The following is a 51,156-nucleotide window of genomic DNA, read 5'->3' on the forward strand; positions in this document are numbered from 1 at the left end:
CAGCCTCATAGCAGTGGCTATGGGGCAAAATGGAGCTGGGATATGGGCCGAACGCACGGATTTGCAGCCAGTTTATGGATAGTCCGACAGCCTCCTAGAACCTGTGAGTTCTTGACCAATGGGCAACACAACTGACTGATTCCAGGTTGTAAAATGAAGACCATGACCGTTGTGAAAGTTATTGTTCCCGGCATCCTGCTACTGTTTCTCTTCAGTTGCAGCGCCGCCCCGAAAGGAAGTGACGGCAAGGAACTGCACAAGAAACTCTACCTCGATGCCAACCTCGAATTCACCCTGACCGTGCCCGATGACTGGTCACGACGGTTTCTTCCCGCAACTGTCGGTTCTCCGGCAACCTACGCTGTCCTCTGGCAGTCACCGATCGACAAAGAGAATCCTGACATTGAACCGGCTGAAATTCGGGTTGACCTGCTTTCCCGGCAAATATCGATGGATGAAAAATCGTTGGCCGGGATGTTTCAACTCAGCCATCCGGGTTTCAACAGTACGGTGGTACGAAAACTTGAGGATGTCCTTTTCACCACCGTGGAACTTCTCGGCCACACCTCGGCGCGGAGCTATCAGGTACTCTTCATTCAGGCACCGAAGCAGGTCTACCAGATCAGTTTTTCCAGCGTACCGGAACAATTCGCGCCGAACCAGCAGCTCTTCAAACTGGTTTTCGGTTCCTTCGCGCCGCTCGAATAAGGCCCGGGGCACCCGTTCACGCTCGCCCCCCCACTTTTCTTGTTTAACAATGGCCGCAACCCAATGGAAGCCTGGCTGCAAAACTTTTTCACCTACCTCCCCGACGGCACCCTCTATTATCTGCTGATCGGCCTGATCGCGTTCGGTGAATCGCTGGTCGCCATCGGTCTGCTGCTGCCGGGCAGTACGCTGTGTGTCTTCGCCGGATTTCTCGCCCTGCACGGCAAAGGTGACATTCTTGCCCTGATCGGCGTTGCCGCCACCGGCGCTTTCGGCGGCGACCTGCTCAGCTACCTGCTCGGCGCCAGGTTTGCCGGGCCGATGCTGAAGAGCCGATTGCTTGCCAATCGCCTCGGCCTGGTACGCAAATCTGAATTTTTTTTCGCAGCCCATGGCGGCAAAAGCGTCTTCTTTGGCCGTTTTTTCGGCCCGGTACGCGGTTTCATCCCCTTTGTTGCCGGCGGTGCCGGAATGCGGCCGGCTCTTTTTACCGGTTATTCCATGGTCAGCGCCATCCTCTGGGGGCTGGCCTACCCCGGAGTCGGCTACCTGGCGGGCATCAGCTGGCAGAACGTGCAACTGTGGACCGGCCGTTTCAGCCTGCTGATTCTGGCCGCACTGGCACTGACCGTTGCCTGGATCTGGTGGCGCAACCGAAAATAAAAAATTGATGGCGTCGCAAAAACTCACCAGCAGTTGTATTGCTTTTTTGCTTAGCCAACAACATTTGAAAGCATCAGGAATTGCGACCGGAATGCAATTTCTGTAAAGTGCGCTGACAAATTCCCGTACGGAGCATCACTATGTCAATTCGTCTTCCGGCGGAATGGGAACCACAGGACGGTATCCTGATCGCCTGGCCCCATGCCGCCACCGACTGGGCAGAAACCCTGGACGAAGTCCTGCCGGTCTACCTGCAACTCGCCGAAGCCGTCAGCGACCGGGAAAAACTTCTTATTGTCACCCCCGACCCGGACTCGGTGCGCCGTCAACTGGACAACGCCGGCATCACGCGAAACACTATCCGACTGGCCCGGGCGGCGACCAACGACACCTGGTGCCGTGACTTCGGCCCGTTGACAATCTATCGCGGCGAACAACCGCAACTGCTCGACTTCGGCTTCAATGCCTGGGGACTGAAGTTTGCAGCCGATCTCGACAACCAGGTCAGCCGCAGGCTGCACCACCAGGGCTGCTTCGGTGCGGTCGGCCTGGTGACTGATGGACTCATTCTCGAAGGCGGCAGCATTGAAAGCGACGGTCGCGGCACCCTGCTGACCACCTCCCGCTGCCTGTTGAGCGCCAACCGCAATCCGCAGCTGAGCCGCGAGCAACTGCAGGCGCGACTCTGTTCGAGATTCGGGGCCACACGGATCCTTTGGCTCGAACACGGCCTGCTGGCCGGGGATGATACCGACGCCCATATCGACACCCTGGCACGGTTTGCCCCGGAGGATGTCATCCTCCACGTTGCCTGCGACGATCAACGGGACGAACATTATGCCGAACTGCAGGCCATGGCCGCGGAACTGGCTGCCCTGCGCACCGCCGCCGGCCGTCCCTACCGTCTGCTCCCCCTCCCCTGGCCGCGGCCAATCTGCCGTAACGGCCGCAGACTGCCGGCGACCTACGCCAACTACCTGGTCATCAACGGAGCGGTACTGGTCCCGACTTACAATGACCCGGCCGACCAGGCGGCACAGGACATCATCGGCGCCGCGCATCCGGGACGCGACGTAATCGGCATCGAGGCACGGCCGCTTATCGCCCAGGGCGGCTCGCTGCACTGTCTCACCATGCACCTGCCGAAAGGAGTGCTGCCATGAAAACCCTCAAGGTCGCCCTGATTCAGCAGCCCTGTCCCGACCCGCCTGACGAGGCCCGCCACATCAGTGACGAGGCCGTGCGCCGGGCGGCGGAACGGGGAGCCCGACTGATCGTACTGCCGGAGCTGCACTGCGGTCCCTACTTCTGCCAGCAGGAGCAGAGCGAAACCTTTGATCGTGCCGAACCGATTCCCGGACCTGCAACTGACCACTTTTCCGCCCTGGCCCGGGAACTTGACATTGTGCTGATCATTTCCCTGTTCGAACGTCGGGCGGCCGGACTCTGTCACAATACCGCCCTGGTCATCGAAAGGGACGGCACCATCGCCGGCCGGTATCGCAAGATGCACATTCCCGATGATCCGGGCTATTACGAAAAATTCTATTTCACACCTGGTGATCTCGGCTTTGAGCCGATTGCCACCTCGGTCGGCAAGCTCGGCCTGCTGATCTGCTGGGATCAATGGTATCCGGAGGCGGCACGCCTGATGGCCCTGGCCGGCGCCGAAATCCTGATCTACCCGACCGCCATCGGCTGGGATGCACGCGATGATGAAACCGAACAAAAACGGCAACTGGATGCCTGGCACACCGTGCAGCGCGGGCACGCGATCGCCAATGGACTGCCGCTGGTCGCGGTCAACCGCGTCGGCCATGAGTCGGACCCGTCCGGAAGTTCGCCGGGGATCACATTCTGGGGCAACAGCTTCGCCTGCGGTCCCCAGGGAGAGATGCTGGCTGAGGGGGGCGTGGAAAAAACGGAATTGCTGGCGGACATCGACCTGCGGCGGGGTGAACAGGTTCGACGGATCTGGCCCTTTCTCCGCGATCGACGTATTGACGCCTATGGCGATCTGCTGAAGCGTTTTCGCGACTGATCAGGAGGCGGCCGCTGCAGGCGGGTTGAGGAACTTGTCCTCCAGGGCGATTTCGAGCTGTGCCAAAGTGGTTTCCTTGACCCCGAGCAGTTGTGCTTCGCGGCTGGTGGCCAGCACCAGTTCGGGATGATGGACCAGGGAGATCCCCAACTTGCGGCAGGCCTGATCGGCCAGCATCACCAGCGTCAGCAAAGACGACTCGATCGGCGGCTCAGGATGATGATGGTAACGTACAATGTCGGCATACTCGTCGGGCAGCCCCCAGTGCTGCATCAGCCGATACCCCTGTTCGACATGCATGCTGACCAGAACTTCCATCACCAGCGCCTCTGAAAGCCTGACCTGCGGCTGGACACGACAGATATCTTCCATCACCTTGAGAAGAAAAAGCTGGCCGATATCATGCATCAGTCCCCCCAGGAAGGCCTCCTGCATCAGTACCTGGTAACCGGTGTTTTTGGCCAGCCAATAGGCTCCCAGGGCACAGCCGAGAGAATGGCGCCAGAGTTTCTCCATCAACAGGTTGAGCCCCTTGTGACGACAGCGGTAGAGTCCCCGTTGGGTCACCTGCACCGTCAGTCGCAACACCTCCCTGGCCCCGAGACGCACAATCGCCTCATTGATGGTCACCACCTTCTTCAATCCACCATAAAAACTGGAGTTGGCTTCCTTGAGGATTTCACTGGCCAGGGCCTGATCCCGATTGATCAGGACGGAACATTTCTCCACGCTGAAATCCGCTTTGCCGAGAGCCCGCTGCAGCTGCAGGGCGGTCTGATTGAAAACCGGTAATTTCAGATCCTCGGCGGCCAGGGCCTGTTCGACCATGGCCAACAGTGACGGAGTACTCATCGCTGTTCTCCTGTCAGTCGGTAAAGCTCCGGCAATCCCCTCGGCTTTCCAAGCCGCGGCAGCATTCGCATCACTTCCTGCAGCGAAATCAGGCCACGCGAGGCCTTGACCAGGCCATCCTCGTAAAGGGTGATCAGACCGCTGGTTTCAACACTGATGCGGCGGATCTCATAGGAGGTCTTGCGTTGCAGAATGGCATCCTTGACCTGCTCATTGAGAACCAGCAGTTCGAAAACCCCCACCCGGCCGCGGTAGCCGGTAAAGCGGCAGAGAGGGCACCCTCTGCCGGTCATGAAGGAAGCTCCGGCCATGTCGGCCTGCCGGTAGCCGAGACGGCGCATGTCGGCCGCTGTCAATATGTACGGCTCGGCGCACTCCCGACAGATCTGCCGCAGCAGCCGCTGGGCCAGAACACAGACCACGGTGGAAGAAATCAGAAACGCCTCGATCTCCATGTTCATCAGGCGCAGCAGTCCACCAATACTGTCTTCGGTATGAAATGTGGTGAGGACCTTATGTCCGGTCAGGGCCGCCTGGATAGCGGTTTCGGCCGAGAAATGATCGCGAATCTCACCAAGAATAATGATGTCAGGATCCTGACGGACGATGTGGCGCAGAGTTTCCTCGAAGGTCACGCCGATCTCGGTATTGATGGAGCACTGGGCGATACCGTCGACGATGTACTCGACAGGATCCTCGGCGGTGATGATACTGGTCTCCATGTTGTTGAGGTAGTTGACACAGCTGTAGAGGGTGGTGGTCTTTCCCGACCCGGTCGGTCCAGTGACGATCAGGACTCCGCTCGGCAGGTCGAGAGCATCATAACGGAACCGATCGAGCATCTTCGGGGCCATGCCGATATCTTTCAGCTCCAGCAGTTCTCCCTTCTGATTGAGCAGGCGCAACACGACTTTCTCGCCATAGATTGTGACATAAAAGGAAACCCGCAGATCAAGCGTCTTGCCGGTCGTCGGGCTTTCGTAAAGGATGCGCCCATCCTGGTGACGCCGCCGCTCGGTGATATTGGCGTCAGCCATCACCTTGAGACGACTGGTGATCGGCGCCGCCAGTTCCAGCCCCAGGGTCTTGTGCTGCAGCAACACCCCGTCACACCGGAAACGAACCCGCAGACGTTCCTTGAGCGGTTCAATATGGATATCGCTGGCACCCTCCTTGACCGCTTCATCGAGCAGCTTGTTGATCAGGCCGATGACCGTATGTTCGTCACAGTCAACTTTCGAGGCACAGCACACATGGCGGTATTTCTGCAGCCAGTCGGCGACAGCCTTGGCAGAAGCGATACCGACATCAATATCCCGGCCGAACAGATCCTGCGCCATGGCCAGGTCTTCCTTGTTCTGGGGATCAACCAGGGCGACCAGAATGCGATCGTTTTCTTTCCTGACTGGAACAAACTGATATTGCTGGTACAGCTTGGAGGGTGCCCGGGAGAGCAGTCCACGGTCAAGTTCCTCAGCATCGAGATCAACCACCTTGAGTCCCAGTTGATAGGAGAGAACCTCAAGGAACTTGTGTTCGTCGATAAAATGATCCGCAACCAGGATTTCACCGAGACGGCGTGATCCACCCGACTCTTTCTGCCGGGCAAGAGCGGTCTGCAGGTCCTTCTGCCGCAGGTAACCGAGTTCAACCAGCAGGTCGCCGATACGTATTCCCACCCGGTCCTGCTGCAGAGCCCGGCGGAGTTTGCTTTCCTGGATGTAATCCAGATCCTGCAGAACCTGAAGCAGGGTTTTCGGCGTTGCCAGTTTCCCCTGGACGCGGCGGGCGTAGTGCAACTGCGGAATGGTCAGCAGCCCATGGCGAACCAGGAAGTCCGCCAGCACCTCTCCGCTGCTTGGCAGCGGGCAGGCATCGGCAGATGGCTGACTGCTCGGCGACTGAGCAGTCAGCTGAAATTGCGAGGACATGGCATCCGGCATCGGTTTTCCCATCGGTGAAAGGTTCTGTCGCTCCTATCGACCGATGGGCCCGAATTGTTTACCGAATTGATGACAAATCGACCCAGCCGAGGGCTTCTTCTCGGCCGTCGGGATGCAGCTCCGACTGCTGTAAAACAGAATTCAAGCTCCTGGCCCTTCCTCCGCGACCGAAGAATCGATGCCTATGGCGATCTGCTGAAGCGTTTTCGGGATTGAGTCGGATCGAGAGAAAGCCTGACCTGCTTCCACGAGTTCACTATCCAGCCTGTTCTCGTTCGATTTTCAGCATGTGGCGACGGGCCAGCCAGACGGCCAGGAGGTAAACGAGGGCGAATGGGGTGCCGCGAAAGATGAAGACCACCCAGTAGCTGAGTTCCATGCCGAACCCGACGAGGCTGGCGAGCACCAGCGGGACCAGCGAAACCAGCGGCACGGTCGCCAGATCCCGCCAGCGGCCGTGGAACCTCCACAGCGCGTAACCCTGCAGGAGCAGGTACAGGGGAATGGATATGCAATTCAGGTAGAACAGCAGCGCGGCTGAACTTTTCTCTCGCTGCTCAAAGGGATCGGAGATCCGTTCCCGCACCCAATCCTGATGACGTTCAAGCTTCTTGACCCAGTTCGGTTTTGCCCGGTCGCCGGTAACTCCGGCCGCCGCCTTCCAGGAGAACGTGAACGGTTTCGAGAATTCGGCTATCTTCTGCCGCTCGGCATTGAGGATCTCGACCCGTATCTCGTCGATGTGGGTCACGTTGGAAAAGCCGATCCAGCCCAGCGCTTCACCTGTGCCAGCTCTCTGCAATTCCGGGTGGCCGCTGTAAAAGCCGGCCTCGAGTTTCTCTCCGTGCAGGTAGGCCGCATAGCGGAAGGCCAGCGGGATATCGCTCTGATAGGCGACCTTCAGGAAGAGCTGCTGGTCGACGGCCAGCGAGTTGCCAGGCTGCGGGTCCGTTGCGACAAGACGGACGTGCAGATTGAAATCAGCCTGCGCCGGAACGACATAAAACAGGACCAATGCAATTAAAAGCAGTAAGCGGCATGTCTTGTAGGCAACTGTCATCGGGAATTTTCTCGCTCAACCCGGGGGGCACTGAACCTGGCGATCAACTCGCCGGGGTTCCGCATCACCGTTGAGTCTGGCAGGGTGGCCGACCGTAAAGGAAAACTTTCTTTTCAGTGTATAGCCCGTCGCATCCCGTTCCGTCAATTTCCAACTGAAATTCGAAAGGCCGCCCCGGAGTTCGGGGCGGCCTTTCGGGCCTTGTCAGGCATCACAGGCAAAAACCGTCAGGCATTTTTGCCATAGCCGTCCATCTCGTCAAACTGCAGGTACTTGTAGATTTCATCCTTTTTCGGCGCAACCTTCTCATTGTAGACGGCGAGATATTCGGCCGGAGTCGGCAGTTTGCCGAGGGTCGAGGTGACGGCGCCGAGTTCGGCGGAGCCGAGATAAACCTTGGCACCGTTGCCGATCCGGTCGTCGAAGTTACGGGTCGAGGTCGAGAACATGGTCACACCGTCCGGAACCCGCGCCTGGTTGCCCATGCAGAGTGAACAGCCGGCAATCTCAATCCGGGCGCCCATGGCGCTGAAAACCGAGAAAACGGCCTCTTCCTTGAGCTTGGCCTGGTCCATGCGGGTCGGCGGACAGACCCAGGTACGGACACTCGGATTGAATTTCTGACCACGCCAGATCTCGGCGGCAGCCCGGAAATGACCGATATTGGTCATGCAGGAACCGAGGAAGACATCATTGATTTCGGTGCCGGCGACCTCGGAAAGAACCTTGACATCATCCGGGTCGTTGGGACAGGCGAGGATCGGCTCGGTAATTTCGGACAGGTCGATCTCAATGACGGCAGCATACTCGGCATTGCTGTCGGCCCTGAGCAACTTGGGAGCCTTGAGCCACTCCTGAACGTCCTCAATCCGCCTGCGCAGGGTGTCGGCGTGCTGATAGCCCTCTTCGATCATCTTCTCCATCAGGGCGATGTTGGAACGCAGGTAGGTGCAGACCGACTCTTCGGAGAGCTGGATGCAGCCGGCGGCGGCGGAGCGCTCGGCGGCGGCGTCGGTCAGCTCGAAAGCCTGCTCGACGGAGAGGTTCGGCAGCCCTTCCATCTCCAGGATGCGGCCGTTGAAGACATTGATCTTGTTCTTCTTCGGCACCGTCATCAGCCCCTGCTTGATCGCCCACAGGGGGATGGCGTTGACCGCGTCGCGCAGGGTGATGCCGGGATTGAACTCACCCTTGAAGCGTACCAGCACCGATTCCGGCATGTCGAGCGGCATGAAACCGAGGGCGCCGGCGAAGGCAACCAGTCCGGAACCGGCCGGGAAACTGATGCCGATCGGGAACCGGGTGTGCGAATCACCACCGGTGCCGACGGTATCGGGAACCAGCAGCCGATTCAGCCAGGAGTGAATGACGCCGTCGCCCGGGCGCAGCGCAACCCCTTCCCGCTCAGCGATAAAGCCGGGCAGGTTCTGGTGCATCTTGACATCGGCCGGTTTCGGGTAGGCGGCGGTGTGACAGAAGGACTGCATGAACATCGGCGACTGGAATTTCAGACAGGCCAGTTCTTTCAGTTCGTCGGCGGTCATCGGGCCGGTGGTATCCTGGGAACCGACAGTCGTCATCTTCGGCTCACAGGCGGTGCCGGGCAGCACACCCTCAACGCCGCAGGCACGTCCGACCATCTTCTGCGCCAGCGAAAAACCCTGGCCCGCCTTCGGGGTCGGATTGTCCGGCTTGGCGAAGATCTCGATCTCGCCCATGCCGAGCGCCTCCCGCGCCTGGGTGGTGACGCTGCGGCCGATGATCAGCGGAATACGACCGCCGGCGCGGAATTCGTCGGGAACGGTATTCGGCTTGATCTCGAAGGTCGAAACCACCTCACCGGCCTCGTTGGTCACTTCCCCTTTGGCGGTGTTGATGGTGATGATGTCGCCCATGTTCATCTTGGTGACATCCATGCGCAACGGCAGGGCGCCGGAATCCTGGGCGGTATTGAAGAAAATCGGGGCAATGACGCCGCCGATGATCACCCCGCCGCGACGTTTGTTGGGCACCGCCGGGATATCCTCGCCGATATGCCAGAGAACGCTGTTGCAGGCCGACTTGCGGGAAGAGCCGGTGCCGACCACGTCACCGACAAAAGCAACCTGATGGCCTTCGGCGCGCCACTTGGCGATCTCCTCGATGCCGCCGGGGAATCTGGTCTTGCCCATCGCCAGAGCATGCAGCGGGATGTCGGGACGGCTCCAGGCGTCACCGGCCGGGGAGAAATCGTCGGTGTTGATTTCACCTTCCACCTTGAAGACCTTGACGGTGATGGTTTCGGGCATCGCCGGCTTGCTGGTGAACCACTCGGCGGCGGCCCAGGACTCGGCCACCTTTTTGGCGGCGGCGTTGCTGTCCGCCAGTGCCAGCACCTGGGCGGCGGCATCGTAAATGTAGGTCAGGCCGGAAAGCGCACAGGCGGCCTCATCGGCCAGTTCAGCATCACTTAACGCACTGATCAGGGGTTGGACATTGTAACCGCCGATCATGGTGCCGAGGATCTTGATTGCCTGCGACCTGCTGATCAACGGAGACGACTTGGCGCCCTGCAGGATTTCGGCAAGGAACCCGGCCTTGACTTCAGCCGCCGGATCAACACCCGGCGAAATCCGCTCGACGAAAAGATTCAGCAGAAACTCCTCCTTGCCGGCCGGCGGATTCTGCAGCAGCTCGCAAAGCTGGGCGGTCTGTTCGGGATTCAGCGGCAATGCGGGAATACCCTGCGCATTGCGCTCTTCTTCATGGCGCAGATAGGATTCAATCATGCTCTCTCCTCCAAGGAATGTTCCGGCGGCCGGGCGCCGCCGCAGATAAGTGTGTCGAACCGGTTCCCCGATACACGCTGAAATGGCCTGCCTCTGTGCAGCATCGAAGGGATCAGAAATATTGCATACTGTATACGATCGTCAAAAGTTTTGTCAATCCAAAACCGGACCGTCGACCCTGGCCTGCCAGAGAATCCCCACCAGCATTATGACATATTCTGTCACATGGCTGGCGGATGCTGTAAACAAACATACAACAGGAGGCCCGACATGTTTGAAATCTTCTTTCTCTGCAGCCTGCTCGTCGTCGGTTTCAGCCAGTTTTTACCGGCCGGACCTGAGTCGAGCGGCGGCAGCGACCGCCCGCTGGAAACTCCGGAGTCCCCGGAACGACCGAAGGGATCCAGACACCGAAGCCATCCCCGCGCAGACGATGTCGGCAGGGTGACTGTTCACCGTCATCCTGGCAGTAAACCCAACTCCACCGGCAATTTCGGGATTCGGCTGTCGTTACGGCTGAATCTGCATCGTTGCCTTCACCGCTTCGGTGCTCAACGTAGCTCGGCTACGTCTGCGCCCGAATCGGCGCGGCGCCTCGCATCTCCACCCGTCCCGCCACCCTCGGTCCACAAAACAGCCGGTGGATTTGGGGTAAAGAACCGCGATCCGCTTTGCAAACCGCAGGCGATATGATACATGGGTAGTTGCCGAGCCGATTCTCGCCTGTCCCGGATTTCAGGCCGCCATTTCTTCGGAGGAGCTTTTCGTGATCAGAATCGTCACCCTGCTTTCCGTTCTTCTCACCCTGATCTGCGCCGGGTCGTCTGCCGCCCTGGCCGCCGCGGACAAACCCGCCTCCTCCCCCGAACCAGCCGTTGCGCCACCTCCCGCCGCGGTCGATACCCCCGTTCCGACCCAGCGCGACTGGCTGAAAAACCTGATCGAGGGACTCGGCTGGGGATTCGGCCTGCCGGACGAACCCGAAGACGCCGACTACCTGGCGATCGTCAGCGGCAAACGCCGATTTCGCATTGAGGCCGAACAGGCGGTACCGCCAACAGAGCCGGTTTCAGTCAAAAACCTTCACAGTTACGGTCCCTTCAGCGGTCGCGGCTGGGTCAGTGGAATCAGTACCCCGACGACCGCCCGGCTGTCCTTTCTGCTGCCGATAGGCGGTCGTTACCGGGTCAGTGTCGCCCTGCGGCTTCCCGGTCATCAACTGACCATCGGCGGTCAACAGTTCAAAGCCGACGGAGGCGAACACTTTCGGCAGGTCGAACTCGGCGACATCGAGTTGACCGCCGGACAGCAGAAGATCTCGGTGGCCCTGCCGCCGGACGGGGGGATCGATTACATCGAGCTGAAGGCCTCCAACCTGACTCCAATCGAACCGCCGGGAGGCTGGCAGCTTGATCGGCCGCTGACCCCCGAGGTTCTGGCGGTAACAACAATACAGCTGCTCGACCTGCTTGACGATCTCCCCCCGCTCGGCAAGGAGATTCGGGTTGAAGCGGAACAGATGACCCTGCCCGCGTCGGCTGAAAAAACTGGCGCCAGGCACCTGGGAGCGCCGAGCGGACAGGCGTGGGTACGGGCCGGGGCCGCGGGATCGAAACTGAGCCTGACCTTCACCCCGCCCGCGGCCGGGGTCTACCGACTGGCATTGCGTGCCATGGTCGGAGCATCAATCAAAACCATGCTTGATGACAGTTATCAACTGAACTGGGACTTCCCGCCCTACCTGGCGACCCGACAGGGCCCGAGCTTCTTTCTCGCCGGCCGCCCCCACCGGCTGGACCTGGTCCTGCCGCCACGCGCCGGGGTTGACGCCCTTATCCTGACACCGCTGGCATCATCCGGCGAAGACTTTCTCAACCTGAGCGGCCTGCGCAGCCTCGGCGAAACCATCCACTTCGCCGACCTGGACCGTCTGCTGCCGCTGCTGGCGCTGCTGGTCAATCCACGCTGATCGGCGGTGATTTCCCCGCTGCTGGCCAGCCTCTGCGGTGGTCTGTTCCTGGCCCCGTTCTTCGACCTGCCCGCATGGTGGCCGGCACTGCCGACGTTCCTCGTTGTCGTCAGCCTGGTCGCCCGCCGACAGAGATTGGCCCCCTGGTTGCTCTGCCTGGCCCTGGGCACCGCCGCCCCCCTCCTCTATCAACACGCCCTGAATCCACCTGCGGAAAGCAACGATCTGCGCCGGCTGGCCGACGGGAAGCCGCACATCCTTTCCGCCCGGCTGCTGCGCAGCAGTCGTAACAGCCGGGGGCGCTGGACCTTCGATCTCGACCAGGTGGTTCTCCACGACCAGGGCAATCGCAGCTGTCGTGGGCATCTGCGGCTTTACGTCGACAACCTGGAACAAGGCCCGCCGCCGGGGTCACGGGTGCAGTTCAGGAGCCGCCTGCGCCGCCCGCGCCAGTTCGGCATGCCCGGTGAATTCAACTATCCACGCCACCTGGCAAGCCAGGGCATCCGGGTCACCGGCTACCTGCACGACGGAACCGGCCTGGTGCGCTGGGCCGACAACGGTTCCCGCGGCTGGCGACAGCGCCTGGCCGGCAACAGACAGGCCGCGGCGAACTGGCTTGACCAGCTGCTGCCGGCAACGCAGGCACCTCTGGTCAAGGCGCTGCTGCTCGGCGACCGCAGTGACTTTTCTCCCCAACTGCGCGACCGCATCAGCCGCACCGGCCTGGCCCACCTGCTGGCGATCTCCGGCCTTCATCTCGGTTTGCTGGCCTGGCTGCTCTACCAGCTCGGCCTCTTCCTCTACCGCCGCTCGATCCGGCTGCTGCTCTGGCAGGCTCCGGCCCGGGTGCTGCCGGCCCTGCTGATTCTTCCGCTTACGCTCTATACCTTCTACACCGGCGAAGCCCTCTCCACCTGGCGGGCCCTGCTGATGTTCAGCCTGGCGGCGCTGCTGCTCCTCAGGGGCGAACGCCAACGCCCCCTCGATCTGCTGCAACTGGTCCTGCTCTGCCTGCTGCTGGTACAACCGCTTGCGTTCTACGAACCCGGCCTGCAGCTTTCGGCAGCCGGGGTCGGCGGCATCCTGCTGCTGGTACCGCGCTGGAAGAGGTTCACCGTCTGCCTGCCGCGCCCGGCCCGGAAGATTATTGATGTTCCTCTGGCCACCCTGGCGGCTACCCTGACGACCGCCCCCCTGGTCGGACTCCACTTTCACCAGTTCATTCCCGCCGGTCTGGTCAGCAACCTGTTCGCCATCCCCCTGATCGGCTTTGTCGCTCTGCCGGTCGGACTGGCGGGCCTGCTGGGGCACCTGCTGCAGCTGCCCGGCAGCGACCAAGCCGCCGGACTTGCGGGCCGACTGCTGCAGGTCACCCTGGACATGGGGGAACAGGTCAGTCGCTGGCCGCTGCTCTCCCCGTCCCCCTGGTTTCCTGACCCCTGGCAGCTGGCTGCCGGTCTGGCACTGATCCTGGCCATCGTCTTCTTCAGCCATGGTCGACGGCGAACCGGATTCGCCCTGCTGGCCGGCAGCCTGCTGCTCCTGAACCCGGCCCTGGTCTCCCCCCCGAACAGCCTTACCGTGACCGCGTTCGCTGTCGGCCAGGGGGAGTCGCTGTTGTTGACCCGAGCGGACGGAAGCCGGATCCTGATCGACGGCGGCGGGCTGCGCAGCCGGTCCTTCGATGTCGGTGAGCGCCTGCTGGCACCGGCTCTCGGCTGGCTCGGCATCCACCGGCTCGATGCCGTCATCCTGACCCATCCCCATCCGGACCACCATCGAGGCCTGGCGGCGGTCCTGAAAAAAATCCCGGTGCGACGTTTCATCTCGGCCCTGACCAGCGACCGGCTGCCGGCTGAAATCTCTGCCGCACTGCAGCCGCCAACCGAAGTCGTGACCCTGGCACCAGGCTGGCACCAGGCAACAATCCCCGCACGGGAGCCGTTGCGCATCTGGGTTCCGCGGCAGGATGCAAAATCGACCAATGATCGATCCCTGGTTCTCTACCAGGAGGTCGGCAACGACGGCGTTCTTTTTACCGGCGACCTGGAGACCGGCGGCATTCACCGCCTGCTCGGAACTCTGCCGAAGTCCCGCATCACCCTGCTGAAACTGCCCCACCACGGCAGCCGGCACTCCGCGCCGAAAGCGTTGTTCGAACGGATCAATCCGCAACTGGCCCTGGTTTCGGCCGGGTTCCATAACAGTTACAAACTGCCCAGTACCGTCGTGGTCGATCTCTACCGGAAGCGCGGCGTACCGCTGCTGCGCACCGATCTGATGCATACGGTCCGCTGCCGCAGCGACGGCCACAGCTGGACGGCGCAATTCTGGTCGCGGGGACGGTTCAGTTCACACCCACCCGAGAATTCGGACCGAGTCGCGCGTTGACCGACCAACCCGCCATGCCCCACTGATTCAGGATTTGACATAAATGTCGGATTTTGCTAGCGTCAGGGCTCTTGATTGGAGGGAAACCTGATGCCGGGCCCGACTGTTCTGGTGGTTGATGATGAGCTCTTTTTTCGCCGCCTCTATGCTGAAATTCTGACTGAAGACGGGTACTTGGTGGAAACCGTCGAATCGGGTGATGCCGCGCTGGGCCGTATCCGCCAGGGAGGCATCGACCTGGTACTGACCGATATGATCATGCCCGGTCTCGACGGCCTGGAAGTCCTGCGTCAGGCCCGCGCCATGGAAAATCCAGCCGATGTTATTCTCGCCACCGGCCACGCCACCCTTGAAACAGCTATCCAGGCCCTGAAAAACGGTGCCCGCGACTACCTGATCAAACCCTTCAACCCGGAAGAACTCAGGCACCTGGTAAGAACCTGTCTTGAACAACGCCGACTGCTGGATGAAAACGGTCTGCTGAAAAGCCAGATTCGACTGTTCCAGAAGGGACAATCTCTGGCCGGCATCCTGGAAATCGAGCGACTCCTCGCCCAGACCGTTGTCTCTCTGTCCAAGGAAATCGGTCCCAGTCGGGGGTTTGCCTTCCTCGGCAACGGCAACAAGGTCGAAAGACTTTTCGGCTGCCAGCAGATCGAAGAACTTCAGGCCAAATCCCTGGCCGAATCCCTGCGCGGGCACTTTGCCGACCTCAACCAGCCACGTATCCTGACCTCCGGAGATATCCCGCCAGGTATCGACTGGCCGCCGGACGTCCGCGACTGCTGCCTTTTCCCGTTGCGCAGCCAGAAAACGATCAAGGGGATGCTGGTTCTGGTCAATGCCGAGGGCCAGACTCTGCCGGATCCGCTACCGCAGGAAAACCTCCATTTTCTCGCCGAACAGGCGGGGATCGCCTTCGACAACGCCTATCGCTACCAGGGGGCGCGGGAACTGATCTATACCGATGACCTGACCGGGCTCTACAACCAGCGCTACCTTGATATCGTCCTCGAACAGGAGATCCGCCGTTCCGAACGCTACGGCCTCGAATTTTCGATCATCTTTCTCGACATCGACCATTTCAAGACCGTCAACGACACCCACGGTCATCTCTCGGGCAGCAAAGCTCTGAAAGAGGTGGCCGGGCTGTTGCGCAAATGCATCCGCGAGGTGGATGTTCCCTTCCGCTACGGCGGCGATGAATTTACCGCGCTGCTTGTCGAAACCGGCCTCGAAGGGGCACCCGTTGTTGCGGAACGGGTGCGTCGCACCATTGAGCAACACATCTTCCTGGCTGAACTCGGACAGGATTTCAAACTCACCGCAAGTGTCGGCTATGCCACGTACCCGAAAGACGCCCAGGACAAAAGAGCGGTTCTCGAACTGGCTGACAAGGCCATGTACCTCGGCAAAAAGGTCCGTAACGTAACCCGCAGCGCGGGCGACCTCGATCGTTGACCATGTTAAGGATATCCGGCTTCTGCCTGTTGTTTCTGCTGCTGGCGGGCCCGCCCCTTCCGGCTGTCGAAACCGCCCCCTCATCCCTCGCCGAAAAAACCATTCAACGCTATCGACAGGCCCTCACGGTCGATCCGGACAATCTGTCGCTGCATTATTATCTGGGAGTCTCCCTGCTGATCGAGGGACGCGACCGGGATGCAATTACGGAATTTCGCTCCGCCTATCCTGGATTCTCCGATTCGGTTGAGGCAAATTACAATTTCGCCCTCGCCTACAGCCGTCTCGGTGACGCCGACAGTGCCCTGCTCTATCTCGAACGCGCCGAAGATCTCGGAGCGGACAAACAACCCGACCTCTTCCCGCTGACCAATCTCTACTTCAATCTCGCTCTTATCTACATCGACACCGATCAGCCCGCGGACGCGATCCGCCTGCTGCACCGCGTCATCACCCGTTCAGAAAACGCGACCGAGGCGCGCCGCCTGCTCGGCGACCTCTATCTCGGACAGGGGCAGCCGGACAAGGCCGCCGAACAATGGAAGAAAGTTCTGACCGAACAACCCGATGACAACATTGCCCGCACCGCCCTCTACAGTATCCGTTTCAACAAAGGGCTCAAGGCACTGGGAACAAAACAGCCTGACGCCGCCCGTCAATTCTTTCTCCAGGCCCGGGAACTCGAACCCGACAGTGCCCTGTGCGGCTACTATCTCGGCTATCTCGCCTACCAGCGCCAGGACTACCCGGCCGCCATCGACCTGTTAACCCGATCCGCGGCAACGATCCCGGACGATATGCAGAGCAGCCTGACCGCCATGGTCTATAACAGCGCGGCCGCCCTGCTGGATGCCGGTGAACCCGAAAAAGCGCGGCCGGCGGCCGATTTCCTGGGCCGGTCGCCCGATACCGAAACCCAGGCCCACTACCTGACCGGCAATATCCACCTGGCCCTGAAACAGTATCCACAGGCCCGCGAACAGTACCTGCAGGTCCTCGAACATGACCCGACCCATGTCGGCGCCAATCTCAACCTGCAGAAAGCCGACCAGGGCGCCTCGGAAACTTATTTCCAGCAGGGCCGCGCGCTGTATCGTCAGGGAAACCTGCCGGCGGCGATCAGAAAACTGGAAGCCGCCCTACGCATCAATCCGGGACACGGCATGGCCCGCTCCTATCTCGACCAGAGCCGTCAGGACCTGCAAACAGAAAGTTCGCGCCGGTTTGCCGCCGGGCAGGAAGCCCTGCAGGCCGGTCAGCCGCGACTGGCCCTGGAAACCATCCGGCAGGGACTCGACCTGACACCGGCAAATGCAGCCGGTCTGAAACTTGAGCAACAGGCTCTGGCCGCACTGGAGAAACAGATCAGAACCCTGCTGGCCGATGCGGCCAGCCTGAAACAGGCCGGGTCGAATCGTGAAGCGGGCGATATTTACCGTCAGGTGCTGCAACTCGAACCGGACAATACCGCAGCCCGCGGCGGGATGGCTGACCTGGAGCAGCAACGCAAGATCGAAGTGGACAACCTGATTGACAAAGGAGAGCGGGCGCTTGAGGACGGACAGCTGAGTGAGGCCCGTCGTGTTTACCAACAGGCCCTGACCATCTCCCCGCAAAACCGGGCTGCCAATGCCGGCCTCGAACGTACCGAAGCGCTGGTCAGTTCACTGGTCTCCGAGGAGTTGCACTGGGCCAGGCGAGCCCGCCAGGCGGGACAATTTTCAGTGGCGCGCCGCCATTACCGGAAAGCCCTGCAGCTCAAACCGAGCCCGCAGTTAAAGGCAGAATTGGTCGAGATGGAAAAAACGGCAGACCGGAAGGTCGGCAAACTGCTGAAAGCCGCCTATGCCGCAAGTGAAGCCGGTCAACTGAACAAGGCCCGCACCCTGCTCGCCAAAGCCGAAGCGGTGGCGCCGAACGACAGGACCATCGCCGATCGCCGCCGGGAGCTGGAAACCGATATCGCGTTACGTGTCCGCAGAAACCTGGCAACCGCCACCGCACAGGATTCCACCGGTCAATACCAGGCCGCGCTGACCAGCTACCGCCGGGTGCTGGATCTGGATCCGGGCAACCCGCAGGCGGTCTCCGGCCTCAAGCAGAGCCGCAAGGCACTCTCCGGACAACTCCGCGAGCTGGTCGCCAAAGCCACCCGGGCCATTGATCAGGGTGACTACACGACCGCCGCCGGGGCCCTGGAAAAAGCCCGCGGCATTGACCCCTACGACACCGCCGCCGGGAAACAGCTGCAGCGCCTGAAAACGATTCGGAAAGAGGGACTGGAACCGGAAGATGCCCAGCAACTCTATCTGGAAGGCATCGAACTTTATACCAGCGGCCACTACCGGGATGCCATCACCCGCTGGCAACAGGTCCTGACCCTGCAGCCGCAACATGAAAAAGCCCGTCTCAACATTGAAAAAGCCGAGCGCAAGCTGGCCCAGCTCAAGGCGTTCAGCAATGGCTGATACCGGTCTCTTCGCCAGCCTGCGCTTCAAGTTCGCCCTGCTGCTGGCACTTTTCGGTGGCCTGCTGATGTTGTCCGTGGTCGTGCTGCTGGAACAGAATATCCGCCACTCTCTCTACCGGGAAAATATCGACAAAGGACTCGGCATTGCCCGGGCGATTGCCTTCAATGCCGAAGACCCGCTGCTGACCGGAGATGACCTGTATCTCTTTTCGGCGGTCAAAAATGCCCGCAAGGCTCCCGGCATCGATTACGCGCTGGTGGTCGATCTCAAAGGAAAAATCCGCGCCGCCGATGACGTGAGCAGGGTCGGCAGGGACTTCACGTCCAGTCCGCGAAATGAAGTCGTCAAGCAGGGCGACCGCTACCGGGTGATCCGTATTATCGGCAGCAGAGATGCCGTTCTTGACCTGCAGGTTCCGGTCTACTCGGTGGCAGAAACCCCGGTGCTGCTGGGGGAGATACACCTCGGCCTGTCTGAAACCCCCATCCGCAATGAAATCCTCGCCATGCGTTACCGCATGGCGCTGCTGGCCCTGGTGGCACTCTTCGCCGGTTCAATCGCCGCCTTTATTCTCGCCGGATTTTCCATTCGCCCGGTGCTGGCCTTGGTCAAGGGGGTCAAGGCCATCGGCGAAGGCAATCTCGATCAGCACATTGACCTGAAGCGGCGCGACGAAATCGGCGTCCTGACCACGGCGTTCAACGACATGGCCGCCAGCCTGCGGGAAAAAGAGTTCATCAAGAACACCTTTGAACGCTACCTCAGCAAACCTCTGACCCGGATCATTCTCGAACATCGGGATGACATCAAGCTCGGCGGGGAAGAAAAAGAGGTCAGCATCCTCTTTTCAGACATCCGCCGCTTCACCACCCTTGCCGAACGGCTCCCGCCGGCACAGATTCTCGAATTGCTGAACGCCTACTTCACCACAATGATCGACATCGTCGTCGACAACGAAGGCATGGTCGACAAACTGATGGGCGACTCGGTCATGGCCCTGTTCGGTGCTCCGATCAGCCTCGGCAACGATCCGCTGAGGGCGGTGCAGTGCGCCCTCGATATGCAGCGCGCGGTGATCGATTTCAACCGCGCGCAGACGGAAAAGGGGTTGCCGGCCCTGGAAATGGGTATCGGCATCAATACCGGCCCGGTGGTCGCCGGCAACATCGGCTCGGCCCGGCGGATGGAATATACGGTCATCGGGGACAACGTCAACGTCGCCGCCCGCCTGCAGGGATTGGCAGGGCCCGGTGAAATCCTCATCTCGGCCGCGACCTGGGAGAGGGTGCGGGACCAGGTGGAGGCGACCGCCATGCCGCCGATGACCTTGAAAGGCAAGGAGCACCCGGTTGATGTCTACCGTGTCAACAGACTGCGATTTACCGCCGAGGGCGAAGCCGGTTGAGACAGACTTGACAAGCAGCCCGGCTGCGACGATGATAGTGCCCCGCCGCCCGCCACCAGGCGGGCGGCCTGTTTTCAGCCTGATTCAGGCTCAGATCCACCCGTTCAGCAAGGAGAACCCACGTTGAGTATCACAGGCGTCAAGGGGATGAATGATATCCTGCCTGCCGACAGCCCGGTCTGGCAGGAACTGGAAGAGGCGGCCCGCAGGGTTTTTTCCACTTACGGGTTCCGTGAAATTCGCGTGCCGGTGGTTGAAAAGACCGAGCTCTTTTGCCGTTCCATCGGCGAAGCCACCGATATTGTCGAAAAGGAGATGTACACCTTCACCGACAAGGGGGGGCATTCGCTGACCCTGCGTCCGGAGGGCACGGCGTCGGTCATGCGCGCCTTCATTCAACACAAGCTGCATGCCGCCGACCCGATCGCCAAGCTTTACTATTGCGGCCCCATGTTCCGTCACGAACGACCGCAAAAAGGACGCTACCGCCAGTTTCACCAGATCGGCGCCGAGGTTATCGGTGTCGACGATCCGAAAATCGACGCCCAGCTGCTGGCCATGCTGGTGAATTATTTCGATGAAGTCGGCATCGATGACGTTGAGCTGCAGATCAACTCCCTCGGCTGTCCCGAATGCCGACCCGGCTACCGCCAGGCCCTGGTCACGTTCATCGAACAACGGCTCGACAGTCTGTGTGACGATTGTCGCCGTCGCTATCGCAACAACCCGCTGCGGACCCTTGACTGCAAGGTTCCCGGCTGTCGAGAAGCAACTCTCGACGCGCCCTCGGTTCTCGACCATCTCTGCGGCGGATGCGAGGATCATTTCGCCCGGGTCCGCCGCTACCTGGAAAATCTGCGGCTGCCGTTTGCCGTCAACCCGCGCATGGTCCGCGGTCTTGATTACTACTGCAAAACCACCTTTGAGTTGCTGACCAACCGCCTCGGTTCCCAGAGCGCCGTCGCCGCCGGCGGACGCTACGACGGGCTGATCAGGCAGCTCGGCGGCCCCGACCTGCCCGGCATCGGCTTCGCCATGGGACTGGAGCGCCTGGTGCTGCTCAAGGAGACTGCCGACCGGGAGCCCTCCGCCCCTGCCCTGTTCATCGCCGGACTCGGCGAGGCGGCAGCCGACGAGGCCTTCCGGCTGATGTCTCTGCTGCAACGTTCCGGGATCGAAGTGGAAATGGATTACCAGGGCCGCAGCCTCAAGGCCCAGTTGCGCCGGGCCGACAAACTCGGCGCGGCGCGAGTGCTGATTATCGGTGAGGATGAGTTGGCCCGCGGCAACGCCCAGCTGCGCACCATGGCCGACGGCAGCCAGCAGGAGGTCCGCCTCGACATCGATACCCTGCGGACACTTTTCACCTGACAGGCTGATGAAAACGTCCATCTGCGGCGTTGCCCTCACTTGCCCAAAACCGCCGGTGGATTTGGGACTTACCATTGGTCTTGACGCCCTGAACGGGCATTTTTATAATGAGCAATTCGCCCGCAAGGGCGGCTGCACCCAACATATCGACTCTTTCGGAGGACATATTCCGTGAACGACACTCTTGGCAGCTGGAAACGCACCCATTACTGCGGCGACCTGCGCGCCGAACATATCGGCAGCAAGGTCTGCATCATGGGCTGGGTACAGCGCCGCCGCGACCACGGCGGACTGATTTTCATCGACCTTCGCGACCGGACCGGCATCGTCCAGCTGGCCCTCGACCCGGATCGCGACCCGGAAGCGCACACCAAAGCTGACCGGATCCGCAATGAATGGGTTATCGCCGCCATCGGCACCGTTTCCCCTCGCCCGGAAGGAACGGTCAACCCGAAGATGAAGACCGGCGAGGTCGAAATCGAGATTTCCGAACTGCGCATCCTCAACCAGGCCAAGACCCCGCCTTTCATGCTCGATGAATATACCGACGTCGCCGAGAACCTGCGACTGAAGTATCGTTATCTTGACCTGCGCCGACCGACGGTGCAGCACTGCCTGATGATGCGCCATCAGGTCACCCGCACGGTGCGCAACTACCTCGACGAAGAGGGATTTCTCGACATTGAAACCCCGGTGCTGACCAAGAGCACTCCGGAGGGCGCCCGCGACTACCTGGTACCGAGCCGGGTCAGTCCCGGTCAGTTCTATGCCCTGCCGCAATCTCCGCAGCTGTTCAAGCAGTTGCTGATGGTGTCCGGCTTCGACCGTTACGCCCAGATCGTCAAATGCTTCCGTGACGAGGATCTGCGCGCCGACCGGCAGCCGGAGTTCACCCAGATCGACTGCGAGATGAGTTTTGTCGACCGCGACGACGTGATGGACATCATGGAAGCCATGATCGCCCGTGTCTTCAAGGAGACAATCAACGTCGAACTGAGCCTGCCGATGCCGCGCATGGCCTACGCCGAGGCGATCGACCGCTACGGCGTCGACAACCCCGACCTGCGCTTCGACCTCGAACTGGTTGAAATCACCGACATCGTCCGGGGCTGCGGGTTCAAGGTCTTCGCCGACGTCGCCGGCAGCGGCGGCATGGTCAAGGCGATCAATGTCAAGGGCGGCTCCGGCCTGTCACGCAAGGAACTGGATGACCTGACCGGATTCGTCGCCAATTACGGTGCCAAGGGCCTGGCCTGGGTGAAGATGACCGCCGACGGCTGGCAGTCGCCGATCGCCAAGTTCTTCCAGCCCGAGGAACTGCGGGCGATCGAGCAGGCTCTCGGTGCCGCCGAAGGCGACCTGCTGCTGTTCGTCGCCGACAAACCGGCCACCACAAACCAGGCTCTCGGCCGCCTGCGTCAGCACCTGGGCCAGAAACTGGACCTGGTCAAAAAGGGCGACTTCCGCTTCGTCTGGATTACCGATTTCCCGCTGCTTGAATGGGATGAGGAGCAGAAGCGCCACGTTGCCGTCCACCATCCTTTCACCGCGCCGCTCGATGAGGACATCCCGCTGCTCGACAGCGATCCGGGAAAGGTCCGGGCCAAGGCCTACGATCTGGTTCTGAACGGCAGTGAAATCGGCGGCGGTTCGATCCGTATCCATGACCAGGCGATCCAGCAGCGCATGTTCAACCTGCTCGGCATCGATGACGAAGAGGCACAGCTCAAATTCGGTTTCCTGCTCGACGCGCTCAGCTACGGAGCTCCCCCGCACGGCGGCATCGCCTTCGGCCTTGACCGGCTGACAATGATCCTCGCCGGCACCGACTCGATCCGCGACGTGATTGCCTTCCCGAAAACCCAGAAGGCAACCTGCCTGCTGTCGGAGGCTCCCGGAGAAGTCGACCCGGCCCAGTTGCGCGACCTCGGCATCCGGCTGGCGGCGCGCGCCAAATCCTGAATCGATACGGCGTCCCCCGCTCCCGGCGGGGGACGCTTCCTCATCACCGGCTGACAATGCCCATGCTGCAACCACTTCAAAAACTGCTGCTGCCCGCGACCATATCCCTGATCATCCTGCTGGCGGGGTGCGCCAAGCCGCCGCAGGCGGAACTGGCAGCCGCCCGCCAGGCTGTCGCCAGGGCTTATGCCGCGGGCGCAATGGAACTGGCCGGGGATGACTACCAGGCGGCCCGCGCGGCGTTGCGCAATGCTGAACGACTCAGCGATCGAGGGGAATACAAAGCGGCCCGTGATATTCTTTCGACGGCAGAAGCACAGGCAAAACTGGCGGCCGCAACGGCACGGGAGAAACGCGCCCGCATTGAACGGGAACGCCTGAAAAAGAAACAGCGTGAGGAACTGCGTCGCCGACAGGAACTCGCGGCGCAGAAAAAGAAACACCGGCGGACCGCCAAGGCGAAACCGAAGCCCAAACCGGAGCCGCCCGCCCCCGTCAACCACTATACGGTCAAAGCCGGCGAAACCCTGTGGCAGATCGCCGCCCGGCCCGAAGTCTATAACGACGAACTGCTCTGGCCCCTGCTCTACAAATCGAACCGCGACCAGATCACGGACCCGCGCAAAATCTATGCGGGCCAGGAATTGATCGTTCCCCGCAAACTCACCACCGACGACAAGAACGCGGCGCGTGCGGAAGCCCGCACCAGCGGCATTTATCCCCTGTCCGGGAAACCGGCTCCAACCAACTGACCCCTCTCCCCCCCGCTCCGCGCGACTGTCGCCGACAGCTTCCTCTGAAATGCCGTTTGAGGGAGTAACGCGGGGGCTGATTTCCCCTTGACAGGTCCAAAACCCTTGTATACTGTATACACTCTTTCGAGAACAGTGGGCAACTGCATCCATTCTACCCGAAAGACGAAAAAAACGTCGTTTAACAGGTCATTCAGTCTTCCATGTGGCCACTGGCCCACCCAAGACCAGACTTACCAAGGAGAGAGACATGGCATCAAAAATTATCTGGACCAAAATTGACGAGGCTCCGGCCCTGGCGACCTATTCGCTGCTGCCGATTGTCAAAGCCTTCACCAAGGGCACCGGTATCGACGTCGAAACCAGCGACATCTCGCTGGCCGGCCGCATCATCGCAACCTTCCCCGACAACCTGACTGAAGAACAGAAGATCGCGGACAATCTGGCGTTCCTCGGGGACCTGGTCAAAAAGCCGGAAGCCAACATCATCAAGCTGCCGAATATCAGTGCCTCGGTACCGCAACTCAAGGAGGCAATCGCCGAACTTCAGTCGCAGGGCTATGACCTGCCGGACTACCCGGAAGAGCCTAAGACGGAAGAGGAAAAAGCCATCCAGGCCCGGTATGCCAAGTGCCTCGGCAGCGCCGTCAACCCGGTGCTGCGTGAAGGAAACTCCGACCGTCGTGCCGCCGCCTCGGTGAAGATGTTCGGCCAGAAAAACCCCCACCGGATGATGAAACCCTTCCCGAGCGACTCCAAGGCCCATGTCGCGCACATGAACGACGGCGATTTCTACGCCAATGAAAAGTCGGTGACTGTCGACAAGGGTGGCGATTTCAAGATCGAACTGACCGGCAAGGACGGCAGCACCACCATCCTCAAGGATGGTCTCACCTCACTGGACGGCGAGATTCTCTCCGCGACCTTCATCAGCAAAAAGGCCCTGCGCGCCTTCTACGCCGAGCAGATTGCCGATGCCAAAGAGCAGGGAGTCCTGCTGTCACTGCACCTCAAGGCGACCATGATGAAGGTTTCCGATCCGATCATGTTCGGCCACGCGGTTTCGGTCTTCTTCGAAAAAGCCCTGAGCAAACATGCCGACACCCTGAAAGAGATCGGTTTCAACCCCAACCAGGGGCTGGGCGATCTTTACAGCCGGCTGCCTAATCTGCCGGAAGAGAAACAGGCCGAGATCAAAGCCGACATCGAAGCGGTCTACAAAGAGCAGCCTGAACTGGCGATGGTCAACTCGGCCAAGGGAATCACCAACCTGCATGTTCCGAACGATATCATCATCGACGCCTCGATGCCGGTCGTCGTTCGCGACGGCGGCAAGATGTGGGGCCGCGATGACCAGTTGCATGACACCAAGGCAATGATCCCCGACCGTTGCTACGCCCGGTTCTACCAGGTGGCCCTGGATGACTGCAAAAAGAACGGCGCTTTCGACCCGGCCACCATGGGCAGCGTCGCCAATGTCGGCCTGATGGCACAGAAAGCCGAAGAATACGGTTCCCACCCGACCACTTTTGAGATTCCGTTCGACGGAACCGTTCGCGTCCTCGACGCCTCCGGCAACGTGCTGATGGAACACGCCGTCGAAACCGGCGACATCTGGCGCCTGTCGCGGGCCAAGGACATCCCGATCCAGGACTGGGTCAAACTGGCGGTCACCCGCGCCAAAGCCAGCGGCGAACCTGCTATTTTCTGGCTCGACGAAAAACGCGGGCACGATGCCCAGATGATCGCCAAGGTCGAAAAGTACCTCAAGGACCATGACACCAGCGGCCTCGATATCCGCATCATGGAGCCGGTCGAGGCAATGAAATTCTCCTGCGAGCGGGTCCGCAAGGGGCTGAACACCATCTCGGTGACCGGCAACGTGCTGCGCGACTACCTGACCGACCTGTTTCCGATTCTCGAACTCGGCACCAGCGCCCGGATGCTCTCCATTGTCCCGCTGCTGGCCGGTGGCGGCCTGTTCGAAACCGGCGCGGGCGGATCCGCCCCCAAGCATGTCCAGCAGTTCATCGAGGAAGGTCACCTGCGCTGGGACTCCCTCGGCGAGTACTGCGCCCTGGTCCCGTCCCTGGAGATGATCGCCGACAAGGACGGCAACCCGAAGGCGGCGGTGCTGGCAGAAACCCTCGACCAGGCGATCATGAATTACCTGGAAAACCAGAAATTGCCTTCGCGGAAAGTCAATGAGCTCGACAACCGCGGCAGCAGCTTTTATCTCGGCTATTACTGGGCCCAGGCCCTGGCCGCCCAGGACAAGGACGCCGAACTCAAGGCCCGTTTCGCCGAGGTGGCTGCCGAGCTGGAAAAGAACGTCGAAAAGATCGATGCCGAACTGCTGGCCGCGCAGGGAGCCCCGGTCGACCTGGGTGGTTACTACCATCCCGACGATGCCAAAACCGAGGCGGCGATGCGGCCCAGTGCCACGCTCAACGCCATTATCGACGCAATCTCTTGACAGCCCCCGGAGCCGTGTATACTGTGGGCACTGCCGACATTTCCGGCGCCGGATTCCAACCCTGTTCGTACCAGTGCCGGCCCCGCTGGGGCCGGCGAAATAAATCCCAAAGGAGAGAGAAAAATGGCTAGACCAAAAATTGCATTGATCGGTGGTGGTCAAATCGGTGGTGTTCTCGCTCAACTCGCCGCGCTGCGTGAACTCGGCGATGTCGTCATGTTCGACATCGTCGAAGGCATGCCCCAGGGCAAAATGCTCGACATTGCCGAAGCGTCCCCGGTCGACGGCTTTGACGTCGAACTCAAGGGCGCCAACGACTACAAGGATATTGCCGGCGCCAACGTCGTCATCGTCACCGCCGGCCTGCCGCGCAAACCCGGCATGAGCCGCGATGACCTGATCGAGGTCAACTCCAAGATCATGACCTCGGTCGCCGAGGGCATCCGTGACAACGCTCCCGACGCCTTCGTTATCGTCATCTCCAATCCCCTCGACGCCATGGTCACCCTCTGCCGCAAGGTTACCGGCTTCCCGTCCAACCGCGTCATGGGTCAGGCCGGCGTCCTCGACTCGGCCCGCTTCCAGGCCTTCATCGCCTGGGAACTGGGGGTTTCGGTCAAGGATGTCAACGCCATGACCCTCGGCGGCCACGGCGACACCATGGTACCGCTGATCCGCTACGCCTCGGTCAACGGCATTCCGGTCATGGAACTGCTGGAAAGAAAGTACGGCAGCGCCGAAAAAGCCAAAGAAGTCATGGACGCCATGGTCAAGCGCACCAAGGGTGCCGGCGGCGAAGTTGTCGCCCTGCTGAAGACCGGCAGCGCCTTCTACTCCCCGGCTTCCTCGGCCATCGCCATGGCTGAATCGATCCTCAAGGACCAGAAACGGGTCCTGCCGACCTGCGCCATGCTCAACGGCGAGTTCGGTGTTGACGGCTACTATGTCGGTGTCCCCTGTGTTCTCGGCGCCGGCGGGGTCGAAAAAATCATCGAATTCAGCCTCGATGCCGAAGAGCAGGCCCAGTTCGACAATTCCGTCAACGCGGTCAAGGGACTGGTCGACAGCCTCGGCCTCTGATGCCCTGTTGACGTTGAAAACCGCAAAGAAGGGCAATGGTTACATTGCCCTTCTTTGCTTTTCCGCGCGGAGAAATTTCAAGCAGGCTGTAACAACCCTTAAATCTGCCTGAAAAGCGGCATGACACAGACACTATTTCTTGTTCCAAATCCGCCGTTTGTGGTACCATTCCGCCGTTTTGACCCGCTCCGCCGGAGCCATTTACAAAAAGGAGACAGACAGGAATGAGCAAGGCCAAAGGTAAGCTCGAGGTCATCGAGAAATATTGCAAAGGCTGCAGCATCTGCGTGGAGTTCTGCCCCACCAAGGTTCTGGCCATGGACGCCTTTACCGTCAAGGTGGCCAATCCGGATGCCTGCATCGCCTGCATGCAGTGCGAACTGCGCTGCCCGGATTTCGCTATCAAAGTCGAAAAAATTGCCTAACCACTAGAGGAGGTTTCGACCAGTGGCTAAAAAAGTTGCTCTGATGCAGGGGAACGAAGCTTGTGCCCACGGCGCTCTGTACGCCGGGTGCAACTTCTTCGCCGGCTATCCCATCACTCCCTCGACCGAAGTGGCCGAGGTGCTTTCCAACGAACTGCCGAAAGTCGGCGGCAAATTCATCCAGATGGAAGACGAAATTGCCGCCACCGCAGCCCTGATCGGCGCTGCGTTGACCGGCGCCAAGGCTCTCGACGCCACCTCCGGTCCGGGCATGTCCCTGAAACAGGAACTGCTCGGCTATGCCTGCATCGCCGAGATTCCCTGCGTCATTGTCAATGTCCAGCGCGGCGGTCCTTCAACCGGTATGCCGACCGGCCCCAGCCAGTCCGACATGCAGCAGGCGATGTGGGGCACCCACGGTGACCACGCCGCCATCGCTCTCTCCCCGGCCTCCTGCCAGGAGATTTTCGAAGAGACGGTCCGCGCCTTCAACCTGGCGGAGAAATACCGCATGCCGGTCCAGCTGCAGCTTGATGAAATCTGCGCCCACATGCGCGAGCCGGTCACCTTCCCCGAGCCGGGCGAGCTGGAAGTCATCGACCGTGAAGCACCGACTGTCGCCCCCGAGGATTACAAGCCCTACGACGACAGCCAGGGGCAGATCCCGCCGCTGGCATCCTTCGGCAGCGGCTACCGCTACCATGTCACCGGCCTGAACAAGGCGGCCGACGGTTTCCCGACCACCAAGGCGGAACTGGTTGACGCCGAAGAGCGTCGTCAAATCGCCAAGGTGATGGACAACCTCGACGACATCCTGAAGAACGAGGAATACCAGCTCGAAGATGCCGAGGTGGTGCTCTTCGCCTACGGCTCGACCAGCCGCAGCGCCCGCTACGCGGTCAACGAGCTGCGCAAGGAAGGCATCAAGGCCGGGATGTTCCGCCCGATCACCGTCTGGCCCTTCCCCGAACAGCGGGTTGCCGAGCTGGCTGACCAGGCCAAGGCAATCATCTGCCCGGAAATGAACCTCGGACAGATGGTCCGTGAAGTCGAACGCGTTGCCAAGGGTGCCTGCATCGTCAGCCACATCGGCCGCGTAGATGGTGAGCCGATCAATCCCGGCCAGATTATCGACCGGGTGAAGGAGGTGCTGTAATGGCATACGATTACGAGAAATCAATCCGTCCGGGCAAGCTGCCCCATATCTGGTGCCCCGGTTGCGGCCACGGCATCGTCATGAAGGGCCTGATCCGCGCCATGGACGCCTGTGAACTGGACCTGAAAAACACCGCCGTGGTTTCCGGCATCGGCTGCGCCAGCCGCCTGCCCGGCTACCTCGACGCCTGCACCCTGCACACCGCCCATGGCCGGGCGGCCGCTTTCGCCACCGGCGTCAAGATGGCCAAACCGGAGATGACCGTGCTGGTAGTCGGTGGTGACGGCGACGGCACCGCCATCGGCGGCAACCACTTCATCCATGCCTGCCGCCGCAACATCGACATCACCTACATCGTGATGAACAACAGCATCTACGGCATGACCGGTGGTCAGTTCTCGCCCTGCACCCCGACCGGGGCGATGGCTTCGACCACCCCCTACGGCAACCCCGATCCGACCTTCGACATCAGCAAACTGGCAATCGGCGCCGGAGCGACCTTTGTCGCCCGCGGCACCGCCTTCCACGCCACCCAGATCGACAAGCTGATCGCCGAGGGCATCCGCCACAAGGGTACGGCGGTGATCGAAATCCTCGATGACTGCCCGACCACCTACGGTCGCCGCAACAAGTTCCGTTCGGTGGTCGACATGATGAAGCGACTCAAGGATATCGCCGTCCCGGTGGCCGCGGCCGCCAAAATGACCCCTGAGCAACTCGAAGGCAAGGTTCTCACCGGCGTTCTCTTCAAGGAAGAACGTCCCGAGTACACCGAGCAGTACACCCAGGTTATTGCCAAGGCGCAAGGCGCCTGATCCCCAGCTGAAGGAGAATTGAACCATGGCAGAACGTTATGAAATTCGGTTTTCCGGTGCCGGTGGTCAGGGCCTGATCACCGCCGGAATCATCCTGGCCGAGGCGGCCAGCATCGTCGAAGGCAAAAGTGCCGTCCAGTCTCAGAGCTACGGCCCCGAGGCCCGTGGCGGCGCCTCCAAGTCGGAAGTCATCATTTCGGATGGCCCCATCGACTACCCGAAAGCGACCATTGTCGATGCCTGCCTCGCCATGACCCAGGTCGCCTGCGACAAGTACGCCAACGGCATCAAGCCCGGCGGGCTGCTGCTGCTTGATGAAGATTTCGTGCCCAACGTCCCCGAAGGCGATTTCAAAGTGGTTCGGGTGCCGATCATGCGCACCGCCCAGGAAGAAATCGGCCGCGCCATCGTCGCCAACGTGGTCGCCCTCGGAGCGATGATCGCCCTGACCGGCGTCGTTGCCAAGGAATCCGGCCTCAAGGCGGTTCTCTCCCGGGTTCCCGAGGCCTTCAAGGACCTCAACGAAAAAGCCTACAATCTGGGCTTCGAGAAGGTTAAAGCCGCCATGGCCTGAAAACCGGCCGGCACAGCAGAACAAAGAAAGCCCGGAGCATCCGCTCCGGGCTTTCTTTTGTTTGGAAAGGTCTATTAATCTAGCCGAATTCGGCGATGAACTTCTCGGCCATCGCCACATCCTCCTTGCTGCCGATGAAAACCGGTGACCGCTGGTCAATTCCTTCCGGTTCGATATCGAGAATCCGCTCCCGGCCATTGGAGGCCGCACCGCCCGCCTGCTCCATGATGAAAGCCATGGGATTCAGTTCGTAGAGCAGTCGCAGCTTGCCGTTGGGAGCGCCTTCGAGATGGGGATACATGAAAATCCCCTGTCCCTTGATCAGCACCTGATTGATATCCGGAACAAAGCCGCCGCTGTAGCGCAGCTTGGAACCTTTCGCCTCCAGGGATGAGATGAACTTTTCCACTCCGGGAGAATACTTGTTGCGCTGCCCGCCGGGAGAATAGATGGTACCGGCCGGCTGCATCTTCACATGCTCCTGAATCAGGGTGTATTCCATCAGCGAGTTCATGGCAAATTCATGAACGCCGCTGCCGGTCGAGTAGACCAGGGTACAGCGGGGGCCATAGAGGATATACATGGCGGCCACCATGTTGCGGCCGCGCTGCAGCACGTTGTCGCCACGGTAAATACCGATAATGGTTCCGACAGCCAGGTTGACATCGACCAGGGAAGAGCCGTCGAGAGGATCGTAAGTAATCGAATACTTGCCGTTCAGGTTGACATTGATAATCTCGTCGGTCTCTTCGGAGGCGATGGTGGAAATCACCCCGGAATGGATCAACCGCTTGCGCAGGATCCGGTCGGAGAGCACATCAAGCGCCAGCTGTTCCTCCCCGTAGAGGTTTGACGTACCGGCAACCCCCAGGTCGCCGGTGCGGATAGCGTTGATCACGTAACGCGAAGCGGTGGCTATTTCGCAGATGACCCTGGTCAGGTCCCGATCTTCCTCATGCTCCCGCAGATGACGTCGCAGATCGACCTGAAAAGGTGTTGTACCCGGTTCTCTAACCATGAAATTTCCCTCCTGACGGACAGATTGAACACTCTTGACCATTGCCTGTACCAGGCTAAGGAGTTTAGACCATCCCCACTGCCTGAACAAGAGCAAATCTCGCGGTCTGCGGCTGCCTTGACGTCTTCCCGGTGACTGCTATGCTGGATGAACACCCAGACCCGGGAGGATACGTCATGAAAGAAGAACAACAGCAGCAACCGACATCCCCTGAGAGTGACCACCAACATGAACGCAAAACCATGGAGAAGTTCTGGGGAGCCACGGTCGAAACCTGGAACAGCGCGACCTTCCGCGCCAATCAGTACAAACGGATTGTGCAGAAAAAGATCGATCTGACCTCACTGCACAAGAAGATTTCCACCGCTCACGCCGATCTTGGCAAAAAAATCGACGACCTGTACCAGAACGGCAACGACAATGTCATGGAACATCCGGATGTCATGAACATGCTCAAGGGCCTCGGCAGCATGCGCCAGGCCGCGGCAGGACTCGAAGAGGAGATTGTCAAGATCAAGAACGAAGAACCGCCGGAAGACGAGATGCAGCCGCCGACAGGCGGAAACGCCTGACATCCCGGCACAAGAAGGAAGCCTGTACCCAATTGAAACGGGCCCTGAAAATCAGGGCCCGTTTTTTCATCTACATTCAGTTTTCAACATCAGCGCAGGTGCTTGCGCGCCCGCGGCACACTGTGCAGGCGTTCATCCTTGTACTCCCGGTCCCACTTGCGCATCTCTTCGAGGACTTCCGCTTCGACGGCCGACATCTCGGCGGCATGCCGGTCCATGATGTCGATGGCCCTGTCGATGCTGTCGCTGCGCTGTTTCAATCCGGGGCGGGGGTCATTGATTCCTGCATGGTTAAACTGGGGCATACATCCTCCTTACTACGGCTGTGCCCACGACCTTGATTCCGAACACGGACATGGGCGACCAACGATCAGTGAAGTCCCAGAGGTCCTCTTATTATACAACGACCGACCATCCGGGCAAACCCCTGTTCAACATCTTTTTGTTCGTCTCTCTGATTTGTGGTTCTAACGACCGAGATCCTGTTTCCACTGTTGCTGCAATTCCGCCAGGCTCAGGCCATAAGATCCGAAAACCCGGGCAAAGGCATCATCCGCGGAAGCTCCCGCACCGAGATCCCGCAGGATATCCCCGATTTGAAACCAGCCGTAATCATCCACCAGGTAACGGACAAAAGAATAGCTCTGTTCGTAAGCCAGACGGACCTCGGCAGCCGGCAGATTTTTCCAGCTGCCGGTCAGGGAGTTGAAATCAAGCAATGCCGGCGCCTGTTCCAGGGCCCGCAGGGGTGGATTAAAACGCCCGCGTCCTGCCAGTTCGGCCAGGCCTTCATTGAGCCAGGTCGGACAATGATTCCCGGCCAGTTCCCGCACGACAACATGGGTGTATTCATGAAACAGTACCGCCTGAAGGGGGGCGGAAACCTGCTTCACGCCACCGAGCGGGATACGGATTTTGCCGTCGTAAAGGCCCGCGGCCCAGTCGGGCGAGGCGGTGATGCGGGAGAAATCGGCACGCGTGTAAATCAGCACCGGAACCTGTCCGGCGGGATAAACATCCAGATTCCCTCCCAGTTCAACATAGGCCTGGTGAAGAACATCGAGCAGTTCAGCACCAAGATCCGGATCGCCGGCAGCATCGTAGGAAAGAACAAAGCTGGACGTGTAGCTCTGTTCCATACCTGACTCGACCTTGGCCTCCCGCCGGGCCTTGGCCAGCATCGCCTGAAGAGACGTATTTCCCGGGTCCAGTTCCAGAGCCCTGTTCCAGGCGTCAATCGCCTCCTCCAGGCGATTGGTGAGATAGTCAACCCGACCGAGAAGCTGCCACACCCCCGCCTGTTGATCATCGATGCCGAGAGCTTCGTTGAGAACCACCTCGGCTTCGGCGTAGGCTTTCTCCGCCACCAGGGCATGAGCCCGGGCGAGCAGAAAACGGGTATCGTCCGGCGCCAGTTCCTGTCCCTGTTGAAAAAGGTCACCGGCCTGACGATATCTTCCCTGGCGCAGCAGTTCATGACCACGGGCCAACAGAACGACGGCGAGATTTTTTCGAATCTGTTCGTCGTAGGGCTGGTCCTGCCGGGCCTGGCGCAGGTAATCCAATGCCCTGGCGGTATCACCGGCCCGATAGGCCTCAGCACCCAGCTGGTTGTTCTGGGAGGCATTCAGAGCGGCACAGCAGAACGAAGCCGACAGCAGGAGAAAAACCAGCAGCAGAATCAGTCCGGCAGCTCTTGACCCGTTCAAGGACGCTTCCCCCGGGCGAGAATCTCCAGCATCGCCTGGTGCAGCAGGCCGTTGCTGGCAAGAATTTCAGCACCGTGAATGTCGAGCGGCGCATCGGAAAAATCACTCACCCGCCCACCGGCCTCGCGGACAATCAACTGACCGGCGGCGATATCCCAGGGTTTGAGTTTCATCTCCCAGTAACCATCGAAACGGCCGCAGGCGGTATAAACCAGGTCAAGGCTGGCCGCCCCGGGACGACGGCAGGCCTGGGCGGCCTGCTGAAAGGCAACGAAGTGATCGTAATTATTGACCGGGCTTTGTTTCCGGTCATAGGGGAAGCCGGTTGCCAGCAATGCCTGGTCAAGCTGGTCAGTCTTTGAGACCTGGAACCGTCGGTCATTGAGCCTGGCCCCCTGTCCCTTTTCCGCGATGAACATCTCGTTCATCGCGGGATTGTAGACAACACCGAGTACGACCTCACCATCAACCGCCAGGGCGATGGAAACCGTCCACCAGGGCAAGCCGTGGGCATAATTCGTGGTGCCGTCAAGCGGGTCGATAATCCACTGGTACGGAGATTTCCGGGCCCCGTAATCTCCCTCCTCGGCAAGGATGTCGTGACGCGGGAAAATACCCCGGATGACATTGACGATCATCTCTTCAGCCGCCTGGTCGGCGTCAGTCACCAGGTCGACTTCACCCTTGTGGCGAATCTGCAGGGTCCGACCGAATTTCTCCAGCAGCACCTTCCCCCCGGCGACAGCCGCCTGCAGGGCAATTTCTTTCATAGAACCTCCCCCGGCCCGGTCGGTGAAAGCTGGTCGCACCACATCCGGGTTGCGCCGACCACCGCCAACGGGATACAGAAAAACTGCAGAAAAGGGATGGCCAGCAGGCAGAGAACCCCGGTACCGAAGCCGAAGGCCATGAACATGCGCCCGCCGATAAAGCGGCGCTGTTCACGAAACCCCTGCCCCTTGCGGCCGAAAACATAACTGGTGTACTGGATGGCGAGAAAATAGACCGTAAACAGGAAGGAGAGAACCGAATAAAGCAGAGTGCCGAACCCGGGAATGAAATTCAAGAGCAGCAGCAGTACCATGCCGATGACAAAAACGATAAGTTTCCTGCATTCGTCGACCAGGATACGCCCGATTTCCCGCAGCGAAAAGGGTACCCCCTCAGCCTTCCCGCGAATCGCCAGCTCGGTTTTCTCCGACAACAGATCATTGAAGGGGGACGAAATCAGATTGCCGACCACGGTGAAAGAAAAGAAGACCAGCACCGCCGTCAGCACCACCGCCACCAGCCAGAGAAAATAATAAAGCGTCGCCCAGTACCAGGCATCGCCGCTCGGAATCATCGTCTCAACCCGGGTGTTGAAAAAATCGAGCCCCAGCCAGACAGCCAGAGAAAAAATAACCGTGTTGATCAGAAAGGGAATCAGTACATATTTCCACAATCGCGGCGTCTTCATCAGGAAGCGCCCACCGGCGAAAGGGTAGAAGAAACCACGCGAAAAATGAGTCAGGGGATTGTTGCGGAGCAGATTGACCATCGACAGTCGCCTCGAACCGGGTAGGTGATAGAAGGTTACATCCTATCACAGCCGCCGGGGGTTCGTCATCGGCAACAAGCGTGCTTTTCGGTTATAATGGTGTTCAGTCCAACCCTTAGGGGTTGGGGCCCGCCGACCGCAAACACTGACAAGGGAGAGAACAACATGACTGAATTCAGTTGCCAGAACCCCGAAGAACACTGCGACCTGCACGCCTGCCAGTTGACCGGCAAGGAGCGCAACCCGGACGTCGACAAGATATTTGAAAACCCCCGTTTCGCCTGCACCAACTGTGGTGTCAAGGTCCACGATGCGGCCAACGTCTGCATGCCCAAAGAACTCTGAGGGTTGCATCAGCAGACAGAAACAAAGGGGCAGACTGCCTTCACAGCGTCTGCCCTTTGCTTTTTCGTCTGACAGACCTCACTCGTCAGCGAGCATCCGCTCCAGGGCATATCGCGCGTGCAGTTCGGTGGTGTTGAACAGCGGCATGTCGGTGTGTTCCGGCCTGATCAGCAGCGGGATTTCAGTACAGCCGAGGACAACTCCCTGCGCTCCGAGTCCGCGCAACCGCTCGATGATCCGCAGGTAGGCTCGACGCGAGGAGTCGGTGAACTGCCCGCGACAGAGTTCCGCGAAGATAACCTGATGCACCAGTTCCCGCTCTTCCTCTTCGGGGATGACCACCTCGATTCCGAACCCCTGCCGCAGTCGATCCCGGTAAAAACCTTCCTCCATGGTGTAACGGGTACCGAGCAGGCCGACCCTGGTCACGCCCCTGGCTAAACAAGCGCGACCAACGGCATCGGCGATATGCAGCAACGGTACATCGATCCGGGCTTCGACCTGCGGCGCCACCTTGTGCATCAGGTTGGTACAGATCAGCACCATATCGGCGCCGCACTGCTGCAGCCCCCGGGCGGCGGCACCGAGCATTGCGCCCGCCTGCTGCCAGCGACCGCTGACCTGCAGCTGCTCAATCTCGGCGAAATCAACGCTGTGCATGATGATTTTGGCCGAATGTAATCCTCCGAGTCGTTCACGCACTCCCTGGTTGAGAATCTGATAATACAAAATGGTCGATTCCCAACTCATGCCGCCCAACAGACCAACTGTTTTCATAACCATAACGCCTCCCTGTCCTGGAATACCCCATTCAAACCCGAAAACTGTTTACAAAACAGATACAGATAACATAAAAAACAAACATAACAGTTTTTCGGGAGACCGAGATGGACCACAATGAATTCCGCTACCGCAGGGTCGAAAAGCAGATCACCACGCTGATCGAAAGCGCTGCCATCAAACCCGGCGACAGACTGCCCTCGCTGCGCAAATTGAGCGGCCAACTCGGCGTCAGCATCAGTACTGTCAGCCAGGCCTATCTCGAACTGGAAAAAAAGGGGGTCATCGCCTCCCGGGAACGCTCGGGGTTCTTCCTCAGCCCATCCGCCGGCCGCATGCCCGCCCCGGCCAGCCGCCCCCGCCCGGCCCTGGTACCGACCAGCAGCAGCCGCAGCGGACTGATTCAAAAGGTTCTTGAGGCGCTTGGCAACAGGGATCTGCTCCCCTTCGGCGTGGTCTGTCCCGCCGACGAACTGCTGCCGGCGAAGACCCTGGCGCGGCTGTTCAGCAACTCCCTGCGCAACGATCCGGCTCGGGCTCTCAATTACGCACCCGTCGCCGGCGAGGATGATCTGCGGCGCCAGCTCGCCCTGCGCGCGCTGGAAGCCGGAATCAGCGTCACCCCCGAAGAGATCCTCATCACCAGCGGCGCCATGGAAGGACTTGCCATCGCCTTGCGGGCCCTGACCAAACCGGGAGACAATGTCCTGATCCAGTCGCCCAGCTACTTCTGTTTCCTGCAGCTTCTTGAAAACTGCGGTCTGCGCGCCATCGAAATTCCTTCTTCAGGCGACGGCATCGATCCGCGAGACGTCCGCCGCGCCATCGAACGTTTCGAGATCCGCGCGGCGATCCTGGTTCCGAACTTCAACAACCCCGACGGCAGCCTGACCGCGGACACCCGCAAAGAAGAGATCGTGCGCCTGCTCGGCGAACGGGGTATTCCCCTGGTCGAGGATGATGTCTACGGCGAGATCTATTTCGGCGCCGAACGATCGCGATGCTGCAAGAGCTTCGATGACGCGGGCGAGGTCATTTACTGTTCCTCCTTCTCCAAGACCATCGCGCCGGGTTACCGGGTCGGCTGGATGATTCCCGGCCGCCACTACGGCAAAGCCCTGGACCTCAAGACCACGACCAACATCTGCACCGCCTCCCCCAACCAGATGGCAATTGCCGCCTTCCTGCGTGAAGGCTACTTCGAGCGCCACATGCGCCGCCTGCGCGGAGCTATCCACAACCAGATGAAAGCGTTGCTGCTCAGCCTGCACCGCCACTTCCCGGCTGAAACCCGGGCCGGTTTTCCCTCCGGCGGGGCCGCGATCTGGGTCGAACTGCCGCCAGACATCGACGCGGTCGACTATTTCTTCAAGGCGCGGGAAGCGGGCATCGGCCTGGCACCGGGCCCGATTTTCTCGACCCAGGACAAATACAACAACTTCATCCGTCTCAGCTGTAACGGGATCTGGAACGAGAAAATGGAACAGGGGGTGAAAACCCTCGGCAGATTGGCCGAAGAGATGTACTGAATCAATCCTGAATCAATGAGCCCCTTGTCGGTGGCCAGCACAAGTCATTGGCCTGCCTGAGCTTCCCAAAAATCACCAGCGAACCTATGGGTGCGCTTCAGATTTTTGGAAATCCCATTCAGGCCAAGCACTTGCACTCTCCATCCAACAGGAACTCACTGATTCAGGAATCCCCGGATCCACCGGCTGTTTTGCGGACCGAGGGTGGCGAGACGGGTGAAGGGGCGAGGCGCCGTGCCGATTCGGGCGGAAACGTAGCCGAGCTACGTTGAGCACCGAACCGGTGAAGGCAACGAAGCAGATTCATCCGTAACGACAGCCGAATCCCGAAATTGCCGGTGGATTTGGGGAATCCACCCGGGCGGCACTGATCCCGGCCAGGTAGCCGGTCGACCAGCAGACCTGCAGGTTGAAACCGCCGGTCGGCCCGTCGATATCAAGCATTTCGCCGGCAAAATAGAGGTTCTCGATTTTCTTCGAGCGCAGGCTGCGCATGTCGACATCCTTGAGAGAAACGCCGCCTGACGTGACGATCGCCTTCTTCAGCCCTTCATGGCCGGTGACCCGCAGCGGCAGGCGCTTGAACAACTCCAGCAGGCCCCGACGTTCGGTACGGGTGACGGAGTGGCATTTCTTGCCGGGATCGATGCCGGAAAGCAGGATGAAACGGGGGATCATGTCGCGCGGCAGCAGCTTGCCAAGGGCATTGCGGAAATCCCTGTTGGCATGATCCGCAAGTTCGCGCTGCAGGCGTTTGTCGAACAACTCGTCACTGACCGCCGGTTTAAAATCAACCTCCAGCGAAACTTTCCCCTTTGTCAAAGCCTCACGGATAGCGGAACTCATATCGAGGATGATCGGCCCGCCGATACCGGTGCGGGTGAAGAAGGCCTCACCGAAACGTTCATCGAACGGCGAGCCGTCGAGCAGGGCGGCGATGCGGATATTTTTCAGATTGAGACGGCACCATTCCCCGGTCCAGTCTTCGGCCAGCCGAATCGGCATCAATGCCGCTTCCGGCTTGACCAGTCGGTGACCACACGCTTCGGCCCAGGCGTAACCGTCACCGGTACAGCCGGTTTCGGGATAGGAAAGCCCGCCGGTGGCAACCAGGTAGCGGGCCGCCCGAGAAATACCGCGGCCGGTCACCACCCCGCTTATGCGGCCACCCTCCACCTGCAGGTGCCTGACCTCACAGCCGGTGCGGAGTTCGACTCCGCAGTCACGCAGAAAGCGGTCCAGAACCTGCTGCACATCGACCGCCCCGCCACGGGCCGGGAAAACCCGCCCGCCCCGCTCGGTTTTCAGGTCCAGTCCGCGCTGCCGGAAAAAATCGACAACATCCCGTGGTCCGAAAGCATAGAGAGCCGTCAGCAGGGCCCTGCCGTTGCGCCCGAATGCCTCGGCAAAGTGCCGCGGATCATCCTCGTCGTGGGTTACGTTGCAACGCCCCTTGCCGGTGATCAGCAGCTTGGCGCCGCAGCGCCGGTTCTTTTCCAGCAGCAGCACCCGGGCACCGTTGAGGGCGGCAAAGCCGGCAGCGAAGATCCCGGCGGGGCCACCGCCGATGACGATCAGATCATGAGAGCTGCAATGATTTTCCGGCGGGTTTCTCACGGATGCCCCGTTCCCGGGATCAGCTGTCAATGGACAGAACCCGGGGCAATTCGGCCACTCTGGACTTGAACAGTTCCAGACTGCCGTCATTGACAATGATGTCGTCCCAGGCGTCGAAACCGTCGAGCGAGGTTTCACTGGCGTGATTGCCGGCGGCGGCGAAGCCGGGACGCTCGATCTTGACAATCCTGCCGTCAAGTTCCCGGATGGAGCGCAGTTCGTTCATGAAACGCACATCATCGACCAGGATGTGAACCCTGTCGAGATCGTAATCACGCACCTTCCGCGTCCAGGCCCGGGTCCAGTAATCGGGCTCCCGGGCGCGGCGGTATTCGGTCCCCCACCACTGCAGAATCAGGCGCACGGTCAGGGCCGTCTGTCCCGGACGATCCTGGATGGCACTGTTGATACGGATAAAATCTGCCCAAGGCGGGCAAACCTCAAGGGCTTTTTCCTGATCGATATAAAAGGTACGGACCTTATCCTCCTGGCTGCCGTAGACCAGGGGCACATGGTCGACGGCGCCAACCTGACGCAGAAAACCCTCGACCTCGTCGCGCAACAGCATCGCCATCGGCACAATCAGCGTTTCACGTTGGAGCAGGGGAGCAAGATGGTGGGCGGCGGTGGTTTTCCCCGAGGCGGCCTTGCCGGCAAATCCAAGTATCATCACAGATCCTTCGTCCGAAAATTCACGCCGAGTGTACAGAATTCGAAGGCAGGCTGCAATGGCACAGGCGTAAAAAAGCGGGAGTCAGATCGACTCCCGCTCGCTTCTGGTTCAGAGTGTCGTCACTACTCGGGCGGCAACACGCAGCAGACAATCTCCACCCGCCGATTCTGATAGCGCCCTTCCCTGGTCTTGTTGTCGGCAACCGGTCGGCTCTTGCCGTAACCCCTGAAGAGCAGCCTCTTGCCGTCAATACCATAATTGGCAATCAGGTAATCACGAACCGCCCTGGCACGAGCCTCGGAGAGTTTCTGATTGTACTCCGCGCTGCCGGTATGGTCGGTGTGACCGGCGATCAGGATGAACGGCACCTGGCTGTGCTCACGAATAAAGGCGGCCGCCCGATCGAGATCGGCCTTGAACTCCGGCTTGATTTCAGCCTTGTCGAAATCGAAATTGATGTGCAGGGTCAGCTTCAGGCTGCAGCCGTCCTCATCGACGAATTCTCCACGCGGTGTATTCGGACACTTGTCACGGCTGTTGGGTACGCCGTCACCATCATCATCCCCATCTACCGGGGCCGCTTTGCGCTGCAGGAACGCCTTTTCAACAAAAGCCGCCATGGCCCCGGAGTCGGCGAGGCTCGCCGCGGTCTGTGACGAACCACAGCTACTGGCTGCCGCGACCTGCTGCAGGGCCTTTTCCCCCTGAGGGAAACCACCGACAGCGATGGTATGAATACAGAGATTGCCGCCAAAAGCATCAACCAGTTTCTTGGCCGCAACCGGGGCGTCACTCATCTGCAGCCCATCGCTGACCACCACGATGGCATTCTTGCCGCCGGCTCCACTGAGGTCTTGTCCGGCCGCCATCAGGGCCGCCGCCAGCGGGCTGTTGCCGCCGGCCTCCTTGACAGCATCGAGGCCCTGCTGCAAACCACTGCGGGTGTAACGGGCAAGTCCATAGATCAACTCGGTTTCAGCGGCCATCTGCTTTGAATGAAGACCGAAATGACGCAACCCGGTATTGAAACCCAGATCTGGGGGCAGGCTGCGATTGATCCCGGCGATCACCCCCTTGGCATCCTGGAAGTTGGTGCCGCTTCCTTCCATAGCCATGGTCATCGAACTGTCCAGGATGAACAGCGCATTGTTCACCCTGGGCTGGTACTTGCCCGACTCGAAAGTCGCCGGACTGAAAGTCATCGGCGCCATTCTGGTCTGTTGTGCGGCACAGCCGAAAAGAAACGCACTGCTTAACAAAAGCATGGCGATTGCGGAAAATGTTCGTCTCATCTTTCTGCCTCCTCACGGGTGGTGTATCGAGGTGTGAACCCGTCGCGGAATCTGAAGTCCCATCTGCCGGGTTCGGCAACAGGTTGAATTCGTCAAGAGGAAAAGAGTTCGCCAGGCGGGAAACTGTCGTCAGTTCAGCCACCCCTCCCCTGTATTCCTGACTATTCCAGTAAATTTTAGCAGTGAGCCGGGCTTTGTCAAAAAAGAGAGAAGGATTATTTACAGACAGCGGCGGAACAGGGGACGGGGGGCATTGGCCAGACAGGCGCCGGTGACAACCAGGATGCCGCCGACCAGCAGCGACGGGCTGAGGGTTTCACCGAGCAGCAGGGTGGCAAGCAGCACCCCGTTGACCGGGACAAAATTGATGAAGACCGCGGCCCGCGACGGGCCGATGGCTTCAATCCCCTGAAAGTACCAGAGAAAACTGACCACGGTGCCGAACAGACCGAGATAGCCGATGCTCAGCCAGGAAGATATGGAAAGCCCGAGGGCTTCGGCGAAGCTGTCCTGCAGCAGCGCCGGAATCAGCAGCAGCAGGGTCCCGACGAGGGACGACCAGCAGACGGCGGCCAGCGGCGACAACCCCCGCATGGCGGTCTTGCCGATCACCGAGTAGAGCGTCCAGGAGAGCACGCAGCCGAAAATCAGCAGCTCGCCGCGGCCGATGCCGCCCTGCAGGATCAGCTCCGGGTTGCCCCGGGTGATGACCAGCATGGCGCCGAAGATCGACAGGGGGATGCCCAGCAGACGGCTGAAGGGCAGGGATTCCCGATAAACCAGGACCGAACAGAGGGTGATGGCGACCGGGTTGAGGGCAATGATCAGCGCCGCCCGACCGGCACCGATCTGTGTCAATCCGTTGAAGAAGAAGAGGTTGTAGGCAAAGATACCGGTCAGTCCCAGTGAGCTGACGGCCAGCATCTGCCGGCGGTCGAGTTTCGGCAGCCGTCCCTCCAGACGCCGGGTGGCCACCACCAGCAGCAGCGAGGCGAACAGGAAGCGGAAGAAAGCCGACGTCGCCGGATGGACGTCAGCGGCCAGAAACCGGCCGGCGACGAAGGTCCCGCCCCAGAAGAAGGCGGCGGCGAAAAGCTTCAGGTAGGTTGACAGCACCGCCGCAGGTTACCAGCCTCGACCAGGAAATCAATACATTTCCATGGACAGTAAAACACCCGCCCTGATAACTGGTATGCTTCTGGTGAAACTCAGGACTGATTTCTGGAGACGCCATGCGACGCTACTCGGACCAGCCCTTCCCCGCCTACCGTCACCGGCTCGACCGGACCCCGCACCCGACCCGTGACCCGCGCGGTCACAGCTACGGACTGCCCGAGCCGATCCCCCTTTCCTGTTCGCAACGAAACTGGCCCGGCTGTGAACCCTATCTCTATGGCGTCGACCTGTTCAACCACGGCTATTTCTGGGAAGCCCATACCGCCTTCGAGCAAGTCTGGCTGGCGGAGGGGCGCGAGACGGTCAACGGGCTCTTTTTTCAGGGATTGATCCAGATCGCCGCCGGATTCCTCAAGCTGGCGGGCGGCGAACCGGACAACGCCCGGATGCTGGTCGAACTGGGGATCGAAAAACTGCCGACCGAGCCCGAGGTCTTTTTCGGGCTGCAACTGTCACCTTTTATCACCCGAATACGGGAAAGCCTGGAGAATGAGGCCATCCCGCCGATAATAGAGCTGCAGATCGAAAACAGCTTCTGAACCAGCCACCTCATCTCTTCCCGGTCATGAGCGGTCTTCCTTGACCCTGGACATACCGACCGGGTATCGTCAATAGCATGTTGCAGAACACTTTTGAATCCATACCCCGATGACCGAGATCCCCCGCGATATCCCCCTGGACGCCTGGCTGCCGACCAGCCGCGCCGAGATGCGGGCCCGCGACTGGCAACAGGCCGACGTGATCATCGTCTCCGGCGACGCCTACGTCGATCATCCGAGTTTCGGCGGCGCGGTCATCGGCCGGCTGCTGGAAGATCTCGGGCTGAAGGTGGCGGTGCTGCCGCAGCCGAACTGGCGTGACGACCTGCGAGACTTCCGCAAGCTCGGCGCCCCACGGCTGTTCTTCGCCGTCACCGCCGGCTGCATGGATTCGATGGTCAACCACTACACCGCCAGCCGTCGGCGACGTGCCGACGACGCCTACACCGCCGGTGGCCGGTCCGGGATGCGGCCCGACTACGCGGTCAGCGTCTACAGCCGCATCCTCAAACGGCTCTATCCCGAAACCCCGGTGGTCATCGGCGGCATCGAGGCAAGTCTCAGGCGCGTCACGCATTACGACTACTGGTCCGACAGCTTCAAACCGACAATCCTCGCCGACAGCGGCGCCGACCTGCTGGTCTACGGCATGGGTGAGAAGCCGCTGACCGAAATTGTCCGGCTGCTGCAGCGCGGCGTTCCCTTCGAGCGTCTCGACACTCTCGAACAAACCGCTCTGCTGCGTCCAGTGGAGTCCCTGCCGCGCTGCCGGAAATGGCGGGATGAAGAACTGGCGTCCCACGAAAGCTGTTTGAAAAACAAGAAACTGCAGGCAAAAAATTTCGCCCGGATCGAAACCGAGAGCAACCGCCTGCAGAGCCGGGTGCGTTTTCTGCAACGGGTCAATGAAAAGATGCTGGTCATCAACCCGCCGGCCGCTCTTCTGGACGAAAAGGAACTGGACCGCAGCTTCGCCCTGCCCTACACCCGGCTGCCGCACCCCCGCTACCGGGGGAAAACGATTCCCGCTTTCGAGATGATCAAGGATTCAATCACCCTGCATCGCGGCTGCTTCGGCGGTTGTTCTTTCTGCACCATCTCCGCCCACCAGGGGAAATTCATCACCAGCCGCAGCGAATCCTCGATCCTGGCCGAACTGGAGCAGCTGACCGCCCGTCCCGGCTTCTGCGGCACCCTTTCCGACCTCGGCGGTCCGAGCGCCAACATGTACCGCATGCAGGGGAAGAATCTTGACCAGTGCCGTCACTGCGCCCGCCCGAGCTGCCTGCACCCGGCGGTCTGCGCCAACCTCGACACCCGCCATCGACCGCTGATCAACCTCTACCGCAAAGTCTCCGGTCACCCCGCGGTACGCCACGTCCATATTGGATCCGGCCTGCGCTACGACCTGTTCATGCATCCCACCGACGACAAAGAACTTGCCGCCGACCACGCCGAATACCTCGAAGAACTGGTCACCCGACATGTCTCCGGGCGTCTCAAGGTCGCCCCGGAACACGCTTCGGATAAGATTCTGGCGCTGATGCGCAAACCCTCCTTCGCCATGTTCCGGGAACTGAAGCGGCGCTTCGAGCAGATCTGCCGCGAACATAACCTGAACCAGCAGCTGATCCCCTACCTGATCTCGGGACACCCCGGCTGCGGGCTGGAGGAGATGGCGGAACTGGCACTCAAAACCCGCGAACTCGGCTACCGGGTTGAGCAGGTGCAGCTGTTCACGCCGACGCCGATGACCCTGGCCGCGGAGATGTACGCCACCGGCATCGATCCCCACAGCGGCCGGCCGATCGCCTGTGCCACAACCGACCACCTGCGGGAGGAACAGCACCGGCTGCTGTTCTGGTACCGACCGGAAGAGTTGCCGAAAATCGTCCGCAGCCTGCACGCGGCGGGGCTACCGTGCCTGGCACGGCAATTCAACGAAAAACCCGACGGAAGGAATAAAAAAAGAAAGGGAAAACGGGGGACAGGCCGTCGCAACGACAGAAACAGGCACTGAATCGAGGCAGCGCATGCACATCCATCGCGATCAGCAGATCTGCCGCCAGTGCGGCGGCCTCTGCTGCCAGGGACATCCCGGCTGCTGGACCGACCCACGGCGTTTCGCCGAGATCTTCTTTGCAGGCCGGAACTTCACCCTGGACGAACTGAAGACACGGTGTACGACCATCGGTCTGCAGTTGCGGAACTACAGCGGGGTACCGGTTCCGGCGCCGCGCAGCGATGAGTCGGGCTGTGCTTTCCTCGCTGAACAGGGTTGTGGACTGGGAGAAGATCAGCGTCCCTGCCAGTGTCTGGGGCTGATCCCCGACATCGAGACCCTGTTCACTGGCGAGATCCACTGCCGACTGCCGGGCGATCTCAGCTATGGAACTATCCGCGAAATCTGGCGGCAGTTCTGGCAGGAGACGGGTTAACGGACGGGCGAGCCCACCGGCTGTCCGGCGGCCATTTCAACCCTGATTTCAACCCGGCGATTCAGCAGCCGTCCCAACGCGGTGGAATTATCAGCCACCGGCCGGGTCTCACCAAAACTCCGCATGGTCAGACGTGACGCCAGCTGCGGTGCTTCGGCAGCCAGCAATGCCGTCACCCGTCGCGCGCGCTGCGCTCCCAGCCTGAGGTTGTACGCCTCACTGCCGGTATCGTCAGCGTGCCCGCTGACGGTGATCCGCTCAACCTGTTGCGGCACCAGGGCCAGCGCCAATTTTTCCACCAGGGTCCGGAACTCCGGCAGGACCAGGCTTTGATCCGATTCGAAGTAGATCACCAGTTTGCGGTCCACCGGAGCGGCCGGGATATCTGCGGCGGCAACCGCCACTTCCGGCGCGCAGCCGTCGAGGCCGACCACACCTGCGGCCCGGCTTCGAGGACAATGATCCCGCCAGTCGAAGACCCCGTCGTTATCCCGGTCCACGTTGCAGCCGTGCAGGTCGACAACCTGGCCGATCTCCGTTCCGGGGCAACGGTCGAGGCGGTCGAAGACCCCGTCTCCGTCACTGTCCGCGGGGCAACCGTTGACGTCGACCGCGATCCCGGCCGGGGTATCGGGGCAACGATCAAGCCGGCGAACGATGCCGTCGGCGTCGCTGTCCGAGGATGTCAAAATACGGGAAGAACCGGCAGCGCAGCCGGTCAGGATTGCCAGGCACAGGACGCACCCGCTGAACAACAGACGTTTGAACATCTTTCCCCCTCCAATGTCGTTGAAAAATCTCCCCAATCATGCAATTGATTAAAACCTCGACAACATACCGGATTCACAGAACGAATGCAAGCCCTGCCCGGCTGGAACCCACCGTTGAGATGCCGACGGGACCAAATCATTTTTAAAAATGGCTCCGGCCATGTTCCTGCCCCGACCGACTCCATCAAAGCCACTTTTCTGCGGTATACTTTCAGCGTATTTTTGACCTTTGACTGCTGTCCGGGGTAATGAAAGAGTCTCCGCCCCATGAACATTTCACCTGAACCCGCAAGGCCACCCCGGATTCAGGCACCTTTCTTCCGGCTTGAGGATTTCAATGAACCTGGCTGAACAATTCAAGGACAGTTGCGGTGTCGGTCTGGTCGCGAATCTGCGCAACCGGCCGAGCCATGGACTGATCGAAGATGCCATCCGCGCCCTGGAGCGAATGGTTCACCGCGGTGCCGTCGCCGCCGACGGCAAAACCGGCGACGGCTGCGGGCTGCTCTGCTCGCTGCCGGTCGACTTCATGCGCCGGACGGCCCGGGAAAACGGTGTTTCCCTGCCGGACAGCTTTGCCGTCGCCACCCTGTTTCTCTCCGATCCACAGTCCCAGCAGGCGGCTTTCAGCGAAATCTGCACCCGCAATGACCTGCAGGTGGTGCTGTTCCGCGAGGTTCCGATCAACACGGAAGCCCTCGGCGACTACGCCCGGAAACGGCTGCCGAACATCGTCCAGGCGTTTGTCATTCCCGCCGAACTGATCGCCACCCGCCGCTTCGACGCCTTGCTCTACCTGACCCGCAAAGAGGCCGAAAAACAGATCGGCGACGGCGACAACTTCTACATCCCGAGTTTCTCCCGCACCCTGATCTCCTACAAGGGACTGGTGATGCCGGCCCACCTGAAAGAGCTCTTCCCCGACCTCGGCAACGAGGAGTTCAAGTCGAGCTTCGTCCTCTTCCATCAGCGTTTCTCCACCAACACCCTGCCGCAGTGGCGTCTCGCTCAGCCATTGCGCAATCTTGCCCATAACGGCGAAATCAACTCGATCCGCGCCAACAGGTTCAACACCCTGGCCAAATCGGCGGCGATGCGCAGTCCGGTTTTCTCCGACGAGGAACTGCGGCGTCTGCTGCCGATCCTGCAACCCGAAGGATCGGACAGCGCCGGCCTCGACAACATGCTCGAATTCCTGCTGATCAACGGCGTCGACTTCTTCAAGGCGGTGCGGATGCTGATCCCGCCGGCCCGCCACAACGTTGCCCACATGCCGGCCAAACTGCGCTCCTTCTACGAGTACACCTCAGCCGCCTGGGAACCCTGGGACGGTCCCGCCGGCGTCTGCCTGACCAACGGACGCTATGTCGGCTGTGTCCTCGACCGCAACGGCCTGCGGCCGGCCAAGTACGTCATCACCAGCGACGACAAGCTGCTGCTGACCAGCGAGTACGGCGTCCTCGGCACCCCGCCGGACAAGGTCAAGGCCCGCGGGCGGCTGCAGAGCGGCGAAATGATCGCCGCCGACCTTGAGCATGGAGAAATCTTCTTCACCCGCGACATCGACCGCTACCTGATGAACTCGCAGCCTTACAGTGAGTGGCTGACCGACCGCACCTACTACCTGCAGGAATTCATCGAACTGCAGTTCGAAGACCTCTCCGACTACAGCTACCCGGACCTCGACCGGCTGCAGCGCTATCACAATGTCACCAACGAAACGGTTGAGCAGGTTCTCAAGCCGATGCTGCGCCTCGGCAAGGAAGGGACCGGGTCGATGGGGGACGACACCCCGATGGCGGCCTTTTCCGAGGTCCAGCGCAAGTTCAGCCACTTTTTCCGGCAGAAATTCGCCCAGGTCACTAACCCGCCGATCGATCCCTACCGGGAAAAGGTGGTGATGTCGACCACCATCGGCATCGGCGAGATCGGCAACCCGTTGATCGAATCCCCCGAGAGGGCCTGCCGCCTGAAAAGCATCTCACCGATCCTGTCACGGGACATCTTCGACGCCCTGCTCTCCTTCGGCGACCCGAGCAGGCCGCGCTTCGAGCCGATGTACCGGCACCGAAGCTTCTCCACCGGGTTCAAAACGGACATCAGGGATTCCCTGGACACCCTGGGTGATCAGGTCTGCAAAGCGGTGCGTGACGAGGGGGTGCGGGTGGTATTGCTCGATGACCGCTGCCTCGATGAGCAGACCCGGCTGATGCCGATGGCGATGGTGGTCGGCTATCTCAGCCGGAGGCTGCTGACCGAAAACCTGCGCCACCTTGCCAGCCTGGTGGCGATCACCGGCGAGGTGACCCACCCCCACGATGCCTGTGTGCTGATCGGCTACGGCGCCGTCGCCATCTACCCCTGGCTCGCCTATGCCACCGGGCTGCAGGAGTTGCGGCGGCAGAACGCCGGCCCGCGGGAGACCCGCAACGGCCTGAAAAATATATACGAAGCCCTTACCAGGGGAATTCTGAAAATCCTCTCGAAAATGGGCATCAGTACCGTCACCAGCTACCGTAACGCGGCCCTGTTCGACATCATCGGCCTCTCCACCGAAGTGGTGGAAAGCTGTTTTCCGGCCTCCAGCGCCCTGCTTCCCGGGCTCGATTTCGCCGCCATCGAGAAACGCATCTGCCGGGTCCACGACCGGGAGTTCAACCGCAGCCACATGCTGCCGATCTATCCACTGGCGGTCGGCAGCGTCAACCGCAACACCCCCGGGGGCGAATACCACGATTTTCATGCCCGCGTCATCACCGGCCTGCACACCTACGCCGCCAGCCGCAGACGCGAGGACTATCTCAAGGTGCGACAGATGCTGGAACAGCGCGGCCAGCAGTTCATCCGCGATTTTCTCGAATTTTCCAGCGACCGCCGACCTATCCCCCTCGACCAGGTCGAACCGGTTGAAGCGATCACCCGGCGCTTCGACTCAGCCGCCATGTCGCTCGGCTCGATCTCCCCCGAAGCGCACATGGCGCTGGCCGAAGCGATGGGCATCCTCGGCGGCTGCTCCAACAGTGGCGAGGGCGGTGAAGCCCCGGAACGCCTGAAATCAATCCACAACAGCCGGATCAAGCAGATCGCCTCGGGGCGCTTCGGCGTCACCCCGGCCTACCTGCGCAGCGCCGAGGAGATCCAGATCAAGGTCGCCCAGGGCGCCAAGCCAGGCGAAGGGGGGCAGCTGCCGGGCGAGAAGGTGACACCGCTGATCGCCTCGCTGCGCTACACCATCCCCGGCGTCACCCTGATCTCACCGCCGCCGCACCACGACATCTACTCGATAGAAGATCTCGCCCAGTTGATCTTCGATCTCAAGCAGGTCAACCCCGAGGCGCGCATCTGCGTCAAGCTGGTCTCCAGCGAGGGGGTCGGCACCATCGCCGCCGGGGTGGCCAAGTGCTATGCCGACCGGATCGTCATTTCCGGCAGCGACGGCGGCACCGGCGCGGCGCCGCAGACCTCGATCAAGTTCGCCGGCAATCCCTGGGAACTGGGCCTGGCCGAGGCCAACCAGAGCCTGAAGGCCAACAACCTGCGCGAACTGGTGCAGTTGCAGACCGACGGCGGGCTGAAAATCGGCCGCGACGTGGTCAAGGCGGCGCTGCTCGGCGCCGAATTCTACGGCTTCGGCACCACCCTGCTGGTGATGCTCGGCTGCAAACTGCTGCGCGTCTGCCATCTCAACCGCTGCACCGTCGGCGTCGCCACCCAGGACGAGAACCTGCGCGCCCACTACGTCGGCACGGTCGAAAAAGTGGTCGGCTACCTGCGCGACGTCGCTGAGGATGTGCGGGAAATCCTCGCTGAACTCGGCTATCGCTCTCTCGACGAGATCATCGGCCGGGCCGATCTGCTCAAGGTCAGCGACTCACCGAAAGCCTCGCAGTTCGATTTTTCCGAGCTGCTGCGTGTTGTCCCCGGCGTCAATATCAAGACCCGCGCCAATCCCCCCTTTGACGACAACGCCTTTGAAAAGGAGATCCTGAAAGAGATCTCCCCGGTGATCAAGAACCCGCATGAAGAGATCGTCATCGAACGCCGGGTCTTCAACACCAACCGCTCCATCGGTGCCCTGATCAGTGGTGAGATCGCCAAATACTACGGCGACCGGGGGCTGCCCAAGGAGGCGGTCACCCTCAAGCTGGACGGCGTCGCCGGCCAGTCGCTCGGCGCCTTCCTGATCCACGGCGTCAGCATCATGCTCGACGGCGTCGGCAACGACTACGTCGGCAAGGGCATCAGCGGCGGACGGATTATCATCATCCCGAAACACTACTATCCGGGCGTCGCCGCTGCCGGCAACACCTGCCTCTACGGCGCCACCGGCGGCAAGCTTTTCATCTCCGGGACCACCGGTGAACGGTTCGCGGTGCGCAACTCCGGCGCCCTGGCGGTGGTGGAAGGAACCGGCGACCATGCCTGTGAATACATGACCGGTGGCACCGTCGTTATCCTCGGCGAGACCGGCATCAACTTCGGTGCCGGCATGACCGGCGGGGTCGCGTTCATCTATGACCGGCAGAAGAACTTCATCGACAAGCTCAACAGCGAACTGGTCGAGGCCCGGCGCATCGATGTCGACGAAGACAACGAAGGGAAACTCTACCTGAAAAAAATCCTCACCAGCTTCCACAACCGCACGCGCAGTCCCAAAGCACGCCACATCCTCAGCAACTACCGCGAGGAACTGGCCTATTTCTGGATGGTGCGGCCGCGCGACATGAAGGCACCGCTCAATCCCAAGGAAGGGGATTAGGTGCGAGGTGCGAGGTGCGAGGTGCGAGGTGCGAGGTGCGAGGTGCGAGGTGC

40 protein-coding genes are annotated in these 51,156 nt (G+C 60.6%); 25 read left to right on the forward strand and 15 right to left on the reverse strand.

The features are described from left to right. The first annotated feature begins 153 nt into the window (after window positions 1-153). The 4 genes from B5V00_RS14200 to B5V00_RS14215 all read left to right on the forward strand — a co-directional run bounded on the left by B5V00_RS14200 (window position 154) and on the right by B5V00_RS14215 (window position 3,412). Window positions 154-708 (forward strand): hypothetical protein, encoded by a 555-nt coding sequence (locus B5V00_RS14200; protein ID WP_085011481.1) that lies wholly within the window; start codon window positions 154-156, stop codon window positions 706-708. Between the two features lie 63 nt (window positions 709-771). Then, window positions 772-1,371: a DedA family protein gene (locus B5V00_RS14205; RefSeq protein WP_085011482.1), complete on the forward strand. Its 600-nt coding sequence runs from the start codon at window positions 772-774 to the stop codon at window positions 1,369-1,371. A gap of 140 nt (window positions 1,372-1,511) precedes the next feature. Then, window positions 1,512-2,534, forward strand: a complete 1,023-nt coding sequence (locus tag B5V00_RS14210; RefSeq protein WP_085011483.1) for an agmatine deiminase family protein — start codon at window positions 1,512-1,514, stop codon at window positions 2,532-2,534. Next, window positions 2,531-3,412 carry a carbon-nitrogen hydrolase gene (locus B5V00_RS14215; protein ID WP_085011484.1) on the forward strand — a complete coding sequence of 294 codons (882 nt, stop codon included), beginning with the start codon at window positions 2,531-2,533 and terminating at the stop codon, window positions 3,410-3,412. Before B5V00_RS14210 ends, B5V00_RS14215 begins: the two co-directional genes overlap by 4 nt. On the opposite strand, the gene B5V00_RS14220 is transcribed toward B5V00_RS14215, so the two are convergent. The 4 genes from B5V00_RS14220 to B5V00_RS14235 all read right to left on the reverse strand — a co-directional run bounded on the left by B5V00_RS14220 (window position 3,413) and on the right by B5V00_RS14235 (window position 10,035). Then, a complete protein-coding gene (locus B5V00_RS14220; protein WP_085011485.1) occupies window positions 3,413-4,264 on the reverse strand; it encodes an HDOD domain-containing protein in 852 nt (283 codons plus the stop codon). Then, the gene (locus B5V00_RS14225) at window positions 4,261-6,207 is read right to left on the reverse strand and encodes a GspE/PulE family protein (protein ID WP_245803985.1); all 1,947 of its coding nucleotides are present in this window, start codon (window positions 6,205-6,207) and stop codon (window positions 4,261-4,263) included. The genes B5V00_RS14220 and B5V00_RS14225 overlap by 4 nt, the downstream gene beginning before the upstream one ends. A 256-nt stretch (window positions 6,208-6,463) precedes the next feature. After that, window positions 6,464-7,267: a hypothetical protein gene (locus B5V00_RS14230; protein WP_139800791.1), complete on the reverse strand. Its 804-nt coding sequence runs from the start codon at window positions 7,265-7,267 to the stop codon at window positions 6,464-6,466. A 227-nt stretch (window positions 7,268-7,494) separates the two neighbouring features. Then, the gene (locus B5V00_RS14235; RefSeq protein WP_085011487.1) at window positions 7,495-10,035 is read right to left on the reverse strand and encodes a bifunctional aconitate hydratase 2/2-methylisocitrate dehydratase; all 2,541 of its coding nucleotides are present in this window, start codon (window positions 10,033-10,035) and stop codon (window positions 7,495-7,497) included. A 766-nt stretch (window positions 10,036-10,801) separates the two neighbouring features. Between B5V00_RS14235 and B5V00_RS14240 the strand changes: the two genes are divergently transcribed. The 14 genes from B5V00_RS14240 to B5V00_RS14305 all read left to right on the forward strand — a co-directional run bounded on the left by B5V00_RS14240 (window position 10,802) and on the right by B5V00_RS14305 (window position 30,346). Continuing rightward, window positions 10,802-12,004, forward strand: coding sequence for a carbohydrate-binding protein (locus B5V00_RS14240; RefSeq protein ID WP_085011488.1), 1,203 nt, complete (start codon window positions 10,802-10,804; stop codon window positions 12,002-12,004). Between the two features lie 6 nt (window positions 12,005-12,010). Next, window positions 12,011-14,398 carry a DNA internalization-related competence protein ComEC/Rec2 gene (locus B5V00_RS14245; RefSeq protein ID WP_085011489.1) on the forward strand — a complete coding sequence of 796 codons (2,388 nt, stop codon included), beginning with the start codon at window positions 12,011-12,013 and terminating at the stop codon, window positions 14,396-14,398. Window positions 14,399-14,488: 90 nt separating this feature from the next. Then, the gene (locus B5V00_RS14250) at window positions 14,489-15,859 is read left to right on the forward strand and encodes a GGDEF domain-containing response regulator (RefSeq protein WP_085011490.1); all 1,371 of its coding nucleotides are present in this window, start codon (window positions 14,489-14,491) and stop codon (window positions 15,857-15,859) included. Between the two features lie 2 nt (window positions 15,860-15,861). Continuing rightward, window positions 15,862-18,327 (forward strand): tetratricopeptide repeat protein, encoded by a 2,466-nt coding sequence (locus B5V00_RS14255; protein ID WP_085011491.1) that lies wholly within the window; start codon window positions 15,862-15,864, stop codon window positions 18,325-18,327. Beyond that, entirely contained in the window at window positions 18,320-19,735 is a 1,416-nt protein-coding gene (locus B5V00_RS14260; protein ID WP_172399768.1) for an adenylate/guanylate cyclase domain-containing protein, read from the forward strand. Before B5V00_RS14255 ends, B5V00_RS14260 begins: the two co-directional genes overlap by 8 nt. A gap of 147 nt (window positions 19,736-19,882) precedes the next feature. Next, window positions 19,883-21,106, forward strand: coding sequence for a histidine--tRNA ligase (hisS, locus tag B5V00_RS14265; protein ID WP_216355494.1), 1,224 nt, complete (start codon window positions 19,883-19,885; stop codon window positions 21,104-21,106). Between the two features lie 171 nt (window positions 21,107-21,277). Then, window positions 21,278-23,068 carry an aspartate--tRNA ligase gene (gene aspS / locus B5V00_RS14270; protein ID WP_085011494.1) on the forward strand — a complete coding sequence of 597 codons (1,791 nt, stop codon included), beginning with the start codon at window positions 21,278-21,280 and terminating at the stop codon, window positions 23,066-23,068. Between the two features lie 62 nt (window positions 23,069-23,130). After that, complete coding sequence (locus tag B5V00_RS14275) at window positions 23,131-23,820, forward strand: LysM peptidoglycan-binding domain-containing protein (protein WP_245803986.1); 690 nt, start codon at window positions 23,131-23,133, stop codon at window positions 23,818-23,820. A 250-nt stretch (window positions 23,821-24,070) separates the two neighbouring features. Beyond that, complete coding sequence (locus tag B5V00_RS14280) at window positions 24,071-26,296, forward strand: NADP-dependent isocitrate dehydrogenase (RefSeq protein WP_085011496.1); 2,226 nt, start codon at window positions 24,071-24,073, stop codon at window positions 26,294-26,296. Window positions 26,297-26,419: 123 nt separating this feature from the next. Then, window positions 26,420-27,376, forward strand: coding sequence for a malate dehydrogenase (mdh, locus tag B5V00_RS14285; protein ID WP_085011497.1), 957 nt, complete (start codon window positions 26,420-26,422; stop codon window positions 27,374-27,376). Window positions 27,377-27,600: 224 nt separating this feature from the next. Continuing rightward, entirely contained in the window at window positions 27,601-27,801 is a 201-nt protein-coding gene (locus B5V00_RS14290; RefSeq protein ID WP_085011498.1) for a 4Fe-4S binding protein, read from the forward strand. Window positions 27,802-27,823: 22 nt separating this feature from the next. Further along, complete coding sequence (locus B5V00_RS14295) at window positions 27,824-28,957, forward strand: 2-oxoacid:acceptor oxidoreductase subunit alpha (protein WP_085011499.1); 1,134 nt, start codon at window positions 27,824-27,826, stop codon at window positions 28,955-28,957. Next, window positions 28,957-29,772: a 2-oxoacid:ferredoxin oxidoreductase subunit beta gene (locus B5V00_RS14300; RefSeq protein ID WP_085011500.1), complete on the forward strand. Its 816-nt coding sequence runs from the start codon at window positions 28,957-28,959 to the stop codon at window positions 29,770-29,772. Before B5V00_RS14295 ends, B5V00_RS14300 begins: the two co-directional genes overlap by 1 nt. Before the next feature lie 25 nt (window positions 29,773-29,797). Next, on the forward strand, window positions 29,798-30,346 hold the full coding sequence (locus B5V00_RS14305; protein ID WP_085011501.1) for a 2-oxoacid:acceptor oxidoreductase family protein: 549 nt from the start codon (window positions 29,798-29,800) through the stop codon (window positions 30,344-30,346). A 79-nt stretch (window positions 30,347-30,425) separates the two neighbouring features. Here the strand turns inward: B5V00_RS14305 and B5V00_RS14310 are convergent, their stop codons facing one another. Further along, window positions 30,426-31,364 (reverse strand): class 1 fructose-bisphosphatase, encoded by a 939-nt coding sequence (locus B5V00_RS14310; RefSeq protein ID WP_085011502.1) that lies wholly within the window; start codon window positions 31,362-31,364, stop codon window positions 30,426-30,428. A 176-nt stretch (window positions 31,365-31,540) separates the two neighbouring features. Here B5V00_RS14310 and B5V00_RS14315 point away from each other — a divergent pair, with 176 nt between their 5' ends. Continuing rightward, the gene (locus B5V00_RS14315) at window positions 31,541-31,936 is read left to right on the forward strand and encodes a hypothetical protein (RefSeq protein WP_085011503.1); all 396 of its coding nucleotides are present in this window, start codon (window positions 31,541-31,543) and stop codon (window positions 31,934-31,936) included. An 89-nt stretch (window positions 31,937-32,025) separates the two neighbouring features. On the opposite strand, the gene B5V00_RS14320 is transcribed toward B5V00_RS14315, so the two are convergent. The 4 genes from B5V00_RS14320 to cysZ all read right to left on the reverse strand — a co-directional run bounded on the left by B5V00_RS14320 (window position 32,026) and on the right by cysZ (window position 35,185). Continuing rightward, on the reverse strand, window positions 32,026-32,241 hold the full coding sequence (locus B5V00_RS14320; protein WP_085011504.1) for a hypothetical protein: 216 nt from the start codon (window positions 32,239-32,241) through the stop codon (window positions 32,026-32,028). A 162-nt stretch (window positions 32,242-32,403) separates the two neighbouring features. Beyond that, entirely contained in the window at window positions 32,404-33,645 is a 1,242-nt protein-coding gene (locus tag B5V00_RS14325) for a peptidase MA family metallohydrolase (RefSeq protein ID WP_085011505.1), read from the reverse strand. Continuing rightward, the gene (locus tag B5V00_RS14330; RefSeq protein WP_085011506.1) at window positions 33,642-34,415 is read right to left on the reverse strand and encodes an inositol monophosphatase family protein; all 774 of its coding nucleotides are present in this window, start codon (window positions 34,413-34,415) and stop codon (window positions 33,642-33,644) included. Before B5V00_RS14330 ends, B5V00_RS14325 begins: the two co-directional genes overlap by 4 nt. After that, window positions 34,412-35,185 (reverse strand): sulfate transporter CysZ, encoded by a 774-nt coding sequence (gene cysZ / locus B5V00_RS14335; RefSeq protein WP_085011507.1) that lies wholly within the window; start codon window positions 35,183-35,185, stop codon window positions 34,412-34,414. Before cysZ ends, B5V00_RS14330 begins: the two co-directional genes overlap by 4 nt. 165 nt (window positions 35,186-35,350) lie before the next feature. Here cysZ and B5V00_RS14340 point away from each other — a divergent pair, with 165 nt between their 5' ends. Further along, window positions 35,351-35,530 carry a hypothetical protein gene (locus tag B5V00_RS14340; protein ID WP_085011508.1) on the forward strand — a complete coding sequence of 60 codons (180 nt, stop codon included), beginning with the start codon at window positions 35,351-35,353 and terminating at the stop codon, window positions 35,528-35,530. Between the two features lie 78 nt (window positions 35,531-35,608). Here the strand turns inward: B5V00_RS14340 and B5V00_RS14345 are convergent, their stop codons facing one another. Beyond that, a complete protein-coding gene (locus B5V00_RS14345; RefSeq protein ID WP_085011519.1) occupies window positions 35,609-36,307 on the reverse strand; it encodes an aspartate/glutamate racemase family protein in 699 nt (232 codons plus the stop codon). 110 nt (window positions 36,308-36,417) lie between these two features. Here B5V00_RS14345 and B5V00_RS14350 point away from each other — a divergent pair, with 110 nt between their 5' ends. Then, complete coding sequence (locus tag B5V00_RS14350; protein ID WP_085011509.1) at window positions 36,418-37,839, forward strand: aminotransferase-like domain-containing protein; 1,422 nt, start codon at window positions 36,418-36,420, stop codon at window positions 37,837-37,839. Between the two features lie 303 nt (window positions 37,840-38,142). Here B5V00_RS14350 and B5V00_RS14355 read toward each other — a convergent pair whose 3' ends face one another. The 4 genes from B5V00_RS14355 to B5V00_RS14370 all read right to left on the reverse strand — a co-directional run bounded on the left by B5V00_RS14355 (window position 38,143) and on the right by B5V00_RS14370 (window position 42,537). Beyond that, on the reverse strand, window positions 38,143-39,456 hold the full coding sequence (locus tag B5V00_RS14355; protein WP_172399769.1) for a BaiN/RdsA family NAD(P)/FAD-dependent oxidoreductase: 1,314 nt from the start codon (window positions 39,454-39,456) through the stop codon (window positions 38,143-38,145). A 19-nt stretch (window positions 39,457-39,475) separates the two neighbouring features. After that, on the reverse strand, window positions 39,476-40,126 hold the full coding sequence (locus tag B5V00_RS14360; protein ID WP_085011511.1) for a deoxynucleotide monophosphate kinase family protein: 651 nt from the start codon (window positions 40,124-40,126) through the stop codon (window positions 39,476-39,478). Window positions 40,127-40,251: 125 nt separating this feature from the next. Further along, entirely contained in the window at window positions 40,252-41,421 is a 1,170-nt protein-coding gene (locus B5V00_RS14365) for an OmpA family protein (protein ID WP_085011512.1), read from the reverse strand. Between the two features lie 219 nt (window positions 41,422-41,640). Further along, window positions 41,641-42,537, reverse strand: a complete 897-nt coding sequence (locus B5V00_RS14370; protein ID WP_245803988.1) for a DMT family transporter — start codon at window positions 42,535-42,537, stop codon at window positions 41,641-41,643. 116 nt (window positions 42,538-42,653) lie between these two features. Here B5V00_RS14370 and B5V00_RS14375 point away from each other — a divergent pair, with 116 nt between their 5' ends. The 3 genes from B5V00_RS14375 (at window position 42,654) to B5V00_RS14385 (ending at window position 45,574) form a co-directional block, all read left to right on the forward strand. Further along, a complete protein-coding gene (locus B5V00_RS14375) occupies window positions 42,654-43,136 on the forward strand; it encodes a DUF309 domain-containing protein (protein ID WP_085011513.1) in 483 nt (160 codons plus the stop codon). 109 nt (window positions 43,137-43,245) lie between these two features. After that, window positions 43,246-45,156: a YgiQ family radical SAM protein gene (locus B5V00_RS14380; RefSeq protein WP_085011514.1), complete on the forward strand. Its 1,911-nt coding sequence runs from the start codon at window positions 43,246-43,248 to the stop codon at window positions 45,154-45,156. A gap of 13 nt (window positions 45,157-45,169) precedes the next feature. Further along, entirely contained in the window at window positions 45,170-45,574 is a 405-nt protein-coding gene (locus B5V00_RS14385; RefSeq protein ID WP_085011515.1) for a hypothetical protein, read from the forward strand. Here the strand turns inward: B5V00_RS14385 and B5V00_RS14390 are convergent. Beyond that, a complete protein-coding gene (locus B5V00_RS14390) occupies window positions 45,571-46,344 on the reverse strand; it encodes an OmpA family protein (RefSeq protein ID WP_085011516.1) in 774 nt (257 codons plus the stop codon). The genes B5V00_RS14385 and B5V00_RS14390 overlap by 4 nt on opposite strands. Window positions 46,345-46,681: 337 nt before the next feature. Here B5V00_RS14390 and gltB point away from each other — a divergent pair, with 337 nt between their 5' ends. Beyond that, window positions 46,682-51,103: a glutamate synthase large subunit gene (gene gltB / locus B5V00_RS14395; RefSeq protein ID WP_085011517.1), complete on the forward strand. Its 4,422-nt coding sequence runs from the start codon at window positions 46,682-46,684 to the stop codon at window positions 51,101-51,103. The last annotated feature ends 53 nt before the right edge of the window (window positions 51,104-51,156 follow it).

Origin of the sequence: Geothermobacter hydrogeniphilus, from assembly GCF_002093115.1 — a bacterium.
In the GTDB taxonomy this organism is placed as follows: domain Bacteria; phylum Desulfobacterota; class Desulfuromonadia; order Desulfuromonadales; family Geothermobacteraceae; genus Geothermobacter_A; species Geothermobacter_A hydrogeniphilus.

Coding starts and splice junctions, on each gene's coding strand:
- B5V00_RS14200 (WP_085011481.1), top strand. CDS start 154: ATGAAGACCATGACCGTTGTGAAAGTTATTGTTCCCGGCATCCTGCTA.
- B5V00_RS14205 (WP_085011482.1), top strand. CDS start 772: ATGGAAGCCTGGCTGCAAAACTTTTTCACCTACCTCCCCGACGGCACC.
- B5V00_RS14210 (WP_085011483.1), top strand. CDS start 1,512: ATGTCAATTCGTCTTCCGGCGGAATGGGAACCACAGGACGGTATCCTG.
- B5V00_RS14215 (WP_085011484.1), top strand. CDS start 2,531: ATGAAAACCCTCAAGGTCGCCCTGATTCAGCAGCCCTGTCCCGACCCG.
- B5V00_RS14220 (WP_085011485.1), bottom strand. CDS start 4,264: ATGAGTACTCCGTCACTGTTGGCCATGGTCGAACAGGCCCTGGCCGCC.
- B5V00_RS14225 (WP_245803985.1), bottom strand. CDS start 6,207: ATGCCGGATGCCATGTCCTCGCAATTTCAGCTGACTGCTCAGTCGCCG.
- B5V00_RS14230 (WP_139800791.1), bottom strand. CDS start 7,267: ATGACAGTTGCCTACAAGACATGCCGCTTACTGCTTTTAATTGCATTG.
- B5V00_RS14235 (WP_085011487.1), bottom strand. CDS start 10,035: ATGATTGAATCCTATCTGCGCCATGAAGAAGAGCGCAATGCGCAGGGT.
- B5V00_RS14250 (WP_085011490.1), top strand. CDS start 14,489: ATGCCGGGCCCGACTGTTCTGGTGGTTGATGATGAGCTCTTTTTTCGC.
- B5V00_RS14255 (WP_085011491.1), top strand. CDS start 15,862: ATGTTAAGGATATCCGGCTTCTGCCTGTTGTTTCTGCTGCTGGCGGGC.
- B5V00_RS14260 (WP_172399768.1), top strand. CDS start 18,320: ATGGCTGATACCGGTCTCTTCGCCAGCCTGCGCTTCAAGTTCGCCCTG.
- hisS (WP_216355494.1), top strand. CDS start 19,883: ATGAATGATATCCTGCCTGCCGACAGCCCGGTCTGGCAGGAACTGGAA.
- B5V00_RS14275 (WP_245803986.1), top strand. CDS start 23,131: ATGCTGCAACCACTTCAAAAACTGCTGCTGCCCGCGACCATATCCCTG.
- B5V00_RS14280 (WP_085011496.1), top strand. CDS start 24,071: ATGGCATCAAAAATTATCTGGACCAAAATTGACGAGGCTCCGGCCCTG.
- mdh (WP_085011497.1), top strand. CDS start 26,420: ATGGCTAGACCAAAAATTGCATTGATCGGTGGTGGTCAAATCGGTGGT.
- B5V00_RS14290 (WP_085011498.1), top strand. CDS start 27,601: ATGAGCAAGGCCAAAGGTAAGCTCGAGGTCATCGAGAAATATTGCAAA.
- B5V00_RS14300 (WP_085011500.1), top strand. CDS start 28,957: ATGGCATACGATTACGAGAAATCAATCCGTCCGGGCAAGCTGCCCCAT.
- B5V00_RS14305 (WP_085011501.1), top strand. CDS start 29,798: ATGGCAGAACGTTATGAAATTCGGTTTTCCGGTGCCGGTGGTCAGGGC.
- B5V00_RS14310 (WP_085011502.1), bottom strand. CDS start 31,364: ATGGTTAGAGAACCGGGTACAACACCTTTTCAGGTCGATCTGCGACGT.
- B5V00_RS14315 (WP_085011503.1), top strand. CDS start 31,541: ATGAAAGAAGAACAACAGCAGCAACCGACATCCCCTGAGAGTGACCAC.
- B5V00_RS14320 (WP_085011504.1), bottom strand. CDS start 32,241: ATGCCCCAGTTTAACCATGCAGGAATCAATGACCCCCGCCCCGGATTG.
- B5V00_RS14330 (WP_085011506.1), bottom strand. CDS start 34,415: ATGAAAGAAATTGCCCTGCAGGCGGCTGTCGCCGGGGGGAAGGTGCTG.
- cysZ (WP_085011507.1), bottom strand. CDS start 35,185: ATGGTCAATCTGCTCCGCAACAATCCCCTGACTCATTTTTCGCGTGGT.
- B5V00_RS14340 (WP_085011508.1), top strand. CDS start 35,351: ATGACTGAATTCAGTTGCCAGAACCCCGAAGAACACTGCGACCTGCAC.
- B5V00_RS14345 (WP_085011519.1), bottom strand. CDS start 36,307: ATGAAAACAGTTGGTCTGTTGGGCGGCATGAGTTGGGAATCGACCATT.
- B5V00_RS14350 (WP_085011509.1), top strand. CDS start 36,418: ATGGACCACAATGAATTCCGCTACCGCAGGGTCGAAAAGCAGATCACC.
- B5V00_RS14360 (WP_085011511.1), bottom strand. CDS start 40,126: ATGATACTTGGATTTGCCGGCAAGGCCGCCTCGGGGAAAACCACCGCC.
- B5V00_RS14365 (WP_085011512.1), bottom strand. CDS start 41,421: ATGAGACGAACATTTTCCGCAATCGCCATGCTTTTGTTAAGCAGTGCG.
- B5V00_RS14375 (WP_085011513.1), top strand. CDS start 42,654: ATGCGACGCTACTCGGACCAGCCCTTCCCCGCCTACCGTCACCGGCTC.
- B5V00_RS14380 (WP_085011514.1), top strand. CDS start 43,246: ATGACCGAGATCCCCCGCGATATCCCCCTGGACGCCTGGCTGCCGACC.
- B5V00_RS14385 (WP_085011515.1), top strand. CDS start 45,170: ATGCACATCCATCGCGATCAGCAGATCTGCCGCCAGTGCGGCGGCCTC.
- B5V00_RS14390 (WP_085011516.1), bottom strand. CDS start 46,344: ATGTTCAAACGTCTGTTGTTCAGCGGGTGCGTCCTGTGCCTGGCAATC.
- gltB (WP_085011517.1), top strand. CDS start 46,682: ATGAACCTGGCTGAACAATTCAAGGACAGTTGCGGTGTCGGTCTGGTC.